Here is a 57,671-nt window from a genome sequence, read left to right on the forward strand (position 1 = left end):
GGCCACCCCGGCTCCGGCCGCCCCGGCCCCGGCGGCGCCCGCCGCCGCGGCGCCGTCCGCGCCGGCTCCGGCGACGCCCGGCCCGAAGGCCCCGGCCCCCAAGGCCCCGGCTCCGGCGGCCCCCGCCGCCCCGGCACCCGCCGCCCCCGCCGCGCGCGAGGGTGGTTCCGCCGGCCCGCGTCCGGGCGGTCCCCGCCCGTCGGGCCCGCGCCCGGGCAACAACCCGTACGCCTCGAGCCAGGGGATGGGCCGCAGCCGCGAGTCCGCCCCGCGCCCGGGCAACAACCCCTTCGCCCCGAGCCAGGGCATGCCCCGCCCGCAGAACCGCCCCGGCGGTCCGCGTCCGGGTGCCCCGGCGGGCACCGGCGGCCCGCGTCCCGCCGGCGCGCGGCCCAGCCCCGGCATGATGCCCGACCGCAGCGCGGTCGCCCGCCCCGGCGAGCGTCCGGCCCGCGGCGGCGGTCGTCCCGGTGCCGGTGGCGCCGGCCGTCCCGGTGGTGGCGGCGGCTTCGCCGGCCGTCCGGGTGGTCCCGGCGGTCGCGGTGGCCGCGGCAGCACCCAGGGTGCGTTCGGCCGCGGTGGCGGTCGTCCGGGCCGCGCCCGCAAGTCCAAGCGCGCGAAGCGCGCCGAGTTCGAGCAGATGCAGGCGCCGTCGATCGGCGGCGTCAGCGTCCCCCGCGGCGACGGCTCGACCGTCATCCAGATCCGCCAGGGCGCGAGCATCAGCGACTTCGCCGACAAGATCAACGCCAACCCCGGTGCGCTCGTCACCGTGCTCTTCCACCTCGGTGAGATGGCCACGGCGACGCAGAGCCTCGACGAGGACACCTTCAAGGTCCTCGGCACCGAGCTCGGCTACGACATCCGGATGGTCTCGCCGGAGGAGGAGGAGCGCGAGCTCTACGACTCCTTCAGCATCGACCTGGAGTTCGGCATCGACTCGGAGGACGACGAGGACCTCGAGGCCCGTCCGCCGGTCGTCACCGTCGTCGGCCACGTCGACCACGGCAAGACGCGCCTGCTCGACGCCATCCGCAACGAGGACGTCGCGGGCGGCGAGGCCGGTGGCATCACGCAGCACATCGGTGCCTACCAGATCCACCGCGAGCACGAGGGCGTCGACCGTCCGATCACCTTCATCGACACCCCGGGTCACGAGGCGTTCACCGCCATGCGTGCCCGTGGTGCGAAGGTCACCGACATCGCGATCCTCGTGGTGGCGGCGGACGACGGCGTCATGCCGCAGACCATCGAGGCGCTCAACCACATGCAGGCGGCCGACGTGCCGATCGTCGTCGCGGTCAACAAGATCGACGTCGACGGCGCGAACCCGAGCAAGATCCGCCAGCAGCTGACCGAGTACAACCTCGTGGCCGAGGAGTACGGCGGCGAGACGATGTTCGTCGACGTCTCCGCGAAGCAGGGGCAGAACATCGACAGCCTCCTCGAGGCCGTCCTGCTCACCGCGGACGCCGCGCTCGACCTGCGGGCCAACCCCGACCGCGACGCCCGTGGTGTCGCGATCGAGGCCAACCTCGACAAGGGTCGCGGTGCGACGGCCACCGTCCTCATCCAGTCCGGCACGCTCAACGTCGGTGACGCGATCGTCGCCGGCTCGGCCCACGGCCGCGTCCGCGCCATGCTCGACGAGCACGGCCAGAACGTCTCGGAGGCGACCCCGTCGCGTCCAGTCCAGGTCCTCGGCCTCTCCTCGGTCCCGCGGGCCGGCGACACGTTCGTCGTCGCCCCCGACGACCGCACCGCGCGCCAGATCGCCGAGAAGCGCGAGGCCGCCGACCGCCAGGCCAGCCTGGCCAAGGCCCGCAAGCGCATCTCGCTCGAGGACCTCAACGAGGCCCTCGCGGCGGGCAAGGTCGACACCCTCAACCTCATCCTCAAGGGTGACGTGTCGGGTTCGGTCGAGGCGCTCGAGGACGCCCTGCTGCAGATCGACGTGGGCGACGAGGTCGACCTGCGGATCATCGACCGCGGCGTCGGCGCGATCACGCTGAACAACATCAACCTGGCGATGGCGTCCAACGCGATCATCATCGGCTTCAACGTGCGGGCCGAGGGCCAGAACGCCGAGGTCGCCGAGCGCGAGGGCGTCGAGATCCGGTACTACCCGGTCATCTACCAGGCGATCGACGAGATCGAGCAGGCCCTCAAGGGCATGCTCAAGCCGGAGTTCGAGGAGGTCGAGCTCGGTTCGGCGGAGATCCGCGAGATCTTCCGCTCGAGCAAGTTCGGCAACATCGCCGGCTCGATCGTCCGCAGCGGCGAGATCAGGCGTGGGACGAAGGCCCGCATCACGCGCAACGGCGTGGTCGTGGCCGAGAACGTCGAGGTGGCCGGTCTGCGCCGGTTCAAGGACGACGTCACCGAGGTCCGCGAGGGCTTCGAGTGTGGCATCAACCTCGGGTCCTACAACGACCTCCAGCTCGAGGACCTCATCACCACCTACGAGATGCGGGAAAAGCCGCGCGCCTGACGCATCGAGTGAACAGAACACGCCGTGTGCCCTCCGGGGCGCACGGCGTGTTCTGTTCACTCGACGGGTGGGGGGACGGGCTCAGGTGAGCATCGCCTGCCCGAGCAGCTCGCCCGGCCGCGCCCCCGGCAGGACGGCGAAGACGGCCGAGCCGACCGGCGTCGTCCAGAGGTTGAGCAGGTCCATCTCGGCGAGCCGACGCTGGACCGGCACGAGCTGGCGCACCGGGTCGGCCTGGTACGCGACGAAGACCAGCCCGGTGCTGCTCGTCGCGCCGGTGCCGTCGTCGTACGAGTAGGGCCGGCGCAGGAACCGCTCGTGCGGGGCGCTCGCGTGCGCCCGGCGCAGGTGCGCCGCGTCGTCGATGCGGTGGAAGCCGAGCTCGTCGACGGCCGCGAGGTCGGCCGGGGCGTCGACGCCCCCTCCGGTCACCGGCGCGCCGGTGTCGAGCCGGCGGCCGACCGCGTTCTCGCGCGAGAACCGGTCGGCGCGGTCCCAGGCGTCGAGGTCCATCGCGATGCGGCGCACGACGACCGACGAGCCGCCGCGCAGCCACGCCGGCCCGTCGTCCCCGACCCACAGCAGGTCGGCGTCGAGCCCCGTGACGTCGGGCTGCACGGTGCCGTCGACCTGGCCGAGGAGGTTGCGCATCGGCAGCCCCGGACCCTCGAACGGCTCGCGGAACCCGCGCTGCACCCAGCGCACGCGCGCGAGGTCGGTGACCGCGGCGGTGAGGCGGCGCTGGGCGTGGGCGACCGTCGTCGGGCTCGCGGCGCACACCTGGAGCAGGAGGTCGCCGCCGCTCCAGCGCTCCTCGAGCCGGTCGATCTGCGGGAAGTCCGGCAGCGGCGTGAGCCACGTCGGCGTCGGCGCCCCCGCGAGGCGGACGACCCTCGGGCCCACGGCGACCGTCACGGTGAGGGACGCGGGGACGGCGGCGAGCTCGGGCTCGAGGTCGGTCAGCGGCCCGCGGCCGCCGACCAGCCGCTCGACGTCGTCGGTCCACACGGTGAGCAGGCGCTCGACGGCGCCGCGGTCGGCGTCCGGCATCAGGTCGAGCGCGACGAACGCGGCGTACGGCGGCGGGGCCTCGAGGATGCCGGCCTGGTGCGTCCCGCGGAACCCGCGCGCGACGGCACGCGCCCGGGTCAGGCGGTCGTCGACGACCGGCGTCGACCGCTCGCGCGCCACGGCGGCGCCGGCGCCGGTGACGACACCGGCGCCGGCTCCCGCGAGCCCGGAGAGGAGGACGGCCCGGCGGCGCGGTCGTGCGCCGCCGGCCCCGTCGGTGGTCCCGGACCCGTCGGTCACGACGCGGGGGAGGGCGCGTAGGACTCCTCGGCGCCCGAGAAGGCACGCACCGGCACGGTGAGGGTGACCTCGCCCGCGGACGTCGTCAGCGTCACGCTCGCCTGCGAGCCGTTGGGCACCGGGCCGGTGAGGTCCATGAGCATCACGTGGTTCGCCCCCGGCTCGAGGACGAACGTGCCCCCGGCCGGGATGGTGAAGCCGCCCTGCTTCTGCTGCATCTGCAGGGCGCCGGTGTCGGTCTTGACGGTCTCGTGCAGCTCGACCGTCCCGGCGAGCGGAGAGCTCCCGCCGGTGACGGTGAGCGCGGAGCCGCTCGTGTTCCTCAGCGTGCCGAACATGGCCGTCATCGGCATCGACATGTCCATGCCGTCCATGCCGTCCATGCCGCCGGAGGGGCTCGCGGAGGACATGTCCATCGGGGATGCCGACGCGGACGGTGACATCGACGCCATCGGCGACATCTCGCTGGCGTCGACGGCCTTGACCCAGCCGTCCTCGACGGTCAGCGGGGTCGCGGCGGGGGAGGAGCCGGTCTCGCCGGCGGTGTCGGTGCCGCAGCCGGCCACCCCGAGGGTGACGGCGGCGAGCACGGCGGTGAGGGCGACCCGGCGGGTCGCGGAGAGGGTACGGGACATGGGTGTCTCTTCCTGGCTGCGGGCGCGCGCACGCGCGCCCGGTCGGGCTCGTCGGGTGGCTGGTGACGGGCCGGCCGGAGGGGGATGGGAACCGACCGGGCCCGGAGCCGGCCCGGGGATGGGGCGAGCCGGCTCAGGAGAGGCCGAGAGGTGGCGCCCGGCCCCCCACCGGACGCGGCGTGCGCCCGAGGGGCCGGACGGCCACGAGGGGCACGGCGAGCCGCGGGACGAGGGGGGAGCGCAGCGGCGCGGCGGCCGGGGGCAGCAGCGCGGAGACCACGTGCCAGAGGGCGTCCTCGGCACGGGCGAGCAGGAGCGTGAGCGCGAGCGTCGCCACGAGGTGGGCGAGGAGCATCCGCGGCTCGAGGTGGGTCATCGGCGGCATGGCGGCGCCGGCGCCCGGCAGCGTCGCGCCGTGGTGGTGCGCCGGGGTGCCGGTGCCGTGGCCGGGGGCCATCGAGAGCAGCCCGAGGTGGACGACGACCTGGGCGGAGGCCAGGACGCCGAGCACCCCGGCCGTGCGCAGGCGGCGCCCCGCCACGAGCCACAGGGCCGGGCCGAGCACGAGCGCGAGGACGACGAAGGCGGCCGCCCCCGGGGCCTGCCCGCCACCGAGCTGGTGGGCGCCGGCCGAGACCCCGAGGACCGCGAGGGTGGCCGTGCCCGCGCGCGCGGCACGCACCACGGGGGCCCCTGCGGTCGCCATGGCGACGATGGTAGCCCCGGGGCGGTCGGGGGCGCTGCCAGTCACTAGGGTTGGGGACGCCCCGCGAGGGGCCGAGAACCCCACCCAGCCCGAGGAGGACCCGTGGCCGACGAAGCACGCGCCCGCAAGGTCGCCGACCGCATCAAGACGGTGACCGCCGCGAACCTCGAGTCCATCGTCAAGGACCCCGACCTCGGGTTCGTCACCGTCACCGACGTCCGCGTGACCGGCGACCTCCAGCACGCCTCGCTCTTCTACACCGTCTTCGGTGACGAGGCCCAGCGCGAGACGACCGCCCGCCTCCTCGAGGAGAGCAAGGGCCGGCTGCGCTCGTTCGTCGGCAGGCAGCTCGGCATCCGCCTCACCCCGACCCTCGAGTGGATCGCCGACGCGATCCCCGAGACCGCGGCGCACCTCGAGGACCTGCTCAAGGAGGCCCGCGAGCGCGACGCGCAGGTCGCGGCCGCTGCCGCTGCCGCGACCTACGCCGGCGAGGCCGACCCCTACCGCAAGCCCGAGGCGGACGAGGACGACGACACCGACGAAGGGCCCCGGGACGAGGCGTCGGGTGCGCTCGAGCGCTGAGCCCGCTCCCGACGGCCTCCTCGTCGTCGACAAGCCTCGGGACTGGACGAGCCACGACGTCGTCGCCCGCAGCCGGCGCCTGTGCGCCACCCGCAAGGTCGGCCACGCCGGCACGCTGGACCCGATGGCGACCGGCGTGCTCGTCCTCGGCGTCGGCCGGGCCACCCGCCTGCTCACCCACCTCGTCGGCGCCGACAAGGACTACACCGCGACCGTGCGCCTCGGCCAGGGCACGCTGACCGACGACGCCGAGGGCGAGGTGACGAGCGCGCCCGGCGCCGGGGCCCTGGACCGCGCCGCCGTCGAGGCCGCCGTCGTCGGGCTGACCGGCGCCGTCGAGCAGGTCCCGAGCGCCGTCAGCGCCATCAAGGTCGACGGGCAGCGCTCGTACCACCGGGTGCGCTCGGGGGAGGACGTGCAGCTGCCGGCGCGGCCGGTCACGGTGTCGCGCTTCGTCGTCACCGATGCCCGCGTGGGCACGGCGCCCGACGGCACCGCCGTGCTCGACGTCGACGTCGAGGTCACCGTCTCCTCCGGCACCTACGTGCGGGCCCTCGCGCGCGACCTCGGCGCGGCGCTCGGCAGCGCCGGCCACCTCACCGCCCTGCGCCGCACGCGCGTCGGAGGCCTGACGCTGGCCGACGCCCACCCGCTCGCCGACCTCGAGGCCCGCCAGGGCGAGCCGATGCCGGTCCTGCCGCTGGCCGAGGCCGCCCGGGCCACCTTCCCCTCCCGGTCCCTCGACGCCGACGAGGCCCGCGCCCTCGGCTACGGCCAGCGCATCCCGTCGCTCACGCCGGGGCGTACCGGCCCGGTCGCGGCCTTCGCCCCGGACGGCACGCTCGTCGCGCTGCTCGACGAGTCGCGCCCCACCGCGCGGTCCCTCGTCACCTTCGCCCCCGCGAGTTCGTAGAGTGTCACCCGTGCACCGATGGACCGACCCCGCCGCCACGCCCGAGGCCCTGCGCCCCTGCGTGCTCACGCTCGGCAACTTCGACGGCGTGCACCGCGGACACAAGGCGGTGATCTCGGCCCTCGTCGAGGCCGGCGCCCGGCTCGGCCTGCCCTCGGTCGCCATCACCTTCGACCCGCACCCGGTGGCGGTCCTGCACCCCGAGCGCGCCCCCGAGCTCATCGCCCCCGGCCGGGTGCGTGACGACCTCATCGCCGACACCGGGGTCGACGGCCTGCTCGTCCTCGACTTCACGACCGAGTTCGCCCAGCAGACGCCCGAGGACTTCGTGCGCTCGGTGTTCGTCCGCGGCCTCGACGCCCGCTGCGTCGTCGTCGGGATGGACACCCGCTTCGGCTACCGCAACGCCGGCGACGTCGGCACCCTCGTCGACCTCGGGGAGCAGTTCGGCTTCGAGGTCATCGCGCTCGACGACGTCGGCGACGGCGAGCGCTTCAGCTCGACCGTCATCCGGCGCGAGCTCGGCGAAGGCCGCGTCGCCGAGGCCGCGCGCATCCTCGGCCGCCCGCACCGGGTCGTCGGTGACGTCGTGCACGGCAACCACCGGGGCCGCGGCCTCGGGTACCCGACGGCCAACCTCTCGCCCGACTCCCTCGGGCTCGTGCCCGCCGAGGGCGTCTACGCCGGCTGGCTGACCCGGCTCGACGCGGCCGACGACGCCCCGGACCGCACGATGCCGGCCGCCGTGAGCGTCGGCACCAACCCCACGTTCGACACGCGCGACCGGCGCACCGTCGAGGCCTACGTCCTCGACCGCGACGACCTCGACCTGTACGACGAGACCGTCATGGTCGAGTTCGTCGAGCACATCCGCCCGACGCTGCGCTTCGGGAGCGTCGAGGAGCTCAAGGACGCGATGGCGGGGGACGTCGAGCGGTGCCGCGAGGTCCTCGCCAACATCGTCCCCGCCTGACCGGCGTCCCGGCCGTGCGCCGGGACGGCCGCGCGGCAGGTCACGACGTCGGGCTCTTCGTCGCCGCCGGCGGGGCCTCGCTCGTCGGCGCGCTGCTCGTGTGGTCGGCCACCGTCCGCACCGCCGGGTCCGCCTACCTCGTGCGGCACCTCGTCACCGCGGCCGTCGGGCTGGCGCTCGCGGTGCTCGTCGCGCGCGCCGGGCGGGGACGGCTGCGCGCCGCGGCGCCGTGGACGTGGGGCGCGGCCGTCGTCCTGCTGCTGCTCGTCCCGACCCCGCTCGGCACGACGGTCAACGGCGCCCGGTCGTGGATCCCGCTCGTCGGCGGCTTCACCCTCCAGCCGGCCGAGCTGGCCAAGGTCGGGATCGTGCTGGCCCTCGCCGCGGTCCTCACCCCGTGGCCCTCGCGCGGCGCGCCGCCCGGGGGCCGGGAGGTCGCGCTCGCCGCGCTCGTCCTCGCCGTGCCGGTCGGCCTCGTCGCGCTCCAGCCGGACCTCGGGAGCGCGGTCGTCCTCACCGCCGTCGGCGTCGTCGTGGTCGTCGTCGCCGGGCTGCGGCTGCGCTGGGTCGCGCTGCTCGTGGTGGCCGCCCTGGGGCTCGGCGTCGCCGCGTGGACGACGCCGCTGCTCTCGAGCTACCAGCGGGCCCGGCTGCTCACCTTCCTCGACCCGTCCGCCGACCCGCTCGGCGCCGGCTACCAGGTGGGTCAGGTCCGCCTCGCCGTCGCCGGGGGCGGCCTGTGGGGGCAGGGCTTCATGGAGGGGCCGCGCACCCAGGGCGGGTTCGTCCCCTTCCAGCTCAACGACTTCGTGTTCTCGGTCGCGGGGGAGGAGCTCGGGTTCGTCGGGGCGGCCGGCCTCGTCGTGCTGCTCGGGGTGCTCGTCGTCCGGGTGCTCGTCGTCGCCGCGCGCTGCGAGGAGCCCTTCGGCCGCCTCGTCGGGGTCGGCGTCGCGACGTGGCTGGCGGTCCAGGTGGTCCAGAACGTCGGGATGAACCTCGGTCTCCTGCCGGTCACCGGGCTGCCGCTGCCCTTCGTCTCCTACGGCGGCTCGTCGATGCTGGCCTCGTGGCTCGCGGTCGGGCTCGTCGACGCCGCCCAGGGCGGCTCGCGCGCGCCGTGACAAGGAAAGTGACCCGCCGGTAACGAACCCGTTCCCTCCGGGCGCCTCGTGTGACAGGATTCTGCGACCACGCCACCGATGCCGAGGACGATGCACCATGCACCGGGTGACCCCGCAGATCCACAGCCCCGCCGACGAGCCCGTGGACCACGCGGTCCTGGAGCACCGTGCCCGCAGCGTCGCGCACCTGTTCCGCGACCGGGTCGCCGCCTCCGGCGACCGGCCGGCCTTCCTCCACGCGAAGGTGTCCGAGGCGGGTGACGAGTGGGTGACGACCTCGTGGCGCGAGCTCGACGTCGTCGTGCGCGAGCTCGGCGCCGGGCTGGTCGCGCTCGGGGTCGAGCCCGAGGACCGCGTGGCCATCGCCTCCGGCACCCGCTACGAGTGGGCCCTCGCCGACCTCGCGGTCATGGTCGCGGGCGCCGCGACGACGACGATCTACCCGACGACGATCGCCGACGACGTCGCGTTCATCCTCGCCGACTCCGGCACGCGGGTCGTGTTCGCGGAAAACGGCGAGCAGCTCGAGAAGCTGCGCTCGGTGCGCGAGCGGACGCCGGGTGTCGGCCGTGTGGTCCTCATGGAGGGGAGTGCCGACGGCGACGACTGGACGCTCACCTTCGACGAGCTGCGGCAGCTGGGCCGGGAGTACCTCCAGGGCGACCCGGGTGCGGTCGACGCGCGCATCGACGCGCTGACCCCCGACCGGCTCGCGACGATCATCTACACCTCGGGCACGACCGGCCGGCCCAAGGGCGTGCGCCTGCTGCACTCCGCGTGGACCTACGAGGGCGCCGCGACCGAGGCCATCGACATCCTCACCGAGGACGACGTGCAGTACCTCTGGCTGCCGCTCGCGCACGTCTTCGGCAAGAACCTGCTGACCCTGCCGCTGCAGATCGGCTTCGCGACGGCCATCGACGGCCGGATCGACAAGATCGTCGACAACCTCGCGGTCGTCAAGCCCACCTTCATGGGCGCCGCCCCGCGCATCTTCGAGAAGGCGTACGCGCGCATCCAGATGATGATGGAGGCCGAGGGCGGCCTCAAGCTCAAGCTCTTCCGGGCGGCGTCTTCGACCGGGCGCGAGGTGAGCATCCTGCGTGAGCAGGGCAAGCAGCCCTCCGGCCTGCTGGCGCGCAAGCACGCCCTGCTCGACAAGCTCGTCGCGAGCAAGATCCGCGAGCGCTTCGGCGGCAACATCCGCTTCTTCATCTCCGGCTCCGCGGCGCTCAACCAGGACGTCGCGCGCTGGTTCGACGCGATGGGGATGCTCATCGCCGAGGGCTACGGGATGACCGAGACGAGCGCCGCGTCGTTCGTCAACCGCACGCGGGCCTACCGCTACGGCACGGTCGGCTGGCCGCTGCCCGGCATCGAGGTGCGCATCGCCGAGGACGGCGAGGTGCTGCTGCGCGGCCCGGGCAACATGGAGGGGTACCACAACAACCCCGACGCCACGGCCGAGACCATCGACCCCGACGGCTGGCTGCACACCGGCGACATCGGCGAGCTCGACGAGCGGGGCTTCCTGCGGATCACCGACCGCAAGAAGGACCTCTTCAAGACCAGCGGTGGCAAGTACGTCGCGCCGGCGGTCATCGAGTCGACCTTCAAGGGCCTGTGCCCGTACGCGAGCCAGCTCATCGTCCACGGCGCCGACCGCAACTTCGTCTCCGCGCTCATCACGCTCGACCCGGACGCCATCGCCGGCTGGGCCGCGCAGAACGGGATGGAGGGCGCCTCCTACCGCGACGTCGTCACCTCCGACGCCTGCCGCGAGATGGTCCAGGGCTACGTCGACCAGCTGAACGCCGGCCTCAACCGGTGGGAGACGATCAAGAAGTTCACCATCCTCGAGAGCGACCTCACCGTCGAGCAGGGCGAGCTGACGCCGAGCCTCAAGCTCAAGCGCAAGGTCGTCGCCGAGCGGTACAAGGACGTCCTCGACAGCCACTACTCCGGCTGAGGCCCCGCCCTCAGCCGCGGTCGCCGACGCCGAGGCGGACCTCGCGGGTCGAGCCGTCGGTGTAGGTGACCGTGGCCGGGGGCGTGGTGTCGAGGGTGGGGTCGTCCGGCGTCACCCCGACCGGCCCGGGCCACCACGCCGCGAGGTGGCCGCCGGTGACGGTCGCGACGACGTCGCCGTGGTTCGGCGTGTGGACGGTGACCGCGGCGACCTGCGGGCCGACGAGCCCGACGAGGACCGAGACCATCCGCCCCGAGGAGCCGCCCGAGCCGCCGCTCGTCACGGCGACCTCGCGCGGCCCCGGGCTGGGCGAGCCCGGACCGTAGCCCATCGAGCCGAACTCCGTGCCCCCGAGGAAGCGGTCCTCGCTGATGCAGGTGGCGTCGAAGCCGCGGTCGTCGCCGAGGACGACGAGGGTCCAGTCGCCCCGCTGCTCGGCGGCGACGACCGGGGCGCGCTCGATCGTGCCGCGGCTGACGCCGGTCGGGTCCGGCCCGTCACCCCGGAGGGTGTCGACGAGGGAGTCGCGGCAGTCGTCGGCGGCGGCGAGCTGCTCGGGGGTCGTCGGGCGGTGGGGGGTGGCCGTCCACGTCGCGTAGGCGGAGTCGCCGCCGGTGAGCACCTGGGCGCCGACGACCCCGACGACGGCGGTCGCCGCCGCGAGGGCCCCGGTCAGGGCGAGGCGGCGCCCGGTGCGTCGGCGTGAGGCCGGCCGCAGCGGCACCGGCGCCGGGGGAGCGGCGAGGACCCGCTCGAGGGTGGCGGCGGCGCGGGCGCGCTGGGCGTCGTCGAGGTCGTGCGGGGCGGGGTCGAGGGCGGTCAGGGCCGCGCGGGTCGTGGCGTCGAGGTCGGAGCGGCTCATGACGGGCTCCCTTCGGGGACGGGTCGGGGTCGGGCGGAACGGGTCTCGACGAGGTCGAGGTGGCGGCGCAGGGCGCGTCGGGCGCGGGTGAGTCGCAGCCGGAAGGCGACCGGCGAGATGCCGAGGACGCTCGCGGCCTCCGGCGACGTGAGGTCGTCCCAGTAGGCGAGGGCGAGCACCTCCTGGTCGCCGGCGCTCAGGCGGGGCCAGGCGGCGACGAGGTCGAGGCGGCGGGCGACGAGGTCCGGGTCCTCGCCGCCGAAGGGACCGCTGCGCCCGGCCTCGTCGGCCAGCCGGACGGCCAGCGCCTCGCGCCGCCGGACGCCGCGCCGGTCGTTGAGCAGCACCCCGCGGGCGACGCCGAAGGCCCAGGCCCGTCCGTCGCCGAGGTCGGTCGGCAGCTCGGCGACGCGCCGCCAGAGCACGAGGAAGGTCTCGGCGACGACGTCCTCGGCGTGGGTGGGGTGCACGTGACGGCTGACGAAGCGCAGGACGTCGGGGTACCAGGCCGCGTAGGCGGCCCGGAAGCGCTCCTCGTCGCCCGGCGGGGGCTGGTCGCTCGGTGTCTCCATGTCCCCCTCCTGTCCGGCTCCGGCGGCAGTGTGTCACCGCCGGCGAGGGCGCGTCAGTCGAGGTCGGCGAGCGCGGTGGAGACGGCGCGGTGGAAGGTCGGGTAGGCGAGCACCTGCTCGCGCAGCACCGCGGTCGGCACCTTGGCGTGCACCGCCGTCGCGAGCATCGAGAGGACCTCGCCGCCCATGGGCCCGACGGAGGTCGCGCCGACGAGGTGGCCGGCCGCCCGGTCCTCGACGAGGAGGATGACGCCCTCGCCGCCGGGGCCGTGGATCCAGCCGCGCGAGCTCTCGCCGAGCGGCGCCCGCCCGACGCGCACGTCGACCCCGGCGTCGCGCGCCTGCTGCTCGGTCATCCCGACGGCGCCGACCTCGGGGTCGGTGTAGGTGACGCGCGGGACGGCGTGGTAGCTCGCCCACGGTCCGTCGGTGCCCGTGACGTCCCGCACGGCGATGCCCGCCTGGTACATCGACATGTGGGTGAAGGCGCCCTTGCCGGTGATGTCGCCGATGGCCCACAGCCTCTCGCCCGCGCGCATCCGCTCGTCGGTCTCCAGCGAGCGGGCGGCGGGGTCGAGCCCGACGGTCTCGAGGCCGATGTCGTGGAGGTTCGGGCGGCGGCCCGCGGCGACGAGCAGCCGGTCGGCGTCGAGGTCGAGGTCGGTGCCGTCGGCGTCGGTGACCGCGACGGTGAAGCGGCCGTCGGCGTGCGCCACCGACCGGATCGAGGCCCCGGCGAGGACCTGGATGCCGTCGGCCGCGAAGGCGGAGGCGACGACCTCGGAGGCCGCGGGCTCCTCGAGCGCGAGGATGCGCGGCGCCATCTCGACGAGGGAGACCCGTGTGCCGAAGCGTGCGAAGGCCTGCGCGAGCTCGGCGCCGATCGCGCCGCCGCCGACGACGACGAGCGAGGCGGGCGCCTCGGTGGCCTGCAGCGCCTCGCGGTTGGTCCAGTACGGGGTGCCGGATAGGCCCTCGACCGGCGGGGCGGCGGGGGCGGTGCCGGTGTTGAGGACGACGCCGACCTTCGCGACGTACCGGGTGCCGCCGACCTCGACGACGCCCTCGCCCGCGAGCCGCCCGTGCCCCCGCACGAACGTGACCCCGGCGTCCTCGAGCCGTTGCACCGCGACCGTGTCGTCCCAGTCGTCGGTGGCCTCCTCGCGGATGCGGCGCGCGACGACCGAGAAGTCGGGGGAGGTGGTCGCGGCGCCGGCCAGCGTCCCGACCCGGTGGGCCTCGGCGAGCGAGTTGGCCGCGCGGATCATCATCTTGCTCGGGATGCACCCGAAGTACGGGCACTCGCCGCCGACGAGGCGCTCGTCGACGCCGACGACGGACAGGCCGGCCTTCGCCGCCTCGGTGGCGACCGACTCACCACCGGGGCCGAGGCCGAGGACGACGAGGTCGACGTGCTGCTCTTCGCTCATGGGGCGAGCCTCGCACGCCCGGCGCCGCCCCGACACCCGTCGCGACGCCGGTTTGGGTGCCGCTCGCGCCCGACCTACCCTTGGGGGATGCCCGGTGAGTCCGTCTTCCCCGCCCTCGAGCCGCTGCTCGAGCAGGTGAGCAAGCCCATCCAGTACGTCGGGGGCGAGCTGAACTCGACGGTCAAGCCCTGGGAGGTCGCCGGCGACGCGACCGTCCGCTGGGCGCTCATGTACCCCGACGCGTACGAGGTCGGCGTGCCGAACCAGGGCGTCATGATCCTCTACGAGGTGCTCAACGAGCGCGAGGACGCCCTCGCCGAGCGCACCTACGCCGTCTGGCCCGACCTCGAGGCCCTGATGCGCGAGCACGGCGTCCCGCAGTTCACGGTCGACGCCCACCGGCCGGTCGGCGACTTCGACGTCCTCGGCATGTCGTTCTCGACCGAGCTCGGCTACACGAACATGCTCACCGCCCTCGACCTCGCGGGCATCCCGCTCCACGCGAGCGACCGCGACGAGACCCATCCGATCGTGCTGGCGGGCGGCCACGCGGCGTTCAACCCGGAGACGGTGGCCGACTTCGTCGACTGCGCCGTCGTCGGCGACGGCGAGGAGGCCGTGCTCGCGGTCACCGACATCATCGGCGACTGGAAGCGCGAGGGTCGCCCGGGCGGCCGCGACGAGCTCCTGATGCGCCTCGCGCGCACCGGCGGCGTCTACGTCCCGCGCTTCTACGACGTCTCGTACCTGCCGGACGGCCGCATCCAGCGCGTCGCCCCCAACCGTCCCGGCGTGCCGTGGCGGGTGTCGAAGCACACCGTCATGGACCTCGACGCGTGGCCGTACCCGAAGCAGCCGCTCGTGCCGCTCGCCGAGTCGGTGCACGAGCGGATGTCGGTCGAGATCTTCCGCGGCTGCACCCGCGGCTGCCGCTTCTGCCAGGCCGGGATGATCACCCGCCCGGTGCGCGAGCGCTCCATCACCGGCATCGGCGAGATGGTCGAGCGCGGCCTGGCCGCGACCGGCTTCGAGGAGGTCGGGCTGCTCTCGCTGTCGAGCGCCGACCACTCCGAGATCGCCGACGTCACCAAGGGCCTCGCCGACCGCTACGAGGGCACGAACACCGGTCTGTCGCTGCCGTCCACGCGCGTCGACGCCTTCAACATCGACCTCGCGAACGAGCTGACCCGCAACGGTCGCCGCTCCGGCCTGACCTTCGCGCCCGAGGGCGGCTCGGAGCGCATCCGCAAGGTCATCAACAAGATGGTCAGCGAGGACGACCTCATCCGCACCGTCGCCGCCGCGTACGGCGCGGGCTGGCGGCAGGTCAAGCTCTACTTCATGTGCGGCCTCCCGACCGAGACCGACGAGGACGTGCTCCAGATCGCCGAGCTCGCCAAGCGGGTCATCGAGACCGGCCGGCAGGTCAGTGGCCGCCGCGACATCCGCTGCACGGTGTCCATCGGCGGGTTCGTGCCCAAGCCGCACACGCCCTTCCAGTGGGCCGCGCAGCTCGGCGCCGACGAGACCGACGCGCGCCTGCAGAAGCTGCGCGACGCCATCCGCTCGGACAAGCAGTTCGGCCGCTCGATCGGGTTTAGGTACCACGACGGCAAGCCCGGCATCGTCGAGGGCCTGCTCTCGCGCGGCGACCGCCGGGTCGGCCGGGTCATCGAGGCCGTGTGGCGCGACGGCGGCCGGTTCGACGGCTGGTCCGAGCACTTCTCGTACGAGCGGTGGATGGACGCCGCCGAGCGCGAGCTGCCGCCGCAGGGCGTCGACGTCGCCTGGTACACGACCCGCGAGCGCGAGGAGTCGGAGGTCCTGCCGTGGGACCACATCGACTCCGGGCTCGACAAGGAGTGGCTCTGGCAGGACTGGCTCGACGCCGTCGACGAGGTCGAGGTCGACGACTGCCGCTGGACGCCGTGCTTCGACTGCGGCGTCTGCCCGCAGATGAACACCGAGATCGAGATCGGCCCCACCGGCAAGACGCTCCTGCCGCTGACCGTCCTCGGCTCCGGCCGCGAGCGGATGGCCGAGGCCGCCCACACCCACTGACCGCGAGGATCCGTGTCGTCACGGTGACGGCGCGGATCTTCCGGGACGACGCGGATGCATCCGCGTCCCGAGGAAGTTTCCGCGTCATCACCGTGACGGCGCGGACAGTCCGGTCCCAGGGTGCGACAGCGACAACCCCGCACGTGCGGGCTTGGCGCGGGCGCCTGGCGGAGCGGACAGCGATAACCCCGCACGTGCGGGCTTGGGACGCCCGGCAGCGGTCAGGCGCGCAGGCTCGCGACGACCGACTCGACGCGCCGGGCCCGCGTCTCGGGCTTTTTCGCCGCGAGGACGGCCTCGGCGTGCCGGCGCTGCGCGCTGTAGGTCAGCGCCTCCCACGCCCGGGCCGCGTCGGCGTCGGCAGCGAGGGCCGAGGCGAGGTCCTCGGGGACCTCGACGGTGCGCGGCGCGTCGTCGAGGACGACCGTGACGGTGTGGGTCTCGCCGGCCGCGATGCCCGCAGCCTCCCGGACGGCGGCGCTCGCGCCGAGGAGGAATCGCCCGCCCATCGCGGCGATGCTCGTGCGCCACGTGTGGCCGGCGACCGTCGCCGCGACCTTGGGCCGCCGCCCGCCGCCGAGCCCCTCGACGACCTCGTCGGGGACGACGAACCCCGTCGTCGTCCCGCCCGTGGCCTCCAGCTGCGTCGTGAACTCCATGGGGGGATGGTGCCCGAGCGGCGCCCTCCGGGGGAGTGACCGAGCCGACCCGTGGCATCGGCCGCATCCCCGGCGCGCGCCACCCCGCCGGTGCCACGATGAGGACGTGGGCCGGCCCAGCACGAGCAGCGGACGCCGCTCGCTGCTGCTCGGCACCGACTCGGCCGGCGACGCGGTCCGACGGATCGCGGTGGCGCTCACCGCGCTCGCCGTCGTCATCGTCGTCGGGACGATCGGCTACCTCGTGCTCGGCTTCACCCTGCTCGAGGCGCTCTACCAGACGGTGACGACCGTGGCGACGGTCGGCTTCCGCGAGGTCCGGCCCCTCGGCCCGGCCGGGGAGGCCTTCACCATCGTCCTCATCCTCCTCGGGGTGGGGACCGTCCTGTACAACCTGGGGGTCCTCGTCGAGGCCGTCACCGAGGGCCACCTGCGCGAGCACCTCGGGAGGCGCCGGATGGAGCGCGACATCGCGGGGCTGCGCGACCACGTCATCGTCTGCGGGTTCGGCCGGGTCGGCCGCTCCGCGACCCGCTACCCGCTGGACCGCGGCCACGCGGTCGTCGTCGTCGACACCGACGCCACCCGGCTCGAGGGCCACACCGGCCCGTTCGTCCACGGGGACGCCGCGAGCGACGACACCCTGCGGGCCGCCGGCATCGACCGCGCCCGCGCCCTCGTCTGCGCGCTCGACACCGACGCCGACACGACGTACGCGACCCTGTCGGCGCGCGCCCTGCGCCCCGACCTCGTCATCATCAGCCGGGCCCGCACGCTCGGCTCGAAGGAGAAGCTCGTCCTCGCCGGCGCCACGCGGGCCGTCAACCCGCAGCTCATCGGCGGACGGAGGATGGCCTCCTTCGCCCTGCACGCCGACGTCGCGGAGTTCCTCGACGAGGTGATGCACGACGACGACCTCGACGTCCGCATCGAACAGGTCCGCCTGACCGACACCGACGCCGTCGTCGGCCGCACCCTCGCCGAGGTCGACGTCCCGGGGACGTGCGGGTGCCAGCTGCTCGCGGTGCGCGCGCCGCGGAAGGGGCCGTTCACGCCGTCGCCGCCCTCCGGCACCGTCCTGACCGCGGGGGCCACGCTCATCGTCTTCGGGACGCCCGAGCAGGTCGGCCGCCTGCGCGCGCTCGCGGCCGGCGGGCGCGTCCCGACCGTCGTCGACGGCTGACGCAGCACCGACGCCCCTGTCAGGATGACGCCGTGGACGAGCGACCGACCCCGCCCCGCGAGATCACGCTGCGCTTCCTCGCCGCGCCGACCGATGCCGGGCACTCCGGCTCGGTGAGCGCGGGCCGGGTGCTCGAGTGGATCGACAAGGCGGGCTACGCGGCCGCCGCCGGCTGGAGCGGCAACTACTGCGTCACGGCGTACGTCGGCAACGTCCGCTTCACCCGCCCCGTCGAGGTCGGCGACCTCGTCGAGGTGACGGCCACCGTCGTCCACACGGGGCGCTCGTCGATGCACATCACGGTCGACGTCGCCTCCGGCGCCCCGCGCACCCGCCGGCTCGAGCCGGCCACGCGCTGCCTCATCGTCTTCGTCGCCGTCGACGCCGAGGGCCGCTCGACCCCGGTGCCGCCGCTCGTCCCGGCGACGCTGGGGGAGGAGCTGCAGCAGCGCTGGGCGGTGCGCCGGGCCGAGCTGCGCGCCGAGGTCGAGGCCGCGATGGCCGGCCAGGTCTACTCGGACGCCGGCACCGCCCCGCGTGTCACGATGCGCTTCCTCGCCGCCCCCACCGACGTCAACTGGGGCGGCAAGGTGCACGGCGGCATCGTCATGCGCTGGATCGACGAGGCGGCGCACGTCCTCGCCACCCGGTGGACCGGCAGCGCCGACAACGTCGCGATCTTCACCGGCGGGGTGCGCTTCTACCGGCCGCTGCGCATCGGGCACCTCGTCGAGGTCGAGGCGCGGCTGCTGCACACGGGCCGGACGTCGATGCACGTCGGCGTCCACGTGCGCTCGGGCGACCCCGCCGAGGGCGAGGGCTCCCTCGAGCTGACCACGTACTGCCGCACCGTGTTCGTGGCCCTCGACGCCGAGCGGCGGGCCGTCCCGGCGCCGACGTGGACGCCGGTCAGCGACGAGGACCGGGACCTCGACGCCCACGCCCTCGAGCTCGTCGCCATCCGGGAGCGCTTCGGGGACTGACCGGGTGCCGAGGGGGCGGCGACCATGTGCCGTTGACGATGGTGTGTGACGCACACTATCGTGCCGGCATGACCTCACTCGACGACCCGACCCTCGCGGGGCACCTCCAGGAGCTGCGCCGGGGCACGGTCGTCGTCGCCGCCCTGGCGAGCCTGCGGACCGCGGGCTACGGCTACGCGCTCCTCGAGACGCTGGGCCGGGCCGGCTTCGAGGTCGACGCCAACACGCTCTACCCGCTGCTGCGCCGGCTCGAGAAGCAGGGCCTGCTCACGGCGGAGTGGAACACCGAGGAGTCCCGCCCGCGGAAGTTCTACCGGACGAGCCCCTCCGGCGAGGACGTCCTCGCCGCCCTCCGTGCCGACTGGCGCGCGCTCGACGCCGCCATCACCGACCTCGCCTGACCCGACCGACCGGAGGAGCCCACCATGGGGAGCCTGACCGACCGCTACGTCTCCGCCACCGTCCGCGAGCTCGCGCAGGACCAGCGCGACGACGTCGACCGCGAGCTGCGCGGCACCATCGAGGACATGGTCGAGGCCCGCCTCGACACCGACGCCGCGACCGACCGCGAGGAGGCCGAGCGCGCCGTCCTCGTCGAGCTCGGCGACCCGGTCCGCCTCGCCGCGGGCTACACCGGCCGTCCGCTGCACCTCATCGGGCCGGCGGTCTACCCCGAGTGGCGCCGGCTCGTCACCCTGCTCGTCACCGTCATCTCGCCGATCGCCGCGGGGGGGACCCTCGTCGTGCGGCTGTTCGTCGACGACGTGTCGACCGACGGCGTCGGGCCGGCCTTCGGGAGCGCCGCCCTGGCCGGGCTGACCACGGCCTTCCACGTCGTGTTCTGGACCACGCTCGTGTTCGCGATCCTGGAGCGCACGCAGCCCGGCAAGGGAGTCATGGGCTGGACGCCCGACCAGCTCCCCGACGCCCCGTCCTCGCGACGGTCGGTCGGGCGGTCGGAGGCCGTGTTCTCGGTCGTCGCCCTCGTCGTCATGGCCCTCGCGGTCGTCTGGCAGGAGACGAGCTCGCCGGTCCGGGTGCGCGGGGAGGCCGTGCCGGTGCTCGACCCCGCGCTCTGGTCGGGATGGCTGCCGCTGTTCCTCGTCCTGCTGGCCGCCCACGCGGCGCTCGTGCTCGTCGCCCTCCGGGCCGGCCGCTGGACGTGGACGACGGTCGGCGTGGGCGTCGCCCTCGACCTCGCGGTCGCGGCGCTGCTCGTCGGGCTCGCGCAGACCGACCGGCTCTACGACCCCGCGTTCGTCGCCGCACTGGTCGACGGCGGATGGGCGACCGCGGGCCGCGACCTGCGGGTCGCCACCGTGCTCGGGGTCGTCGTCGTCACCGTCTGGGACCAGGTCGAGACGGTCCGGCGGATGCGCAGCCGCTGACCCGGGCTGAGGGCCTGCTGAGGACGCCGCCGTGGGTCGCCCTGCGCCGGAGGGCGATCCGTGACATCCGTCAGGGTGCGAAGCGGGCTCGCGGGGTGAGGCTGCGCGTCACGGGGCCACCGCCCCGTGACAGGTCTCCCAGGAGGTATCCCGTGACAGGAACCACTCGTGGGACGGTGGCGCTCGTCGGCGCCGCCGTCCTCGCCGCGACCGGAGCCGGGGCGCTCGGCGCCGGCGCGGCCGCCGCTGCACCGCACGGCACCGGCCGGCACACGGTCAGCCCCGCCCCGGCGTGGACCACGCGGGCGCAGGCCCAGCGCTCCGCGGCGGCGACCGCCGGCCCGACGACCCGGGTCAAGGTCTGGCTCGCGCCCCGCGACGGCGCGGGCCTGCGCCGGCTCGCGGCCGCCGTCTCGGACCCGTCCTCGGCGCAGTACGGGCACTACCTCGACACCGCGCAGTACGCGGCGCGCTACGCGCCGACGGCCGCGACCGTCGACGCCGTCAGCGGATGGGCCCGCGGGGCGGGCCTGCACGTCGACACCGTCGGCACCGACCGCCACTTCGTCGAGGTCTCGGGCAGCCGCGAGGCGGTCTCGTCGGCCTTCACGGCGAACCTGCGCACGTTCACGCTCGACGGCGCCACGGGCACGGCCCCGACGAGCGCCGTCACCGTGCCCGACGCCCTCGGCGCGCAGGTCCTCGCCGTCACCGGCCTCGACACCGTGACGCACCGGACCCGGCCCGCGCAGGAGGGCGGCCGGGGCACGGCCTCCACCTCGGCCGCCTCGCCGAGCGACCTCGGGCCGCCCGCCGGCTTCGTCAACTCGACGACCTGCGGCGCGTACTACGGCCAGAAGATCGACCGGACCGACCCGGCCTTCGAGGGCAAGCACCTGCCCTACTCGGTGTGCGGCTACACCCCGAAGCAGCTGCGCTCGGCGTACGGCATCACCGCGTCGCACCTGACCGGCAAGGGCGAGACGGTGGCCATCACCGACGCCTTCGCGGCGCCCACCATCGAGGAGGACGCGAACACCTACGCGACCCGCCACGGGGACAAGGCCTTCCGCCGCAACCAGTTCACGCAGGCCAACGACACCACGTACGACCCCACGAAGGTCGAGGAGTGCGGTGGCAACGGCTGGTACGGCGAGGAGACCCTCGACGTCGAGGCCGTCCACGGGATGGCGCCCGACGCGAAGGTCGCCTACTACGGCGCGGCCAGCTGCTACGACGACGACCTGCTGAACTCGATCGCCCGCGTGGTGCACGACAACAAGGCCTCGCTCATCTCCAACTCCTGGGGCGAGCCGACCTACGTCGTCGTCGACGGCGTGAAGACGCCGACCATCGACGACGCGCTCGTCCAGGCCTACGAGTCGGTCATCCTCCAGGGCGCCGTCCAGGGCATCGGCACCTACTTCTCCTCGGGTGACGACGGCGACGAGGGCGCGAACACCGGTGTCGTGTCGCCGGACTGGCCCGCGGCCGACCCCTACGTCACCGCGGTCGGGGGCACCGCCCTCGCCATCGACAAGAAGGGCCGCCGCCAGTTCGAGACCGGCTGGGGCACCGAGAAGTACACGCTCTCGAAGGGTGCGTGGGCGCCGGTCGGCTACCTCTACGGCGCCGGCGGAGGGTGCAGCGACCGCTTCACCAAGCCGTTCTACCAGCAGCACACGGTGACCGGCTGCGCGATGCGCGGCGTCCCCGACGTCGCGATGGACGCGGACCCGACCACCGGCATGCTCGTCGGTGAGACGCAGGTCTTCGACGCGCCGACGCGCTTCGGGCAGGGAGTCCGCTACGGCGAGTACCGGATCGGTGGCACCAGCCTCGCGTCGCCGCTCATGGCCGGCCTCCAGGCCACCGTGCAGCAGCACCGCGGCCGCATCGGCTTCGCCAACCCGTCGCTCTACCGCCTGGCCCGCACCCCGGGCGTCTTCTACGACGTCCGTCACCAGGGCGACCGCGGCAACGTGCGCGTCGACTACGTCAACGGCCTCAACGCCGACGACGGGCTCGTCTCCAGCGTCCGGACCTTCGACCAGGACTCGAGCCTGACGACCGGTCGCGGCTGGGACGACGTCACCGGGGTGGGTGCGCCGACGGCGCGCTACCTCGCCACCGCCTCACGGCGGCACTGACACCCGGCCTGCCCCCGGGTGCGCAGCAGAGGGCCCGGCCGCCACGTGCGGCCGGGCCCTCGTGCGTGCGCGGGGTCAGGCGTAGAGCGCGCCGACGACCTCGCGGAAGGTCCGGGTGTGCAGGTCGACGTCCTCCCGGGTCGTGTCCGGGCACATGAGCGCCATGTTGTGGAACGGCGTCATGAGGATGCCGCGGTTGACCATCGCCAGGTGCATGTACGCGTCGATGTCGTCGTCGTGCGCCGCGGCGGCCTCCTCGCCGGACCGCGGTGCGGGACGGGCGAACCGGTACTCCGAGCGCGCCCCGAGGCGGCTCACCGACCACGGCACGTCGTACTCGTCGAGCGTCGCCTGCACGCCCTCGGTGAAGGCGCTCGCCAGCGAGGTCATGTGCTCGAAGGCGTCCTCGGTGAGGACCTCCGCCAGCGTCGCCCGCATCGCCGCCGTCGAGAGGGCGTTGCCGGCGAGCGTCCCCCCGACGCCGCCGACGTCGATGATGTCGGCCTCGCCGGTCTCGGTGTGCCGGGTGACGGCCCGCGCGACGTCCTCGCTGATGCCGTAGGCGCCGCAAGGGATGCCGCCGCCGATCGACTTGCCGATGACGAAGATGTCCGGCTGCAGGTCCCACGCCCGGGTCGCGCCGCCCCAGCCCGCCGAGAACGTGTGAGTCTCGTCGATCATCAGCAGCGCGCCGTGCTTCGTGGCGAGCTCGCGCAGCCCCTCGAGGAAGCCCGGCTCGGGCAGGACGATGCCGATGTTCGTCAGCGCCGGCTCGGTGAGGATCGCGGCGACGTCTCCGTGGGCGAGCTCGCGCTCGACCGACGCGAGGTCGTTCCACGTCGCGGCCCGGGTCGTCATGTCGAGCGGGACCGGCGGAGCGACGTTGCCGGGGCGGGAGACGGTCGTGCCGTCGGGGCCGGGGACCGCGAACGTCTCGTCGACCGACCCGTGGTAGCAGTAGCCGAAGACGAGGATCTTCGAGCGGCCGGTCGCGAGCCGGGCCAGACGCACCGCCCACCGGTTGGCGTCGGTCGCCGAGAGGGTGAAGCTCCACAGCGGCATCGTGAAGCGCCGGGTCAGCTCCTCGCCGACCCACTGCGCGTCCTCGCTGGGCAGCATCGTCGTGATGCCGCCGAGCTCGCCCATCCGCCGGGCGACGGCCGCCGCGGTGGGCGCGGGGGAGTGGCCGGCCATCGCACCGGTGTCGCCGAGCGCGAAGTCGACGTAGGTGTGGTCGTCGACGTCGGTGATCCGGTTGCCGCGGGCGTGGTCGAGGTAGAGCGGGAAGCCGCCGCTCCACTTGTTCATCCAGGTCATGGGCACGCGGCCGAAGAGGTTGCCGCCGGCCTCGTAGAGCGCGCGGCTGCGCGGGTGGTCCGCGGTGTACTGCTCCTGCTCGGCGGCGAGGAGACGGGCGAGTCGGGCGCGGTCGGTGCTCGGCATGGAGGCACGATAGTGCTGCGGATGGCGTGGCGAGAACCCCCGCTCGCCACTCGATCCGTGACCAGCGGGCGTCGGGCCTCCTCGATCCACGGTCTCCCTCGACGCCGGCGGGGCCGGTTCGGTCGACGGGCCGCCGCCTCCTACGCTGGGGCACCATGGCCCGCCAGCGCACCCCCGACGGACCCCCGCCGCCCCCGGCGGTCCAGAAGCTCCGCATCCGCTACGCCAAGCGCGGCCGGCTGCGCTTCTCGTCGACCCGTGACTTCTCGCGCGCCCTCGAGCGGGCGCTGCGCCGCTCCGGCGTGCCGATGGCCTTCTCGGCGGGCTTCCACCCGCACCCGCTCATCTCCTACGCCAACGCGGCGCCGACCGGCACCGCGAGCGAGGCCGAGTACTTCGAGATCCGCGTCACCGAGCGGGTCGACCCCGAGGCCGTCCGGGCCGCGCTCGACGAGGCCCTGCCCGTCGACCTCGACGTCCTCGAGGTCGTCGAGGCCGGGCCCGGTGCGCTCGCCGACCGGCTCGAGGCGAGCGAGTGGGACCTGCGCCTGCGGGGCAGCACGCCCGAGGAGCTGGAGCCCGTCGTCGCGGCGTACCTCGCCGCCGAGCGGGCCGAGACCACCCGCACCTTCAAGTCCGGCCCGCGCACGTTCGACACGCGCGAGGCGGTCCTGGACCTGCATGTCGCCGGGTCCGACGAGGAGGGGTGTGCGATACTGCGGATGGTCGTACGGCACACCACACCGTCCGTACGCCCCGATGACATCCTGACCGCACTCCACGCGGTGACGGGGTTCGCACCACCGGTTCCACCACTGGTGACCCGGCTGGCGCAGGGCCCGCTCCGTGAGGACCGTGCCGGGGTGGCCGACCCGTTGGCCGCCGACCGGGAGGCCGTCGGCCCCGAGAGGTGACGCGCCCCCCGCGCGAGCCGACCGAGGCAGCAGCTGACTTCCGTGCGGGCCGCTCGGCCCACACGATCCGATCGTGCACCGCACGGCCGGCGAGGAGCCGCCCCAGGGCGTCCCCGGTGTGGTCGACGGCCCGCGGGTGACGAAAGGGGCCGTCATGGCTTCCGAGAACGACCCGACCACCACCGACGCCGACGCGACGCCCGTCGAGGCCACGACCGGCGACGAGGCCGCCCAGGCGCCCGCGCCGAAGAAGCGCGCCGCGCGCAAGCGGGCCACGAAGAAGGCCGCCGCCCCGGAGCCGGCGCCCGCCGTCGAGGCGACGGACGCCACCCCCGCCGCGGACGCCCCGGCCGACGCCCCCGCGGCCGCCGAGGACGAGAAGCCGGCCAAGCCCAAGCGCAGGGCCGCCGCCCGCAAGAAGACCTCGAAGAAGGCCGCGGCTGCCGAGACCCTCGACCTCGTCGTCGAGCCGGTCGCCGAGCCCCTGCCCGAGCTCGTCCCCGTCGAGGAGCCCGAGGAGGAGGTCGCGACCGCCGAGCCGACGGACGAGGAGCCCGCCGCCGACGAGCCCGCGCAGGCCGGACCGGCCTTCGGCCTGGTGTTCCAGGCCCCCGAGGTCACCGTCGCGCCGCGCCGCCGCCGGGCCACCTCGCCCGCGCAGGCCCCGGCCGAGGCGCCCGCCGAGCGCGCGGAGCAGCCGGCCGAGGCGGCTCCCGCCGCCGAGCAGGCCCCCGACGAGACCACCACCGAGCGTCCCGGCTCCGCCGACGCCACCGACGAGGGCGAGGGCGGCTCCCGCGGCCGCCGTCGTCGCGGTGGGCGCGGCCGCCGCGCCCGCGGCAAGGGCGAGGACGAGCAGGCGCCCGCCGCCGAGAAGGACACCGAGACCCCCGCCGCCGACGACGACGCCCCGGCCCGTGGTGGCCGCGGGGGTCGCCAGGCCGCCGACGACACCGACGCCGAGGGCGAGGGCGACTCCTCCTCGAGCCGCCGCCGTCGCCGCCGCCGTCGCGGGGGAGCGGGCGGCGAGGGCGACGACCCGCCCGGCACCGTCACCAAGGTCCGCGAGCCGCGCGCCGAGCGCGACGAGCCGACGGCCGTCAAGGGCTCGACCCGCCTCGAGGCCAAGAAGCAGCGCCGCCGCGAGGGCCGCGAGGCCGGCCGCCGCCGCACGATCATCACCGAGGCCGAGTTCCTCGCCCGCCGCGAGAGCGTCGAGCGGACGATGGTCGTCCGCGGCCGCGAGGGCCGCACCCAGATCGGCGTCCTCGAGGACGGCGTGCTCGTCGAGCACTACGTCTCCCGCGAGACCACCGCGTCGATGGCCGGCAACGTCTACCTCGGCCGCGTCCAGAACGTCCTGCCCTCGATGGAGGCCGCCTTCGTCGACATCGGCAAGGGCCGCAACGCCGTCCTCTACGCCGGTGAGGTCAACTGGGACGCCGCCGGGCTCGAGGTCAACCAGGCCAAGCGCATCGAGAACGCCCTCTCCTCCGGCGACACCGTCCTCGTCCAGGTGACCAAGGACCCGATCGGCCACAAGGGCGCGCGCCTCACCTCGCAGATCAGCCTGCCCGGCCGCTACGTCGTCTACGTGCCCGAGGGCTCGATGACCGGCATCTCGCGCAAGCTCCCCGACACCGAGCGCGCCCGCCTCAAGGCGATCCTCAAGGAGGTCGTGCCGGACGGCGCCGGCGTCATCGTCCGCACCGCCGCCGAGGGCGCGTCCGAGGCCGACCTCAAGGCCGACGTCGAGCGCCTCATGAAGCAGTGGGAGCGCATCGAGAAGAAGGCCGCGTCCGCCAAGGCGAAGAAGTCCGGTAGCGGGGGAGCGCCCGCGCTGCTGCACGGCGAGCCCGACCTCACCATCCGCGTCATCCGCGACGTCTTCACCGAGGACTTCACCTCGCTCGTCGTCTCCGGCGAGAAGGCCTGGGGCGAGGTCAGCGAGTACGTCGAGGACGTCGCCCCCGACCTGGCCGCGCGCGTCTCGCGGTGGACCTCCGACGACGACGTCTTCGCGGCCCACCGCATCGACGAGCAGATCGCCAAGGCGATGGACCGCAAGGTCTGGCTGCCCTCGGGCGGCTCGCTCGTCATCGACCGCACCGAGGCGATGACCGTCGTCGACGTCAACACCGGCAAGTTCGTCGGCTCCGGGGGCAACCTCGAGGAGACGGTGACGAAGAACAACCTCGAGGCCGCCGAGGAGATCGTCCGCCAGCTCCGGCTGCGCGACATCGGCGGCATCATCGTCATCGACTTCATCGACATGGTGCTGGAGTCCAACCGCGACCTCGTCGTCCGGCGCCTCCTCGAGTGCCTCGGCCGCGACCGCACCAAGCACCAGGTCGCCGAGGTCACCTCGCTCGGCCTGGTCCAGATGACCCGCAAGCGCGTCGGCTCCGGCCTCATCGAGGTCTTCTCCGAGCAGTGCGAGCACTGCAGCGGGCGCGGCATCGTCGTCCACACCGAGCCGGTCGACCGCTCCGGCGGCGGGAACGGCGGGGGCAACGGCTCCGGCGGCGACTCCGGCCGCTCCTCGGGCCGCGGTCGCCGCGGCGGCAACGGCTCCTCGTCCGGCGGCTCCTCGCAGCCGGCCAAGGAGGCACCCGCGCCCGAGCCCGCGCGCCCGGCCGGTGGCCCGACCGCCGCGCAGATCGCCGCGGCCGCCCACGCCGCCGCGCTCAAGCACACCGACCCGGCCGACGTCGCCGCGGAGATCGCCGCCGAGGTGGCGGCCGTCACCGCTCCCGACGCCGACCCGCAGCCGGTGACCGAGCAGCCCGCCGAGCCCGCCCCGGTGGCCGAGGCGCCCGCGCCCGCCGCCGAGCCGACTCCCGCGCCCGCCGCCGAGCCGACCCCGGCGCCCGTCGCCGAGGCACCGGCCGCCGCGCCGCCGCCGCGGACCCGCCGCAAGCGCGGGCGCGTCGTCGCCCCGGCCGGCCCCCCGCCCGCGGCGGTCGAGGCGGCAGCCGACGGCGACGCCTGACCGAGCACGGCAGGCACGACCCGGACCGTGGCGGGGGGGGCGCCCCGCGGTGGGGGGGGGGCCCCCCCCCCCGGGGTGGGGGGGGTGGGGGCTTGCCGGAGCCCCGCCCGGCGGGGGGGCCCGCCCCGGTCGTGGCGGCCCCGCCCGCCGCGCCGGTAGTCTGGTGAGTCGGTGCGCCCACCGCGTCGGTGTCCCGTGTCGTCCACGGGGTCGCTACCGGCCGGTCACACAGCGAGCGCGCCCGAACAGGAAGTGAGTACGTACCGTGTACGCGATTGTGCGCGCAGGTGGTCGCCAGGAGAAGGTCTCCGTGGGCGACACCCTGCTCATCGACAAGCAGACCGGCGTCGCCGGCGACAAGATCCAGCTGCAGCCGCTGCTCCTCGTCGACGGTGGGACCGTCACGAGCGACGCCGCGAAGCTCGCCAAGGTCACCGTGACGGCCGAGGTCGTGAAGGCCGCCAAGGGCCCGAAGATCACGATCCTCAAGTACAAGAACAAGACCGGCTACCGGAAGCGCCAGGGCCACCGCCAGCCGCTCACCCAGGTCAAGATCACCGCGATCGACGCCTGAGCACCTCGCTCGGACCTCACGGACAGGAACCACAGACATGGCACACAAGAAGGGTGCGTCCTCGACCCGCAACGGTCGTGACTCCAACCCCCAGTACCTCGGCGTCAAGCGCTACGGCGGCCAGGTCGTCAAGGCCGGCGAGATCATCGTCCGCCAGCGCGGCACCCACTTCCACCCCGGCGACGGCGTCGGCCGTGGCGGCGACGACACGCTGTTCGCGCTCGTCCCGGGTGCGGTGACCTTCGGCACCAAGCGCGGCCGCAAGACCGTCAACATCACGCCGGTGGAGACCGTCGCGGTGTGACGCCTCGCCGGGCCCCCGGGCCCGGCACCACGCACCACCCGAGGGGCGGGCCGCGATCGGCCCGCCCCTCGTCGCATCCCACAGTCAGGAGCCCCACCGCGATGGCGACCTTCGTCGACCGCGTCGTCCTCCACGTCTCCGCCGGCAACGGCGGGCACGGGGTGGCATCCGTCAAGCGCGAGAAGTTCAAGCCGCTCGGCGGTCCCGACGGCGGCAACGGCGGCCGGGGCGGCTCCGTGGTCATCGCGGTCGACCCGCAGGCCACGACGCTCCTCGACTACCACCACACGCCGCACCGCCGGGCCGAGAACGGCAAGCCGGGGGCCGGTGACGAGCGCAACGGCGCCGACGGCTCCGACCTCGTCCTCGCGGTCCCCGAGGGCACCGTCGTCAAGGGCGCGGACGGTGAGGTGCTCGCCGACCTCGTCGGCTTCGACGCCACCTACGTCGTCGCCCGTGGCGGCCGCGGGGGCCTGGGCAACAAGGCCCTGGCCAGCGCCCGCCGCAAGGCGCCCGGCTTCGCGCTGCTCGGTGAGCCGGGAGAGGCCCTCGACGTCGTGCTCGAGCTGAAGTCGCTCGCCGACGTCGCGCTCATCGGCTTCCCGAGCGCCGGCAAGTCCTCGCTCGTCTCCGTCGTCTCGGCCGCGCGGCCCAAGATCGCCGACTACCCGTTCACGACGCTCGTGCCGAACCTCGGTGTCGTGACGGCCGGTTCGGAGCGCTACACGATCGCCGACGTCCCCGGGCTCATCCCCGGCGCGAGCGAGGGCAAGGGCCTGGGCCTGGAGTTCCTCCGCCACGTCGAGCGCTGCTCGGTGCTCGTCCACGTCGTCGACTGCGCGACCCTCGAACCGGGCCGCGACCCGATGACCGACCTCGACGTCATCGAGGCCGAGCTCGCCGCCTACGTCTCCGACGACAGCCTCGGCGGCCGCCCGCTGTCCGAGCGCACGCGCATCGTCGTGCTCAACAAGGCCGACGTGCCCGAGGCCCGCGACCTCGCCGAGATGGTCAAGCCGATGCTCGAGGAGCGCGGCCTCGAGGTGTTCGTCGTGTCCGCCGTCGCCCACACCGGCCTGAGGGAGCTGACCTTCGCCCTTGCACGCCACGTCGCGCAGGCCCGCGCCGAGCTCGAGGCATCCGTCGTCGAGCGGCCCCGCGTCGTCATCCGCCCGAAGGCCGTCGACGACAGCGGCTTCCACGTGCGCCGCGAGGACACGCCGGAGGGCGAGGTGTTCCGCGTCCTCGGCGACCGCCCGACGCGCTGGGTGCGCCAGACCGACTTCTCCAACGACGAGGCCGTCGGCTACCTCGCCGACCGGCTGAGCCGGCTCGGGGTCGAGGAGGCGCTGCTCAAGGCGGGTGCCGTCTCGGGCTCGACCGTGCTCATCGGCCCGCTCGAGGACGCGGTCGTCTTCGACTGGGAGCCCACGATGGCGAGCGGCGCCGAGCTGCTGGCCGGGCCGCGCGGCACCGACGTGCGCTTCGAGGACTCCGGGCGCAAGACCCGCGCCGAGAAGCGCGACGAGTTCCACGGCCGCAAGGACGCGCAGACCGCCGCCCGCGACGAGCTCGCCGCCGAGCGCCGCGCCGGCCACTGGGCCACGGCCCGGGACGAGGACTGACGCCCGTGCCCGCCACCGCTGCCGCCGCCCTGCGCCGTGCCGTGGGGGCGGGCCGCCGCCTCGTCGTCAAGGTCGGCTCGTCGTCCCTGACGAGCGCCGACGGTGGCCGCCTCGACCTCGAGGCGCTCGGGGCGCTCGTCGACGTGCTCGCGGGGCGGCGCGCGGCCGGCCTGCAGGTCGTCCTCGTCTCGTCCGGCGCCATCGCCGCCGGCATCGGCCCGCTGGGCCTGGACCGCCGCCCCACCGACCTCGCGACCCAGCAGGCGGCCGCGTCGGTCGGCCAGGGGGCGCTCGTCGCCGCCTACCAGGCCGCCTTCTCGCGCCACGGGCTCACCGTGGGGCAGGTCCTCCTCACCGCCGACGACACGACCCGCCGCAGCCACTACACGAACGCCCGGCGCACCCTCGAGCGGCTGCTCGAGCTCGGCATCGTCCCGATCGTCAACGAGAACGACACGGTGGCCACGCAGGAGATCCGCTTCGGAGACAACGACCGCCTCGCCGCGGTCGTCGCCGACCTCGTGGGCGCCGACGGGCTCGTGCTCCTCACCGACGTCGACAGCCTCTACGACGGCCCGCCGTCGAAGGGCGGCTCGCAGCGGGTCCCGCTCGTCGCGACGGACGCCGACCTCGAGGCCGTGACGATCGGCGGCACCGGCTCGGCGGTCGGCAGCGGCGGGATGGTGACCAAGGTCGAGGCCGCGGGCATCGCCGGCGCCGCGGGCATCCCGACCCTCCTGACGCGCCTCGCCGACGTCGCCGCCGGCCTCGAGGGCGCCGACGTGGGCACCGTCTTCGCACCGGCCGCCGCGACGCGGGCCTCGCGCAAGCGCTGGCTGGCCCACGCCACCTCGGCCAAGGGGCGGCTGGTCATCGACGACGGCGCCGTCACCGCGGTGACCGAGCGGCGCACCTCGCTCCTGCCGGCCGGCGTCACCGAGGTCGTTGGCTCGTTCGCCGCGGGCGACCCGGTCGACGTCTGCGCCACCGACGGCCGCGTCATCGCCCGCGGGCTCGTCACCTACGCCTCGACCGAGCTGCCGCGGCTGCTCGGCCGCTCGACGCGCGACCTCGCCCGCGAGCTCGGGCCGGGCTACGAGCGCGAGGTCGTCCACCGCGACGACCTCGTCGTCCTCTGACCCCACGAGTCACACGCGTATCGGGTCACCCGATACGACCGCGCTGTACCCCGGAATCGTTCCGGGGTGAAGCGCAGCTGTATCGGGTCACCCGATACGCGTGAGGTCCGGAGGCGCGCGTCAGCGGATGCGCTCGACCTCGAACTGCATCCGCGGGTGGGCGATCTCCTCCTGGCTCTGGACGAGCTGGAGCTCGCGCCGGCCGGAGTCGAGCGTGCGCTGGAGCAGGTCGAACACCGACGACACGGTGCGCCCGAGCGCGACGCCGGCGTCGCCGGTGTCGAGCAGGTGTGCCGTGAACAGCGCGGCCGTCACGTCACCCGACCCGTTGGCCTTGAGCGGCAGGTGCGGGGTGCGGACGATCCACGCGCCGTCGTCGTGCACCGCGAGCATCTCGATGGTGTGCTCGGGGCGGTCGGGCCGCAGCACCGACGTGACGAGCACGGTCGAGGGGCCCATCGCCCGCGCGGCCTCGACGGAGGCCAGCGTGGAGTCGAGGTCGCCCGGCTCGGTCTCGGTGAGGAAGCCGAGCTCGAACTGGTTCGGGGTGATGAGGTCGGCCTGCGGGACGACCTTCTCGCGCAGCAGGACCGGGATGGCCGGGTGCACGAAGCAGCCCGACTTCGCGTTGCCCATGACCGGGTCGCAGGCGTAGATCGCCGACGGGTTCGCGGCCTTGGTGCGCGCGACCGCGTCGAGGATGACCTCGCCGATCTGCTCACCGCCCTGGTAGCCCGACAGCACCGCGTCGACCTCGCCGAGGGCCTCGCGCTCCTCGATGCCGGTGACGACCTCGCGGACGTCCTCCGGCGGCATGAGCGGGCCGCGCCACGCGCCGTAGCCGGTGTGGTTCGAGAAGTGCACCGTGTGGACGGGCCACACCTCGACCCCGAGCCGCTGCAGGGGGAACACCGCCGCGGAGTTGCCGACGTGGCCGTACGCGACGGAGGACTGGATGGACAGGATCGTCGTCACGCCCTCCATCCTGTCACCGTCCCGCCCGCCGGAAGTGCCGCGACCCCCGTCGGGGGACGGGCCTACCCTTGGCGCATGTCCGACCGCACCGCCACCGGGGCCGACCAGGGGCCCAGCGCCGCCGACGTCGAGCAGGTCCGCGTCCTCGCCGAGGCCGCCCGCACCGCCTCCCGCCGCCTCGCCCTGCTCTCGCGCGCCGAGAAGGACGCCGCCCTCCACGTGCTCGCCGACGCCCTCGACGCCGCCACCGACGAGGTCGTCGCCGCCAACGAGCGCGACCTCGCCCGCGGGCGCGAGCAGGGGATGCCCGAGAGCCTCCAGGACCGGCTGCGCCTGGACCCCCCGCGCGTCGCGGCCGTCGCCCAGGCGCTGCGCGACATCGCCGCCCTGCCCGACCCGGTCGGCGAGGTCGTGCGCGGCTCCACGCTGGCCAACGGGCTGCAGATCCGCCAGGTCCGGGTCCCCATGGGCGTCGTGGGGATGATCTACGAGGCCCGGCCCAACGTCACCGTCGACGCCGCCGGCCTCGGCCTCAAGTCCGGCAACGCGGTGATCCTGCGCGGCGGCAGCGCCGCGGCCGAGACCAACCGGGCCACCGTCGCCGTCCTGCGAGCCGCGCTCGAGCGCCAGGGCCTGCCCGCCGACGCGGTCGCCCTGCTCGACGGCGGCCACTCGGTCGTCACCGCGCTGATGACGGCCCGCGGCCTCGTCGACCTGCTGATCCCGCGCGGCGGCGCCGACCTCATCCAGGCCGTCGTCACCGGCTCGACCGTCCCCGTCATCGAGACCGGCATCGGCAACTGCCACGTCTACGTCGACGCCGCCGCCGACCTCGACAAGGCCCTCGCCATCGCGGTCAACGCCAAGACCCACCGCCCGAGCGTCTGCAACGCGGCCGAGTCGCTGCTGGTCCACCGCGCCGTCGCCGACGCGTTCCTGCCCAAGGCGCTCGCGGCCCTCGCGGCCGAGGGGGTCGTGCTGCACACCGACGAGCGCGCCTCGGCCGGTGCGCGGGCGGCCGGGGTGGCCCACGACGCGGCCACCGACGAGCACTTCGCCACCGAGTTCCACGGCCTCGAGATGTCCGTCGGCGTCGTCGACGACCTCGACGCCGCGCTGACGCACATCCGCCGGTTCGGCTCCGGCCACACCGAGGCCATCGTCACCGAGGACCGCGGGGCCGCCCGCCGCTTCACCGCCGAGGTCGACGCCGCCGCGGTCATGGTCAACGCGAGCACCCGCTTCACCGACGGCGGCGAGTTCGGGTTCGGCGCCGAGATCGGCATCTCGACGCAGAAGCTGCACGCCCGCGGCCCGATGGCCCTGCCCGAGCTGACGTCCACCAAGTGGGTCGTCGAGGGGGACGGTCAGGTCCGCGTCTGACCCGAGGCCGCCGGGCGGGGGAGCGGGCGCTCCTCGTCGCCGCGCGCGGCGTCCTGCTCGAGGCTGTCGTGCGCGACGAAGTACGCCGGCCGCGCCTGGAGGGCGGAGTAGGTCCGCCCCACGTACTCGCCGAGGATGCCGAGCGCGAGCAGCTGGACGGCGCCGACCGCCGCGACGATGACGACGGTCGAGGTCCAGCCGGGCAGGGTGTTGCCGAGCAGCATCGCGACGAGCGCGTAGACGAGGACGACGAGCGCGGCGAGGCCGCCGAGCAGCCCGAGCCACGTCGCGAAGCGCAGCGGGGCGATGGAGAAGCCGGTGACGGCGTCGACCGAGAGCCGGATCATCTTGGTCAGCGGGTACTTCGACTCGCCCGCGGCGCGCGGCGCGCGCCGGTAGCCCACCGACGCGCTCGGGAAGCCGAGCGCCGGCACGACGAGGCGCAGCACGCGGTTGCTCTCGGGCAGGGCGTTGACCGCCTCGACGGTGGCCCGGGACATCAGCCGGAAGTCGCCGGCGTCGACCCGGGCGTCGACGTCGGACAGGGCCCGGATGGAGCGGTAGAAGGCGCGGGCGGTCAGGCGCTTGAAGGCGGTGTCGCTCGAGCGGTCCTCGCGCACGCCGTAGACGACGTCGACGCCCTCGGCACGGGCCACCCGGAGCATCTCGCCGATCGTCTCGGGCGGGTCCTGGAGGTCGGCGTCGATCGTCACGACGTAGTCGCCGCGGGCCAGCGACAGCCCGGCGGAGATGGCGGCCTGGTGCCCCGAGTTGGCCCGCAGGCGCACGACCCGCAGCTGCGGCCACTCCCGGCGCAGGCGCTGGAGGAGGACGGGCGTGGCGTCGGTGGAGCCGTCGTCGACGCAGAGGACCTCGTAGGGGACGCCCCAGGACTCGGCGAGGGGACGCAGCCGCTCGACGAACAGCGGCAGCACCTCCTGCTCGTCGTACATCGGCACGACGACCGTGAGGACGGGGGAGAGCGGCATGTCACTCAGGGTAGAGGCCGAGCCCGTGCGGGGCCTGTGCTCCGCCGTGATCCGCCTGTGCGTCCGCGCGGAAGGCGAAGGGCCCCCGAGTATGAGATTCGGGGGCCCTGCGCCGGCGGCCGTGCCGCCGGTCGGACTCGAGCCGGTCAGTCCCCACGGCGAACCGCACAGAGGTGCCACGCGACGGTGGCGCCGTCCCCGAGGGGACGGTCTTCGACTCCGGGCCGTCGGCCGCAGCACCCGCGCCGTCGCGCGCGGCATCCGTCCCCCGAGAGGTCCGGATGTTCCGGACCGGGCGGACCCGGACCGGGAACGGCGTGCCGTTATCCGATCGACCCACCCCCGGGACGACCTCGGACCGATGGCCTTGCCGGACCTCGGCCGCCGAAGGGGCGTGCGACTGTTCTAGTCCCCGGACGGGTGGGTGTGCAACCGCTTCGCCGGCCTTTCCGTCGGCGTCCCACCCCGCGGCCCCGTCGTCCACAGGCGGCGGTGCGGGGAGCGCCGCTCGTGCACACCCCTGTGGACGAAATCCGTGGACAACGGGGACGGTACGCTGTCCCCCATGTCGAGCACCGCGTTCCTGATCGCCGCCGAGGAAGCCCACCGTGAGCTCCCCATCCCGCCGTGGATGATCGGGATCATCGCGCTGCTCACCTTCGCCTTCCTCCTCGGGGTCACCTGGTCCTTCCGCGGGACGCACAACAAGTACGCCTGCCCCGAGTACGGCGACGGCACCCCCGCCGGCAGCCGCACGGCCACCGGCGACGCCGGCGCGCACGAGGACACGCACTGGCCCGAGCACCCGGGGCACCACTGAGCGACCGCCCGGTGCGCCTCGGGGTGATGGGCGGGACGTTCGATCCCGTCCACCACGGCCACCTCGTCGCCGCCTCCGAGGTCCAGACGCTCCTCGGCCTCGACGAGGTCGTCTTCGTCCCCACCGGCCAGCCTTGGCAGAAGGACGCGCGGGAGGTCTCGCCCGCCGAGCACCGCTACCTCATGACCGTCGTGGCGACCGCGTCGAACCCCGGCTTCACCGTCTCCCGCGTCGACATCGACCGCGAGGGACCCACCTACACCGTCGACACCCTCCGTGACCTACGGGCCCAGCGCCCCGACGCCGAGCTGTTCTTCATCACCGGCGCCGACGCCCTGGCCCAGATCCTGTCGTGGAAGGACGCGGACGAGCTCTTCGAGCTCGCCCACTTCGTCGGCGTCACGCGCCCCGGGTACGTCCTCAGCGAGCTGGGGCTGCCGGGGGAGCGCGTCACCCTCCAGGAGGTGCCCGCCATGGCCATCTCCTCCACCGACTGCCGGGACCGGGTCCGGGCCGGCCAGCCGGTCTGGTACCTCGTCCCCGACGGCGTCGTCCAGTACATCAGCAAGTACCACCTCTACCGAGGAGCACCGTGACCGCGTCCGACCGTTCGCTCGAGCTCGCGAAGGCGGCCGCCACCGCGGCCTCCGACAAGCTCGCGACCACCATCTCCGGCATCGACGTCTCCGAGCAGCTCGCGCTGACCGACGTCTTCGTCATCGTCTCCGCCGAGTCCGAGCGGCAGGTCGGCTCGATCGTCGACGAGGTCGAGGACGTCCTGCGCGAGCGTGGCGTCAAGCCGATCCGCCGCGAGGGCCAGCGCGAGGGCCGCTGGGTCCTCATCGACTTCGGCGACATCGTCGTCCACGTCCAGCACGACGAGGAGCGCGAGTTCTACGAGCTCGAGCGCCTCTGGCGCGACTGCCCCGCCCTCGACCTCGGTGTCGTCGGCACCGAGCAGGGCGGCCGGTGAGCCCGGACGGGCTCGGCCCGCGCCGGCTCGTCGTGCTGCGGCACGGTGAGACGACCCACAACGCCGCCGGCATCTGGCAGGGGCAGCTCGACAGCCCCCTCTCGGAGCTCGGCGAGCAGCAGGCGGCCGCCGTGGGCCCGGCCCTCGCGCCGCTGCGTCCCTCGCGCGTCGTCACCTCCGACCTCCAGCGCGCCCGGCGCACCGGCGAGAGCGTCGCGCGCGCGTGCGGCGTCCCGCTCGTCGAGGACGCCCGCTTCCGCGAGATCCACGCCGGCGCGTGGCAGGGGCTGACCAACGCCCAGGTCACCGAGCGCTGGCCGGAGGAGCGCGCCGCCGTCCTGCGCGGCGAGGACGTCCCCCGCGGCGGCGACGGCGAGTCGATGGCCGACGTCGTCGCGCGCGTCGGCGAGGGCCTGCAGGCGCTCGTCGGCTCGATGGCGGCGGGGGAGTGCGTCGTCGTCTCGACCCACGGCGCCGCCGGCCGGGCGGCCGTCGCGTGGCTGCTCGGGCTCGAGCAGGAGCTCGCCTGGCGGGTGCTCGGCTCGCTCGGCAACTGCCACTGGGCCGAGCTCGTCGAGGGCCGCCGGGGGTGGCGGCTGCAGGCCTGGAACGCCTCCTCCGGGGCGCCGTCGCGGCCCGGGACCTCGCCCCCGTGAGGCCGATTTGGGAGTGGGGCACCGCGTCTGTAAACTTCACGACGCCCCCTCGGGGGAACACCCACTCGGGGCTGTAGCGCAGTTGGTAGCGCACCTCCATGGCATGGAGGGGGTCAGGGGTTCGAATCCCCTCAGCTCCACCGCACGACGTAGGGCCCGGCACGCTTTTCCGCCGGGCCCTTTGTCGTGCGATCGAACGGAGTGATTCGAGGAGGAGCGAGCGACGGGGTCCCCTCAGCTCCACCAGTGGAACCAGGAACGGGCCGGCGACATGCCGGCCCGTTCCTGCGTCTCCGGCCGGGTTCATCCGCCGGACGCGGAGCGTTCCCCGGAGCGGAACGCGCTTGTCTTGACACGTTCAGGAAAAGTCGGCAGGGTGGCACGCATGGCAGCCGACGTGGACCTCCCCGGGATGCTCCGCGACGCCGGCCTGCGGGTCACCCGGCCGCGGCTCGAGGTCCTCGCCGCCGTGCACGCCCACCCGCACGCCGACACCGGCACCATCCTGCGGGCCGTGCGCGAGCCGCTGCCCGCCGTGTCGCACCAGGCCGTCTACGACTCGCTTCACGCGCTGACCCAGGCCCGGCTCGTGCGCGCCTTCCAGCCCGCCGGCTCGGTCGCCCGCTACGAGGCGCGGGTCGGCGACAACCACCACCACGTCGTGTGTCGCACCTGCGGCACCGTCGCCGACGTCGACTGCGCCGTCGGCGAGGCCCCGTGCCTCACCGCCGCCGACGACCACGGCTTCGCGATCGACGAGGCCGAGGTCGTCTACTGGGGCACCTGCCCCGAGTGCGCCGCGGCCCGGCCCGCCTGACCCCCGACCACCCGACCCGCACCAGCACCACCCACCGAAACAGGAGATGGACTGACGTGACCGACCAGCAGCAGGGCGTGACCGCGCAGGGCAGCGAGAGCGAGAACCCGGCGATCGACGCGCCCACCCCCAAGAAGGGCGCCCCCCGCACCAACCAGGACTGGTGGCCCAACCTGCTCGACCTCTCGGTCCTGCACACCAACAGCCCGAAGGGCAACCCGCTCGGCGCCGACTTCGACTACGCGCAGGCCTTCGCCGGTCTCGACGTCGACGCGCTCAAGGCCGACCTCGTCCAGGTCATGCGCACCTCGCAGGACTGGTGGCCGGCCGACTACGGGCACTACGGCCCGCTCTTCATCCGGATGAGCTGGCACGCCGCCGGCACCTACCGGGTCGAGGACGGCCGCGGTGGTGGCGGGCGCGGCCAGCAGCGCTTCGCGCCGCTGAACTCCTGGCCGGACAACGCCAACCTCGACAAGGCCCGCCGCCTGCTGTGGCCGGTCAAGCAGAAGTACGGCCAGGCCGTCTCCTGGGCCGACCTGCTCGTCCTCGCCGGCAACGTCGCGCTCGAGGACATGGGCTTCGAGACCTTCGGCTTCGCCTTCGGCCGCACCGACGTCTGGGAGCCCGAGGAGGTCAACTGGGGCACCGAGGACACCTGGCTCGGCGACGAGCGCTACAGCGGCGACCGCGAGCTCTCCAACCCCCTCGGCGCGGTCCAGATGGGCCTCATCTACGTCAACCCGGAGGGCCCCAACGGCGAGCCCGACCCGGTCAAGGCGGCCCGCGACATCCGCGAGACGTTCAAGCGGATGGCGATGAACGACGAGGAGACCGTCGCGCTCATCGCCGGCGGCCACACCTTCGGCAAGACCCACGGCGCGGGCGACCCCGACCTCGTCGGTACGGAGCCCAACGGCTGCCCCGTGCACGCGATGGGCCTGGGCTGGAAGAGCGAGTACGGCTCCGGCAAGGGCATGGACGCCATCACCTCGGGCCTCGAGGTCACGTGGACCCAGAAGCCGACGGAGTGGTCGAACCTGTACTTCGACAACCTCTTCGGCTACGAGTGGGAGCTCGTCAAGAGCCCGGCCGGTGCGTGGCAGTGGGAGGCCAAGGACGCCGACAACTCGGTCCCGGACCCCGACGGCACGCCCGCGCGGCGCAAGCCGACGATGCTCACGACCGACCTGTCGCTGCGCTTCGACCCGGAGTACGAGAAGATCTCGCGGCGCTTCCACGAGAACTTCGAGGAGTTCCGCCTCGCCTTCGCCAAGGCCTGGTACAAGCTGCTCCACCGCGACATGGGTCCGGTCGACCGCTTCCTCGGCCCGTGGGTGCCCGAGGCCCAGCCGTGGCAGGACCCGGTGCCCGCCGCGACCGGCGAGGCGCTGACCGACGGTGACGTCGCCGAGCTCAAGGACGCCCTGCTCGCCTCCGGCCTCACCGTGCAGCAGCTGGTCAAGACGGCGTGGGCCTCCGCGGCCTCGTTCCGCAAGACCGACATGCGCGGCGGCGCCAACGGTGCCCGCATCGCCCTCGAGCCGGCGCGCTCGTGGGAGGTCAACGAGCCGGCCGAGCTCGCCTCGGTGCTCGAGGTCCTCGGTCGCGTCAAGAGCGACTTCGACGGCAAGGGCGGGCGCACCGTCTCGCTCGCCGACCTCATCGTGCTCGGCGGCTCCGCCGGCATCGAGAAGGCGGCGCGCGACGCGGGCCGCGAGCTCACCGTGCCGTTCACGCCGGGCCGCACCGACGCGACGCAGGAGATGACCGACGTCGAGTCGTACTCCTACCTCGAGCCGCGTGCCGACGGCTTCCGCGGCTACCTGCGCCACGAGGAGAAGATCGCGCCGGAGGGGCTGCTGCTCGACCGCGCGAACGTCCTCGGGCTCTCGGCGCCGCAGATGGTCGCGCTCGTCGGTGGCCTGCGCGCCATCGGGGCGACGTACGGCAACACCTCGGTGGGCGTGCTGACCCGGCGTCCCGGGCAGCTGACCAACGACGTCCTCGCGTCCGTCCTCGAGCCGGGTGTCACGTGGAGCACCTCGCGCGACACCGCGAACGTCTACGACAGCAGCGACGGCCGCCAGGCGACCGCGGTCGAGCTCGTGCTCGGCTCGCACCCGCAGCTGCGGGCCATCGCCGAGGTCTACGGCAGCGCCGACGGCGAGCAGCGCTTCGTCGACGACTTCGTCGGCGCGTGGGTCCAGGTCATGGAGAACGACCGCTTCGACCTGCACCGCTGACCTGCACCGCTGACCCCCCACGGGGTCCTGCACGAACGCCGCGGCCAGGTCCTCCTGCACGGAGGGCCGGGCCGCGGTCGTGCGTGGTGCGGAGGTCGGTCAGCCCGGCCAGACTCCGCTCGTGCCGCGCCGGTGGCTGCCGAGCAGGTGGGTGTCGACGATGCCGACGGCCTCCATGAGCGCGTACATCGTCGTCGGGCCGACGAAGGTGAACCCCTTGCGCTTCAGCGCCTTCGAGAGGGCGAGGGACTCCGGCGAGCTCGTGGGCACCTCGGCGGGGGTCTGCGGGCGGGGGGTGTCGGCCGGCCGGAACGACCAGACGAAGCGGGCGAGGTCGCCGTCGGGGTCGTCGCGCAGGTCGAGCGTCGCGCGCGCGTTCGTGATCGTCGCGAACACCTTGGCGCGGTTGCGGACGATGCCCGCGTCGGCCATCAGCCGGGCGACGTCGTCGTCGCCGTACCGGGCGACCGCCTCGGGGTCGAAGCCGTCGAACGCAGCCCGGAAGGCCGGCCGCTTGCGCAGGATGGTCGCCCACGACAGCCCCGACTGGAACGCCTCGAGCGAGAGGCGCTCGAAGAGCCCGCGCTCGTCGCGCACCGGCATGCCCCACTCGGTGTCGTAGTAGTGCTGCAGCAGCGGGTCGGTCGCGGCCCACACGGGGCGCGCGAGCCCGTCGTCGCCGACGACCGTGCCGGCGTCGCTCACGAGCGCCTCAGCGTGATGATCGGCACCTCCGGCGGCGCGAGCACCCGGACGGCCGGCCCCCACGCGCCGGCGCCGCGCGAGGTGATGACCCGCGTCCCGGCGACCGTCGCCTCGCCGTCGACCATCGGCTGCTGGAGCGGCACGAGGTAGCGGATCGGCCACAGCTGCCCGCCGTGGGTGTGCCCGGACAGCTGGAGGTCGACCCCGCGGCCCTCGACGGCGAACGCCTGCCGCGGCTGGTGCGCCGCGTAGAGGGTGAAGCCGGCGGCGTCGACCCCCGAGAGGGCGGCGTCGGGGTCGGGTGTGAACGGCCCGGTGCCCGAGTAGTCGTGGACGCCGGCGAGGGTGATCGACGCCCCGTCGCGCTCGAGCGTCGTGTGCTCGTTGGCGAGGACGGTCAGGCCGAGACGCCGGAACTCGTCGACCCAGTTGGCGGTGTCGCGGTACATCTCGTGGTTGCCGGTCGTCACGTACACGCCGAGCGGGGCCTCGAGGTCGGCCAGCGGGGCGATCTCCTGGCGATAGCGCGCCGCGGTGCCGTCGACGAGGTCACCGGCGATGACGACGACGTCCGGCCGCTGGGCGTTGACGAGGTCGACGACCCGGCGGGTGAACCCGGCGCTGCGGACGGCGCCGGCGTGCAGGTCGGTGAGCAGCGCCACCTTCGCCCCGTCGAGCTGGGCGGGCAGCTCGGGGGAGGCGACCTCGAAGGCCGTGGCCGAGGGGCGTGAGGCCTCCCAGGCGCCGTAGCCGGTCAGGCCGACGGCGAGGGCGGCGACGAGCGGGGCGGCGACCCGGTTGAACCGGCGCCGCGCGTCGCGCCCGTGGTCGTGGCGCCACCGCAGCAGCCAGATGGCGCCGCTGACGAGGGCCACCGGCACGAGGCCGAGGAAGAGGTAGAGACACGTCGCGAGGAACGCGGCCCCGGTCCAGGCGACCGGCCGCATCGTCGCCGCGCTCCAGGCGCCGCCCCAGACGTCGAACTGCTCCAGTACCGCCGCGACGAGGGCCGCGAGCACGAGGGCGAGGAGCCACGGGACCCAGCGCCGGCCCCAGCGTGGGGCGATGGCCAGGCGGTGCCAGACGAAGGCGAGGAAGCCTCCGAGGACGACGATCGGGACGAGCGCCGCGAGGGCGCTCATGCGCCGTCCGGGGACGCCGGGGCGGGGGCGGCGAGGGCGGCGCGGACGTCACCGGCGAGGTCGGCCGGCTCGGTGTTCGGGGCGTAGCGCTTGACGACGGTGCCGTCCCGGGCGACGAGGAACTTCGTGAAGTTCCACTTGATCCGCCCGCCGAGCAGGCCCTTCTTCTCGGACTTCAGCCACTCGAAGAGCGGGTGCGCGTCGTCACCGTTGACGTCGACCTTGCCGAACATCGGGAAGGAGACGCCGTAGTTCATCTGGCAGAACTCGCCGATCTCGTCCGCGCTGCCGGGCTCCTGCGACCCGAACTGGTTGCACGGGAAGCCGAGCACGACGAAGCCCTCGTCCTTGAGCTCCTCGTAGAGGTTCTCGAGGCCGGCGTACTGGGGGGTGAATCCGCACTTGCTCGCGGTGTTGACGACGAGCACGACGTCGCCGGCGTACGTCGACAGGGGGCGCTCCTCGCCGGTGAGCGTGGTGGCGGTGAAGTCGGAGAGGGTGGTCATGCCGTTCATCGTCGCACGCGTCCCTGACCCCGATCCGGGGTGCACGGCAACCCTCGACGTCCGGTGCGCGGTGGGCGGGCCTAGCCTGAACGGGTGCCCTCGGACCCGATGCGACCGCCCCCGCTCGACGTCGACGTGCTGGTCGTCGGCGCCGGCATCTCCGGCATCGACGCCGCGTGCCGGCTGGCGACCGAGCGGCCCGAGCTGACCTGGGCGGTGCTCGAGGCGCGCGAGGCGACCGGGGGCACGTGGGACCTCTTCCGCTACCCCGGCATCCGGTCGGACTCGGACATGTACACGCTCGGCTTCCCGTTCCGGCCGTGGCGCGGTCGCAGCTCGATCGCGCCGGCGTCCGAGATCCTCGAGTACGTACGCGCGACGGCCGACGAGTACGGCGTGACCGAGCGGACGCACCTCGGGCAGCGGGTGACGCAACTGGCGTGGTCCTCGGACGAGGAGCGGTGGACGGTCACCGCGCGCCGGGCCGACGGGGAGGTGCTCGAGCACCGCGCGCGGTTCGTGCACCTGGCGACGGGCTACTACGCGTACGACTCCGGGCACGTCGTCGAGTTCCCGGGCCAGGACTCGTTCGGTGGGGAGGTCGTGCACCCGCAGCACTGGCCCGCGGGGATGCCGGTCGAGGGCCGGCGCTTCGTCGTCATCGGCAGCGGCGCGACGGCCATCACGCTCGTGCCGGCGCTCGTCGAGCAGGGCGCGGCGCACGTGACGATGCTCCAGCGCAGCCCGAGCTATATCGCCGCGCTGCCGGGCGCGGACCGGGTGGCCGATGTCGCGCGCCGCGTGCTGCCGGCGCGGGCGGCGCACCACCTCGTGCGGGGCAAGAACGTCGCGCTGTCGACGCTCAGCTACCAGGCGCTGCGGCGGTGGCCGACGGCCGGGCGGAAGGTCCTGCGCAAGCGGTTGCAGGATCGGCTGCCCGCCGGGTACGACGTCGACACGCACTTCTCGCCGCGTTACGACCCGTGGGACCAGCGCGTGTGCGTCGCGCCCGACGGGGACCTGCTCGACGTGCTGTCGGGGGAGCGGGCCGAGGTCGTCACCTCGACCGTCGACGCGTTCGTGCCGGAGGGCGTGCGGACCGGGGACGGCCGGGTGCTGCCGGCCGACGTCGTCGTCACCGCGACCGGGCTGCGGCTGGAGCTCGCCGGGGGAGCGGAGCTGTTCGTCGACGGGGAGGCCGTCGACGTGCCGTCGCGCCACGTCTACAAGGGCTGCATGCTCTCGGACGTGCCCAATCTCTTCCTGGCCGTGGGCTACACGAACGCCAGCTGGACGCTGCGTGCCGACCTCACCGCCCGATGGATGTGTCAGCTGCTCGCGCACCTCGCGGACCGGGGGCGGACGGTCGCGGTGCCGCGGTGGGACGGCTCCGGCGGGGAGGACCGGCCGCTGCTCGACCTGACCTCGGGATACGTGCGCCGCGGGGCGCACCTACTGCCGCGGCAGGGGTCGCGCCGTCCGTGGCGGGTCGTGCAGAGCTACGTGTACGACGTCGCGACGACCCGCTGGGGGCGCCTCGACGACGGGGTGCTCGAGACGCGCTGAGATCACGTCCCGTCGTCAGGCGGCGTCCGGGGCCGGGCGGGTGCGCGGCGTCCGGCGGGGGCGGCGGGCCGGCCGCTTGATCGGGCGGTCGGCGAGCTCGCGCAGGAGCACACGCAGGTGGTGGCGCTCGTCGTCCTCGAGGGCGATGAGCGCGGCGTCCAGGAGCTTCTCGACGTCCGGCTCGACGCGGGCCACCAGCCGTCGGCCCTCGTCGGTTGCGACGGTGCGGCGGGTGCGGAAGTCGCGCCATCCCGGCTCGCGACGCACGAGGCCGTGGGCGGTGAAGGTGGTGAGGAGGCGGCTGACGGCGGCCTCGGAGCGCCCGAGGTACTCGGCGAGGTTGACCCCGTCCGAGGGTTTGGCGACCACCCGGCGGAGGGCGTCGAAGCCCTCGGGGGTGAGGACCGGGGAGATCTCCTCGAGGAGCCGGGCGAGGTCGCGGTCGAGCTGGGCGCTCGCCTGGCGCAGCAGGGCCGGGAGGTGGAGCGCGTCCTCGGCGTCCGGGCGCTCCCAGCGTCGGGGGCCGTCGGCCCGGACGCCGTGGCGCAGCGCGAGGTGCTCGTGCAGGCGCAGCCAGGGGGCGTGCTCGGCGGTGTCCTCGGGCGGGATGCCCCGGCGCGTCGTCCACGACAGGCGGCCCCGGGCAGCACCCGGGGCGGGCGTCGGTGGCCCGGGTTCTGCGACGTCGAGTGCGGGCGGTGATGTCGTGGGCGGCTCGCTCGTCGGAGGCGGTCCTGCGGGTTGCCCGCCCGCGTCGGCCTCGTTCGCGCCGGCCTCGCTGGCGTCGGCCTTGCTGGCGCCGGCCTCGCTGGCGTCGGCCTTGCTGGCGTCGGCCTCGGTCGCGCCGACCTCGGTCGGACCTGGCTCGTCCATCGGTCTCCTCCGTTCCGTGGGGACGACTCCGATCCTGCCCGCCCGGCCCCGGTCGCCGCGGACGTCATCCACAGGCCCCGCGATCCTGAGAGCGACCGGTCGACAGGTGCTCTCCCAGCCTCCTGCCACCGCGGAAGGTTTACCTTGCCGCCGCAACCACGTGCTTCCTCCCGCAACCACATCCCCCCGCAGCGGAAGGGAAACCTTGGCGGGTGCAGGGAAACCTTGCCGGGGGGAAGGGAGACCTTCCGCGGCGCAACCACACGCTTGTGGGTGGAAGGGAAACCTTGCGGGGTGGAAGGAAAACCTTCCGGAGAGGCAGGAGGCTGGGACAGCACCTGTCGACCGGCGGCTCTCAGGATCGGCGACCGGCCGGTCCGGGGTTCCGCTGCCCGCCGGCCCGCCCCTCCGCTGGCAGGATGCGGCCGTGCTCGCCGTCGCCGCCGTCCTCACCGCCGTCGTCGCGCTCGCCGACTGGTGGGCGGTCGCGACGCGGCGCCACGACCTCGAGCGGTGGGCCAAGCCGGCGGTGATGGTCGGCCTCGTGGCCGTCGCGCTCGCGGGCGGCGCCCTCGACCACCCCGCCGGCCCGGCCCTGCTCGTCGCGCTCGTCCTCGGCGGGGTCGGCGACGTGCTCCTCCTCGGCGACTCCGAGCCACGCTTCGTCGCGGGCCTCGCGGCCTTCCTCGTCGGCCACCTCGCGTACGTCCTCGCCTTCGTCCGCGACGGCCTCGACCACCCCGCGCTCGCCGCGGCCGGCGCCGCCACCGTCGCCGTCGCGCTCGTGGCCGGCCGCCGCATCCTCCCCGCCGCGACGCGCGACGGGGGAGCGGGGCTCGGCGCCGCGGTCGGCGTCTACATGGCGGTCATCGCGGCGATGGCGGTGACGGGATGGGCCACTGGCAGCCCGCTCGTCGCCGCGGGCGTCACGCTCTTCGTCGTCAGCGACACCCTGCTCGCGCTCGACCGGTTCGTCACCCCTCGCCCCGGGGCGCGCCTCGCCGTCATCGTCACCTACCACCTGGCGCAGGCGCTCATCGTGGCCGGGATCCTCGTTTAGGAATACCCTCGGGGGGTATCACGTTGTCGCGACCATGAGCACCCACGCGCACGCCCACCACGGCCCGACCACCTGGGGCGACGCGGCCTCCGCGACGCTGCACTGCCTCACGGGCTGCGCCATCGGCGAGGTCGCCGGGATGGTCATCGGCACCGCCTTCGGCCTCGGCACCGGCGCGGTCGTGATCCTCTCCGTCGTCCTCGCGTTCGCCACCGGCTACGCCCTGACCGTCCGCTCGGTCCGCGCCGCCGGTCTCGCGCTCGGCGCCGCCCTCGGCGTGGCCTTCGCCGCCGACACCGTCTCCATCCTCGTCATGGAGGTCATCGACAACGGCGCGATGGTCCTCGTCCCCGGCGCGATGGACGCCGGCCTCGGCACCGTCCTGTTCTGGGTCTCGCTCGCCGGGTCGCTCGCGCTGGCCTTCGTCGTCACGGTCCCGGTCAACCGCTGGCTGATGAGCCGCGGCCGCGGCCACGCCGTCGTCCACGCGATGCACTGACCCGGGCGTCCCGGCAGCCGCCCACCGCCCTGCGGTACCCTGAGCGCGTGCCGAGGCTCCTGCTCCTTCCGTAGCCGCGCGGCCCACCCGGCCCGCGCGGCGACCCCTCCTGTGCGAGGGGTTTTTTCATGGCCGCAGGACACGACGACGACGAGGACGAGATGAGCGACACCCCGCACCGCTACACCGCCGAGCTGGCCGGCCGCATCGAGGTCGCCTGGCAGGACCGCTGGGCCGAGCGTGGCACCTTCCACGCGCCCAACCCGGCCGGCCCGTGGGCCGAGCCGGACGCCGTCGCCGGCTACGAGGGCGGCCACCTCCTCGTCCTCGACATGTTCCCCTACCCGAGCGGCGCCGGCCTGCACGTCGGCCACCCGCTGGGCTACATCGCCACCGACGTCTTCGCGCGCTACAACCGGATGCTCGGGAAGAACGTCCTGCACTGCCTCGGCTACGACGCCTTCGGCCTGCCCGCCGAGCAGTACGCGGTCCAGACGGGGCAGCACCCCCGCAAGACCACCGAGGAGAACATCGTCATCATGGCGCGCCAGCTGCGCCGCCTCGGCCTCGGGCACGACGACCGCCGCGCGATCCGGACGATCGACCCGGACTACTACCGCTGGACGCAGTGGATCTTCCTGCAGATCTTCAACTCCTGGTACGACCACGACGCCCCCCGCGAGGACGGCGGCACCGGCCGCGCCCGCCCCATCGACGAGCTCGTCGCCGAGTACCGCGACGGCACCCGCCCGCTGCCCGCCGACGACGGCCGCGGCTGGGACGACCTCTCGCACACCGAGCGCGCCGAGCTGCTCGACGCCCAGCGCCTCGTGCAGTCGGTCGAGGCCACCGTCAACTGGTGCCCCGGACTCGGCACGGTGCTGGCCAACGAAGAGGTCACGAACGAGGGCCGCTCCGACCGTGGCAACTACCCGGTCTTCAAGCGCCAGCTGCGCCAGTGGGTCATGCGTATCACCGAGTACGCCGACCGGCTCGCGGACGACCTCGATGGCGTCGAGTGGCCCGAGAAGGTCAAGACGATGCAGCGCAACTGGATCGGCCGCAGCCAGGGCGCCCACGTGACCTTCCCGGTCGAGACCGCCCCGGACGCGCAGGGAATCGAGGTGTTCACGACCCGACCCGACACCCTCTTCGGCGCGACCTTCATGGTGCTCGCCCCCGAGCACCCCCTCGTCGACACCCTCGTCCCGGCCGACGGCTGGCCCGAGGACACCCGCGACGCCTGGACCGGCGGGCACGCCACCCCCGCCGAGGCGGTCGCCGCCTACCGCGCCGAGGCCGGTGCGAAGACCGACCTCGAGCGCCAGGCCGAGGGCAAGACCAAGACCGGTGTCTTCACCGGCGGGTACGCCATCAACCCGGTCAACGGCGCCAGCGTGCCGGTCTTCGTCGCGGACTACGTCCTCATGGGCTACGGCACCGGCGCGATCATGGCCGTGCCCGCGCAGGACGAGCGCGACTGGGACTTCGCGACCACCTACGAGCTGCCCATCGTCCGGACGGTGCAGCCGCCGGTGGACCACGACGAGTCGACCGCGTACACCGGCGACGGCCCGGCGACGAACTCCGCCAACGACGAGATCAGCCTCGACGGCCTCGGCGTGGCCGACGCCAAGGAGCGGATGACGGCCTGGCTGGAGGAGAAGGGGTACGGCCGCGGCGCGGTCACCTACAAGCTGCGCGACTGGCTCTTCGCGCGCCAGCGCTACTGGGGCGAGCCGTTCCCCGTGCTCTTCGACGAGGACGGCATCGCGTACGGCGTGCCCGCGGACCAGCTGCCCGTCGAGCTGCCGGACGTGCCGGACTACTCGCCGAAGGTCTACGACCCGGACGACGCCGACAGCGAGCCCGAGCCGCCGCTGGCGCGCGACACGGAGTGGGTCGAGGTCGAGCTCGACCTCGGCGACGGCCGCGGCACCCGACGCTTCCGCCGCGACACGAACGTCATGCCGCAGTGGGCCGGATCGTGCTGGTACTACCTGCGCTACCTCGACCCGGCCAACGGCGACGCGCTCGTCGACCCCGCCAACGAGGACTACTGGATGGGCCCGCGCGACACCCCGGTCGCGGGCGCCCCGGCCGGCACGCGTGACCCCGGCGGCGTCGACCTCTACGTCGGCGGCGTCGAGCACGCGGTGCTGCACCTGCTCTACGCCCGCTTCTGGCACAAGGTCCTCCACGACCTCGGCCACCTGCGCTCGAGCGAGCCGTTCCGCACGTACTTCGCGCAGGGCTACATCCAGGCGCCGGCGTACCGCGACGCGCGCGACCAGCCGGTCGAGGCCAAGGAGGTCGTCGAGGGCCCCGACGGCACCTTCACCTGGAACGGCGAGCCGGTCACCCGCGAGTTCGGGAAGATCGGCAAGTCGCTGAAGAACATGGTCAGCCCGGACGAGATGTACGAGATGTACGGCGCCGACACCTTCCGGCTCTACGAGATGGGTCTCGGCCCGCTCGAGCAGAGCAAGCCGTGGGACACCCGGGCCGTCGTCGGCAGCCAGCGCTTCCTCCAGCGGCTGTGGCGCAACGTCGTCGACGAGGAGACCGGAGAGGTCGTCGTCACCGACGCCGCGCCGGACGACGCGACCAACCGCGTCCTGCACCGGACCATCGACGCCGTCCGCACCGACTACGCGGCGCTCGGCTTCAACACGGCCATCGCGCGGCTGACCGAGCTCAACAACGCGCTGACCAAGCTCGAGGGCGGTGTGCCGCGCGCGGCCGCCGAGGCCCTCGTGCTCATGGTCGCCCCGATGGCCCCGCACCTTGCCGAGGAGCTGTGGATGCGGCTGGGGCACACCGAGTCCCTGACGCACGAGCCGTTCCCGGTCGCCGACCCGGCGCTGCTGGTGGACGACACGGTGACCTGCGTCGTCCAGGTGCGCGGCAAGGTCAAGGACCGCCTCGAGGTGCCGAGCGACATCACCGAGGACGCCCTGCGCGAGCTCGCCCTCGCGAGCCCCAAGGTGCAGGCGAGCCTCGAGAACGGGGTGCGCACGGTCATCGTCCGCGCCCCGAAGCTCGTCAACGTCGTCCCCGCCTGACCACGGTCGGCGGGGGACCGCCCCGGCGCTGCGGATTCCGTGGCGCCGCAGCGGTCCCTCGACGGATCGAAACATGATCGTCACGTGCAACCGTTGCGAACCGACGTCGGGTCCGGTTGAATCGCCGGAACCCGCGCGAGGAGCGACGACACGTGACGACACCGGCGACCACCGCAGCACCCCCCGCCTCCGCGGACGCGCACGACGCCGTCGTGCTGACCCGCGTCAGCAAGCTCTACGGTGACGTCGCCGCGGTCGACGACCTGACGCTCACGGTGCGCCGCGGCGAGTTCCTCTCGCTGCTCGGGCCGTCGGGCTGCGGCAAGACGACGACGCTGCGGATGATCGCCGGCTTCGAGCACCCCGACACCGGTGACATCCTCGTCGACGGGCGCAGCGTGCTCGGTGTGCCCCCGCACCGCCGGCAGGTCAACACCGTCTTCCAGGCCTACGCGCTCTTCCCGCACATGTCCGTCGCCGAGAACGTCGCCTACGGCCTCGAGCAGAAGCGCACCCCCAAGGCGGAGATCCGCGGCCAGGTCGCCGAGGCCCTCGACATGGTGCAGATGCGCGGCTACGCCAACCGCCGACCGACGCAGCTCTCCGGCGGGCAGCAACAGCGCGTCGCGCTCGCCCGGGCGCTGGTCAACCGGCCGAGCGTCCTCCTTCTCGACGAGCCGCTCGGCGCCCTCGACCGCCAGCTGCGCGAGGAGATGCAGGTCGAGCTCAAGCTGCTCCAGTCGCGCCTCGGCATCAGCTTCGTCTTCGTCACGCACGACCAGGGCGAGGCGCTGTCGATGAGCGACCGCATCGCCATCATGCGCGAGGGGCGCGTCGAGCAGCTCGGTGACGCCGACGCCATCTACTCGACGCCCGTCTCGGCGTACGTCGCGGGCTTCGTCGGCCAGCAGAACTTCCTCGACGGACGGGTCGCCGACGCCGGCGCGGTCGAGACCGACCTCGGCCCGGTCCGCTCGACCCGGGGCGCACCGGTGCGGCCGGGGGAGCGCGTGCGCGTGGCCGTCCGCCCCGAGCTCGTCCGGCTCTCGAGCAGCGAGCCGGACGGCACGAGCGAGAACCGGGTGCGCGGCACCGTGATCGGCGTCGCGCACCAGGGTGAGACCCGGCAGTTCCTCGTCGACGCCGGGCGCGGGCACACCCTGCTCGTGCGCGTGCCGACCCCCGCGGCCCCCCGTCTCGGCGTCGGCGACCCCGCGTGGTGTCGCTGGGAGACCGACGACGTCCACCTGTTCCCGCACGACGGCGAGCACTCGGCGCCGCCCCCGACCTCCGTGCCCGACGGGCACGCCGGCTGAGCCCGACCACGAGGAGACCCCCGATGAGCCGTCCCGAGCAGCAGCCCCTGCGCATCCTCGCCCACACCTCCGCCGTGCCGCGCATCCGGCGCGAGCTGACCCGCCGCGGGCTGCTCGGCCTCGCCGCCGCCGGGGGAGCCGGCCTGCTCTCCGCGTGCGGCGGGGGAGGGGGCGGCACCGGCGGCGGGGGCAACGCCACGTCCGTGCCCACCGCGGCGCCGCCGAGCCAGGTCGCGACCGGCGGCGCGCTCGAGGGCTCGATCTCGATGTACTCGTGGGGCGACTACGACGCCCCCGAGGTGCTCGAGGCGTTCACCAAGGACAAGGGCCCGACGATCACCACGGACTCGTTCGGATCCAACGAGGAGCTGATCTCGAAGCTCGTCGCGGGCAAGGGCACCGGCGGCTACGACATCGTCGTGCCGACCGGCGCGTTCATCCCGCAGATGGTGCAGAACGGGCTCCTCGCGCCGATCAACAAGGAGCTCGTGCCCAACCTGCAGCACATGGACCCGCAGTTCCTCGGCCAGGCGTGGGACCCCGCCAACAACTACTCGATCTGCAAGGCGTGGGGGACCACCGGGTTCGTCTACGACCGCACGAAGATCACCCGCGAGCTGAAGACCTGGACCGACTTCGCCGACTGCGCGACCAAGGAGGCGAGCGGCAAGGTCTCGCTGCTCGACGACCCGGCCGAGATCACCGGGATCTACTACTGGGCCAACGGGATCGACTGGAACACCACCGACTCCGCGCAGATCGACGCCGCCGAGAAGTTCGTCGTCGAGACCCTTGCCCCGCACGTCGCGGCCTTCGACTCCTACCCCGGCGGCCAGGCCATCCCGCAGGGCACGCAGTGGCTCATGCAGTGCTGGAACGGCGACGCGCGGATCGGCATCCAGAACAGCAAGGACCCCGAGAAGTGGCAGTGGGTGCTCGGCTCGCCGACGACCGAGCTGTGGATGGACAACTGGGCGATCGCCGCCGGCGCCCCGCACCCCGAGGCGGCGCACGCGTTCATCGACTACGTGCTGACCCCCGAGAACCAGCTGAAGAACGTCGACTACATCGGGTACCACACGGGCGCGAAGGACATCGAGGAGAGCGCGAAGAAGGCCGGGTTCGAGATGCTCGACATGGTCTTCTTCACCCCCGAGCAGATCGCGACGATGAAGACCGGTGAGGTCAACGACGCCCAGCAGCGGACGGTCGACATCTGGAACAAGGCCAAGGCGGCGGCCGGTGCCTGACGGCGCCCTCGCCGCGCCGCCGCCGACCCCGACGACCCGGCGGCTGCGCGCCCCGCGGTTCGCCCTCGCGCTGCCGGCCGGCCTGTGGCTCGTGCTGTTCTTCGTCGTGCCGATCGGCACCGTCGTGTGGTTCAGCTTCGGCTACAAGCCCGGCCTGTTCGGCACCCACGCGAACGACGTCCTCTCGCTGGACCGCTACCGGGAAGCGTTGTCGCCCACCTTCTTCGCGACGTTCCAGAACACGCTGTGGGTGGGCGTCGCCGGCACCCTGCTCTGCCTCGTCATCGGGATGCCGGCCGCTTACTGGATGGCGGTCAAGGCGCCGCCGCAGCGCCGGGGCCTGCTTATCGCGCTCGTCATGGTCCCGTACTGGACCAACTTCCTCGTCCGCACCATCGGCTGGCAGGTCATCCTCGCCCCGCAGGGCTGGCTCTCGGAGCTGCTGCAGACCCTGCACCTGACGGGCGGCCCGCTCGACGTCCTCTACACACGCACCGCCGTGCTCATCGGCGTCGTCTACAACTACCTCCCGCTGATGATCCTGCCGCTGTTCGTCGCGTTCGACCGGGTCGGCGGGTCGCTGCGCGAGGCGAGCAAGGACCTCGGCGCGAACCGCTGGCGCACCTTCACCCGGGTCACGCTGCCACTGGCGCGCCCCGGCATCGTCGCCGGGACCGTCCTCGTCTTCATCCCGCTCATGGGCGACTACGTGACGGCGACCGTGCTCGGCGGCGCGAAGGGCAACATGGTCGGCCAGCTCGTGGCCAGCCAGTTCCAGACCGCGCAGAACTGGGCGCTCGGGTCGGCGATGGCCGTCGTGCTCGTCGTCGTCATCACCCTGACGGTCGCCGTCATCGCGGGGCTCGTGTGGCTCGTCGGGCTGCCGCTGCGCGCCCGCCACCGGCTCGTCCTCGAGGAGGTCGCGTGAGCACCGAGGTCCGCGAGGTCCGCCCCGACGGCCCGCCGCCCCCCGCGCCCCGACCGCGCTCGTGGACCGACCGCGCCCTCACCGTCGTCGGCGTCCTCGTCCTGCTCTTCCTCTTCGCGCCGATCGTCGTGGTCGTCGTCTACTCGTTCAACGAGGGCCGGCTCCTCATCGCCTGGGACCACTTCGGGTTCGGCTCCTTCCGGGCCCTCGTCGACCGGCCGGCCGTCCGCGGCGCCGTCGTCGTGTCGCTCCAGGTGGCCGTGCTGTCCTCGCTGCTGGCGACGCTGCTCGGGACGATGGCCGGGGTGGCCCTCGCGCGCCGGCCCGGGCGGTGGACGTGGTGGTTCATCGGCCTGCTCCTGCTCGTCTCGGTGACGCCCGAGATCGTCGACGCCGTCTCGCTCCTGCCGTGGCTGGTCTACCTCGGGTCGGACGCCGGGCTCACGGTGTTCAACGGCGGCATCGTCCGGCTCGTCGTCGGCCACTCGCTCTTCTCGACCGCGGTCGTCGCGTACATCGTCCGCGCCCGGCTCGTCGGGCTGGACGAGTCGCTCGAGGAGGCCTCGGGCGACCTCTACGCGCCGCCGGGCCGCACCTTCCGGCGGGTCACCGTCCCGCTCGCGATGCCGGCCGTCCTCGCGGGCTACCTGCTGTCGTTCACGCTCAGCCTGGACAACACGATCGTCTCGGCGTTCGTCCAGGTCTCCGGCACGACGCCGTGGCCGGTCTACGTCCTCTCGGCGCTGCGCTCCGGCCTGCGCCCCGAGATCGCCGCCGTCTCGACGGTGATGCTCGTCCTCACCCTGCTCGCCCTCGGTCTCGTCGCGTGGGTGCTCCGGCGCTCGGGCGACTCGGCCACCGACATCGCACGCACCATGGGAGGTGGATGACCGTGGTCGACATGGTCTTCTCCGGCGGACCGGTCTTCACGTCGCGGGCGGTGCGCTCGCGCCCGACCGCCGTCGCCGTCGACGACGGGCGCGTGGTCGCCGTCGGCCACGAGGAGGTGCTCGACCTCGCGACGTCGAGGACCGAGCACGTCGACCTGCGCGGCCGGATGCTCCTGCCCGGCTTCCAGGACGCGCACGTGCACCCGGTGTGGGCCGGCGTCGACATGCTGCGCTGCGACCTCACCGAGCTCTCGAGCGCCGACGCCTACCTCGAGCGGATCGCCCGCTACGTGCGCGAGCACCCCGACGAGGAGTGGGTGCTGGGCGCCGGCTGGTCGATGGCCGCCTTCCCCGGCGGCACCCCGACCGCGGCGGCCATCGACGCCGTCGTGGGGGACCGGCCGGCCTTCCTGCCCAACCGCGACGGGCACGGTGCGTGGGTGTCGTCGGCGGCGCTGCGGCGGGCCGGCATCGACCGCGACACCCCCGACCCGCGCGACGGGCGCATCGAGCGCGACGCCGACGGCCACCCGACCGGCACGCTGCACGAGGGGGCGATGGCCCTCGTCGGCGGCATCGCCCCGGAGACGACCGACGACGAGCGGCTCGAGGGGCTGCTGCGCGCCCAGGCGCACCTGCACGCGCTCGGCGTGACGGCCTGGCAGGACGCGATCATCGGCGACTACGGAGACGGCGGGAACCCGGCGCGGGCGTACCGGGCGGCCGACGAGTCCGGGCGGCTGACCGGCCGCGTCGTCGGGGCGCTCTGGTGGGACCGCAACACCGGGCTGGAGCAGGTGCCCGACATCATCGAACGGCGGGGCGCCCTGTCCACGAACCGGTTCCGCGCGACGAGCGTCAAGATCATGCAAGACGGCGTGCCCGAGAACTTCACCGCCGCGATGCTCGACCCGTACTGCGACGGCCACGGCCGGTACACCGACAACTCGGGCATCTCGTTCGTGCCCGTCGAGACGTTGATGCCCGCCGCGGTGCAGCTCGACGCCGCCGGCTTCCAGCTGCACTTCCACGCGATCGGCGACCGCGCCGTCCGCGAGTGCCTCGACGCCGTCGAGGGGGCGATCGCCGCCAACGGACGCCGGGACGCGCGCCACCACATCGCCCACGTCCAGGTCATCCACCCCGACGACGTCCAACGCTTCCGGGAGCTCGGGGTCGTCGCCAACCTTCAGGCCTTCTGGGCCGCGCTCGAGGCGCAGATGGTCGAGCTGACCATCCCCTTCCTCGGCGAGCCGCGCACCTCGTGGCAGTACCCGTTCGGCGACCTGCACCGCTCCGGCGCGACGCTCGCGATGGGCTCCGACTGGGCCGTCTCGACCGCCGACCCGCTCGCCGCGATCCACGTCGCGGTGACCCGGCAGATCCCCGAGGCGCACCGCGAGGGCGAGCCGGAGCACCCGGTGTTCCTGCCCGAGCAGCGGCTCGACCTCGCGACCGCGCTCACCGCGTACACCGCCGGCTCGGCGTTCGTGAACCGGCACGAGGGGACCGGCAGCATCCGGGAGGGTGCGCTCGCCGACCTCGTCGTCCTCGACCGCGACCCGTTCGCCGGGCCGCCCGAGGAGATCGGGGCGACGCGGGTGCTGCAGACCTTCGTCGACGGCCGGCGCGTGCACGCCGCGGACGACGCCTGAGACCTCCGGGGGCGGCGGGCCGTCCCACGTCGTGGACCCGGGATGACGCGCCGCGGACGCGTTCGTCACACTCGTCGGCGTAGGTCATGAGTGCCAGTGACAAGCCCCGGCTCGCTGGCCGGCAACCCTCCTCCGCGGTGGGGTGCCCCGGGTGACGACCTGGTCGGCGCCGCAGCGGCGTCGGCAAGCGCGGATCCCGGGTGTCCCGAGGGTCCACGAGGCCCTCAGGAGCCCCGATGTCCACGCACCACACCGCCCTCGTCGCCGCCGGCCACGCCGGCCCCTCCCTGCTGACCCGGTCCCTGCCCGCCGTCGTCGCGCCCGACCCGGTGCCCGTCGTGTCCGGGTCGCTCGTCGAGTACGCCCAGCTCGACCACGCCGCCTCCACCCCGGCGCTCGAGTCGGTGGTCCGTGCGGTCGCGACGGCCACCCGCACCTACAGCTCGGTGCACCGCGGCACCGGATGGCTCTCGCGGGTGACGAGCGCCCACTACGAGGCCGCCCGTGACGAGGTCGCGCGCTTCGTCGGGGCCCGCGCCGACGACCTCGTCGTCCTCGTGCGCACCACGACCGAGGCGACCAACCTGCTCGCCCGCGCGCTGCCGCCGCAGACGCCGGTCGTCGTGTTCGACACCGAGCACCACGCCTCGCTGCTGCCGTGGCCGGCCGCCTCCACGCACCGGCTCCCGGTGCCCGCCTCGCCGGAGGAGGCGCTCGGCCGCCTCGAGTCGACACTCGCCGGCCTCGCGGGCGGGCCGACCCCGCTCGTCGTCGTCACCGGTGCGTCGAACGTGACCGGCGAGCTCTGGCCGGTCGAGCGCCTCGTCGCCGTCGCCCGCCGGCACGGCGCCCGGGTGTTCCTCGACGCCGCGCAGCTCGTCGCGCACCGGCCGGTCGACCTCTCCGCGCTCGACGTCGACTGGGTCGCGTTCTCGGGGCACAAGCTGCACGCCCCCCACGGCGCCGGCGCACTCGTCGGGCGGGCCGACTGGCTCGACGCCGCCGAGCCCCACCTCGCTGGTGGAGGGGCCAGCGCGGCGGTCTCGGCGGAGGGCGTCACGTGGGCCACGGGCGCGGCGCGCCACGAGGGCGGCAGCCCCAACGTGCTCGGGGCAGTGGCGCTCGCCGCCGCGTGCGCGGCGCTGCGCACCCACCGGGCCGCGGTCGAGGCGCACGAGGCGCGGCTCGGGGCCCGGCTGCTCGAGGGGCTCGCGGGCATCCCCGGTGTGCGCGTGCACTCGCTCTTCGGCGCCGACCACCCGCGGGTTCCCGTCGCGGCCTTCACCGTCGACGGCCTCGACAGCCACCTCGTCGCGGCGGCGCTGTCCGCCGAGCACGGCATCGGGGTGCGCGCGGGCAAGTTCTGCGCGCACCGGCTCGTCGACGCGCTCCTGGCCCGGGACGGCGACGGCGCGGTGACGGCGGTCCGGGCGAGCGCCGGCCTCGCGACGACCGACGAGCACGTCGAGCGGCTGCTCGCCGCCGTGGCCGCGCTCGCGGCGGACGGGCCGGGCGTCGCGTACGTCGAGGAGCCGGGGCGGGGCTGGGTGCCGGCCGACGACCCGCGCGACCTCGACGTGTCGCTGCCCTGGTGAGCAGGGGTCCGGGTGCGGCTCAGCGGCGCACGAGGTGCAGCGCGCGCCGCGGGCAGGCCGTGACCGCCTCGCGCGCGAGGGTCAGCTGGTCCTCGGCGACCGGACCGAGGACGACCGGGTAGCCCCACTCGTCGAGCGCGATCCGCTCGGGCAGCAGCTCGGCGCACAGCCCGCGGGCGCGGCAGTCGGGCCAGTCGACCCGCAGCTCGTGGCCGCCCTCCGGCGTCGGGGCGCTCATGCGACCCTCACCGGGACGTCGGCCGTGCAGCCGCACGCGCCGACCAGGTGCTCGTCCACGCGGTCGGCGAGCGTCGTCAGGAGGCTGCGGACGAGCCGCGAGGTGCCGTCCGGGTGGGCGCAGGCACCGCGCCCGGTCACGAGGCCGGTCAGCTCCTGCACCCGGCGTCGGGTGTCGGCGCCCTCGGCGAGCCCGCGCATCTCCTCGGCGAGGGCGGGCAGCCCGTTGCGGCAGGGGCCGCAACGGCCGGCGGTCTCGTCGGCGAGGTAGCTCGTCCACTGCGCGGTGCGCGCCACCGGGCACGACCCGTCGGCGAGCGAGACGACGGCACCGGCGCCGAGGCTCGCCCCGAGCGAGCGCAGGTGCGCCTGCGACCACGTGAGGGAGGGCAGGTCGCGCGGGTGCAGCCACGCCCCGTGGAAGCCGCCGACGAGCAGCGGCGCGGCGAGGGCGGCGGCGTCGAGCACCTGCCACGCGCGGGCCCCGTGCTCGACCTCGACGACCGTCGCGACGTCGATGCGGCCGCGGTGGTCGGCGGGCC

51 protein-coding genes, 1 tRNA gene and 1 riboswitch (1 of these 53 running past the window's edge) are annotated in these 57,671 nt (G+C 74.3%); of the genes, 36 read left to right on the top strand and 16 right to left on the bottom strand.

The features are described 5' to 3' along the window. On the top strand, positions 1-2,491 hold a 2,491-nt coding region (infB, locus tag KMZ30_RS19925), incomplete at its 5' end, for a translation initiation factor IF-2 (RefSeq protein WP_226905284.1). 81 nt (positions 2,492-2,572) lie between these two features. Here the strand turns inward: infB and KMZ30_RS19930 are convergent. From KMZ30_RS19930 to KMZ30_RS19940, 3 genes are all read right to left on the bottom strand, one after another. Then, the gene (locus tag KMZ30_RS19930; RefSeq protein WP_215511295.1) at positions 2,573-3,802 is read right to left on the bottom strand and encodes a Dyp-type peroxidase; all 1,230 of its coding nucleotides are present in this window, start codon (positions 3,800-3,802) and stop codon (positions 2,573-2,575) included. Continuing rightward, positions 3,799-4,437, bottom strand: coding sequence for a copper chaperone PCu(A)C (locus KMZ30_RS19935; protein ID WP_215511296.1), 639 nt, complete (start codon positions 4,435-4,437; stop codon positions 3,799-3,801). Before KMZ30_RS19935 ends, KMZ30_RS19930 begins: the two co-directional genes overlap by 4 nt. Positions 4,438-4,570: 133 nt before the next feature. After that, entirely contained in the window at positions 4,571-5,143 is a 573-nt protein-coding gene (locus tag KMZ30_RS19940) for a hypothetical protein (RefSeq protein ID WP_215511297.1), read from the bottom strand. Between the two features lie 102 nt (positions 5,144-5,245). Between KMZ30_RS19940 and rbfA the strand changes: the two genes are divergently transcribed. From rbfA to KMZ30_RS19965, 5 genes are all read left to right on the top strand, one after another. Further along, on the top strand, positions 5,246-5,728 hold the full coding sequence (rbfA, locus tag KMZ30_RS19945) for a 30S ribosome-binding factor RbfA (protein ID WP_215511298.1): 483 nt from the start codon (positions 5,246-5,248) through the stop codon (positions 5,726-5,728). Next, on the top strand, positions 5,712-6,641 hold the full coding sequence (gene truB / locus KMZ30_RS19950; protein ID WP_215511299.1) for a tRNA pseudouridine(55) synthase TruB: 930 nt from the start codon (positions 5,712-5,714) through the stop codon (positions 6,639-6,641). Before rbfA ends, truB begins: the two co-directional genes overlap by 17 nt. Positions 6,642-6,651: 10 nt before the next feature. After that, complete coding sequence (locus KMZ30_RS19955; protein ID WP_308279533.1) at positions 6,652-7,614, top strand: bifunctional riboflavin kinase/FAD synthetase; 963 nt, start codon at positions 6,652-6,654, stop codon at positions 7,612-7,614. Between the two features lie 14 nt (positions 7,615-7,628). Beyond that, the gene (locus KMZ30_RS19960; protein ID WP_308279534.1) at positions 7,629-8,735 is read left to right on the top strand and encodes an FtsW/RodA/SpoVE family cell cycle protein; all 1,107 of its coding nucleotides are present in this window, start codon (positions 7,629-7,631) and stop codon (positions 8,733-8,735) included. A gap of 97 nt (positions 8,736-8,832) precedes the next feature. Next, positions 8,833-10,704 carry an AMP-dependent synthetase/ligase gene (locus KMZ30_RS19965; protein ID WP_215511301.1) on the top strand — a complete coding sequence of 624 codons (1,872 nt, stop codon included), beginning with the start codon at positions 8,833-8,835 and terminating at the stop codon, positions 10,702-10,704. 10 nt (positions 10,705-10,714) lie between these two features. On the opposite strand, the gene KMZ30_RS19970 is transcribed toward KMZ30_RS19965, so the two are convergent. From KMZ30_RS19970 to KMZ30_RS19980, 3 genes are read right to left on the bottom strand one after another with little or no spacing between them, the layout of a single operon-like run. Next, positions 10,715-11,566, bottom strand: a complete 852-nt coding sequence (locus KMZ30_RS19970) for a hypothetical protein (protein ID WP_215511302.1) — start codon at positions 11,564-11,566, stop codon at positions 10,715-10,717. Continuing rightward, entirely contained in the window at positions 11,563-12,138 is a 576-nt protein-coding gene (locus tag KMZ30_RS19975) for an RNA polymerase sigma factor (protein WP_215511303.1), read from the bottom strand. Before KMZ30_RS19975 ends, KMZ30_RS19970 begins: the two co-directional genes overlap by 4 nt. Positions 12,139-12,191: 53 nt before the next feature. Then, complete coding sequence (locus KMZ30_RS19980; RefSeq protein ID WP_215511304.1) at positions 12,192-13,568, bottom strand: dihydrolipoyl dehydrogenase family protein; 1,377 nt, start codon at positions 13,566-13,568, stop codon at positions 12,192-12,194. Positions 13,569-13,655: 87 nt separating this feature from the next. Here KMZ30_RS19980 and KMZ30_RS19985 point away from each other — a divergent pair, with 87 nt between their 5' ends. Continuing rightward, positions 13,656-15,629, top strand: coding sequence for a TIGR03960 family B12-binding radical SAM protein (locus KMZ30_RS19985; protein WP_215511305.1), 1,974 nt, complete (start codon positions 13,656-13,658; stop codon positions 15,627-15,629). A gap of 221 nt (positions 15,630-15,850) precedes the next feature. On the opposite strand, the gene KMZ30_RS19990 is transcribed toward KMZ30_RS19985, so the two are convergent. Further along, on the bottom strand, positions 15,851-16,288 hold the full coding sequence (locus tag KMZ30_RS19990; protein WP_215511306.1) for a YdeI/OmpD-associated family protein: 438 nt from the start codon (positions 16,286-16,288) through the stop codon (positions 15,851-15,853). A gap of 106 nt (positions 16,289-16,394) precedes the next feature. Here KMZ30_RS19990 and KMZ30_RS19995 point away from each other — a divergent pair, with 106 nt between their 5' ends. The 5 genes from KMZ30_RS19995 to KMZ30_RS20015 all read left to right on the top strand — a co-directional run bounded on the left by KMZ30_RS19995 (position 16,395) and on the right by KMZ30_RS20015 (position 21,992). Next, the gene (locus tag KMZ30_RS19995; protein ID WP_215511307.1) at positions 16,395-17,471 is read left to right on the top strand and encodes a potassium channel family protein; all 1,077 of its coding nucleotides are present in this window, start codon (positions 16,395-16,397) and stop codon (positions 17,469-17,471) included. Positions 17,472-17,503: 32 nt separating this feature from the next. Next, positions 17,504-18,454 carry an acyl-CoA thioesterase gene (locus KMZ30_RS20000; protein ID WP_215511308.1) on the top strand — a complete coding sequence of 317 codons (951 nt, stop codon included), beginning with the start codon at positions 17,504-17,506 and terminating at the stop codon, positions 18,452-18,454. 68 nt (positions 18,455-18,522) lie between these two features. Continuing rightward, a complete protein-coding gene (locus KMZ30_RS20005) occupies positions 18,523-18,855 on the top strand; it encodes a PadR family transcriptional regulator (RefSeq protein WP_215511309.1) in 333 nt (110 codons plus the stop codon). Between the two features lie 24 nt (positions 18,856-18,879). Then, positions 18,880-19,842, top strand: coding sequence for a permease prefix domain 1-containing protein (locus KMZ30_RS20010; protein WP_215511310.1), 963 nt, complete (start codon positions 18,880-18,882; stop codon positions 19,840-19,842). A gap of 152 nt (positions 19,843-19,994) precedes the next feature. Beyond that, positions 19,995-21,992, top strand: a complete 1,998-nt coding sequence (locus KMZ30_RS20015) for a S53 family peptidase (protein ID WP_215511311.1) — start codon at positions 19,995-19,997, stop codon at positions 21,990-21,992. A 75-nt stretch (positions 21,993-22,067) separates the two neighbouring features. On the opposite strand, the gene KMZ30_RS20020 is transcribed toward KMZ30_RS20015, so the two are convergent. Then, entirely contained in the window at positions 22,068-23,435 is a 1,368-nt protein-coding gene (locus KMZ30_RS20020) for a transaminase (protein WP_215511312.1), read from the bottom strand. A gap of 155 nt (positions 23,436-23,590) precedes the next feature. On the opposite strand from KMZ30_RS20020, the gene KMZ30_RS20025 reads away from it, so the two are divergent. The 6 genes from KMZ30_RS20025 to proB all read left to right on the top strand — a co-directional run bounded on the left by KMZ30_RS20025 (position 23,591) and on the right by proB (position 30,983). After that, complete coding sequence (locus tag KMZ30_RS20025) at positions 23,591-24,349, top strand: TIGR03936 family radical SAM-associated protein (RefSeq protein WP_030528058.1); 759 nt, start codon at positions 23,591-23,593, stop codon at positions 24,347-24,349. A gap of 154 nt (positions 24,350-24,503) precedes the next feature. Beyond that, a complete protein-coding gene (locus KMZ30_RS20030; protein ID WP_215511313.1) occupies positions 24,504-27,341 on the top strand; it encodes an Rne/Rng family ribonuclease in 2,838 nt (945 codons plus the stop codon). 265 nt (positions 27,342-27,606) lie between these two features. Next, positions 27,607-27,915: a 50S ribosomal protein L21 gene (rplU, locus tag KMZ30_RS20035; RefSeq protein ID WP_207021391.1), complete on the top strand. Its 309-nt coding sequence runs from the start codon at positions 27,607-27,609 to the stop codon at positions 27,913-27,915. A gap of 37 nt (positions 27,916-27,952) precedes the next feature. Continuing rightward, on the top strand, positions 27,953-28,219 hold the full coding sequence (gene rpmA / locus KMZ30_RS20040; RefSeq protein ID WP_030528061.1) for a 50S ribosomal protein L27: 267 nt from the start codon (positions 27,953-27,955) through the stop codon (positions 28,217-28,219). Between the two features lie 101 nt (positions 28,220-28,320). Further along, a complete protein-coding gene (gene obgE, locus KMZ30_RS20045) occupies positions 28,321-29,844 on the top strand; it encodes a GTPase ObgE (RefSeq protein ID WP_215511314.1) in 1,524 nt (507 codons plus the stop codon). Between the two features lie 5 nt (positions 29,845-29,849). Further along, a complete protein-coding gene (proB, locus tag KMZ30_RS20050; protein ID WP_215511315.1) occupies positions 29,850-30,983 on the top strand; it encodes a glutamate 5-kinase in 1,134 nt (377 codons plus the stop codon). Between the two features lie 120 nt (positions 30,984-31,103). Here proB and pdxY read toward each other — a convergent pair whose 3' ends face one another. Continuing rightward, the gene (gene pdxY, locus KMZ30_RS20055; RefSeq protein ID WP_308279535.1) at positions 31,104-31,958 is read right to left on the bottom strand and encodes a pyridoxal kinase PdxY; all 855 of its coding nucleotides are present in this window, start codon (positions 31,956-31,958) and stop codon (positions 31,104-31,106) included. Positions 31,959-32,033: 75 nt separating this feature from the next. Here pdxY and KMZ30_RS20060 point away from each other — a divergent pair, with 75 nt between their 5' ends. Continuing rightward, complete coding sequence (locus KMZ30_RS20060) at positions 32,034-33,341, top strand: glutamate-5-semialdehyde dehydrogenase (RefSeq protein WP_215511317.1); 1,308 nt, start codon at positions 32,034-32,036, stop codon at positions 33,339-33,341. Here the strand turns inward: KMZ30_RS20060 and KMZ30_RS20065 are convergent. Further along, positions 33,326-34,330: a glycosyltransferase family 2 protein gene (locus tag KMZ30_RS20065; protein WP_215511318.1), complete on the bottom strand. Its 1,005-nt coding sequence runs from the start codon at positions 34,328-34,330 to the stop codon at positions 33,326-33,328. The genes KMZ30_RS20060 and KMZ30_RS20065 overlap by 16 nt on opposite strands. Positions 34,331-34,895: 565 nt before the next feature. On the opposite strand from KMZ30_RS20065, the gene KMZ30_RS20070 reads away from it, so the two are divergent. From KMZ30_RS20070 to katG, 7 genes are all read left to right on the top strand, one after another. After that, entirely contained in the window at positions 34,896-35,150 is a 255-nt protein-coding gene (locus KMZ30_RS20070; protein WP_215511319.1) for a hypothetical protein, read from the top strand. 11 nt (positions 35,151-35,161) lie between these two features. Next, on the top strand, positions 35,162-35,746 hold the full coding sequence (nadD, locus tag KMZ30_RS20075; RefSeq protein WP_256437909.1) for a nicotinate-nucleotide adenylyltransferase: 585 nt from the start codon (positions 35,162-35,164) through the stop codon (positions 35,744-35,746). Further along, positions 35,743-36,123 (top strand): ribosome silencing factor, encoded by a 381-nt coding sequence (gene rsfS / locus KMZ30_RS20080; RefSeq protein WP_030528069.1) that lies wholly within the window; start codon positions 35,743-35,745, stop codon positions 36,121-36,123. Before nadD ends, rsfS begins: the two co-directional genes overlap by 4 nt. Further along, complete coding sequence (locus KMZ30_RS20085; RefSeq protein ID WP_215511320.1) at positions 36,120-36,779, top strand: histidine phosphatase family protein; 660 nt, start codon at positions 36,120-36,122, stop codon at positions 36,777-36,779. The genes rsfS and KMZ30_RS20085 overlap by 4 nt, the downstream gene beginning before the upstream one ends. Positions 36,780-36,846: 67 nt before the next feature. Continuing rightward, positions 36,847-36,919, top strand: a tRNA-Ala gene (locus KMZ30_RS20090). Positions 36,920-37,164: 245 nt separating this feature from the next. Next, positions 37,165-37,596 carry a Fur family transcriptional regulator gene (locus KMZ30_RS20095; protein WP_215511321.1) on the top strand — a complete coding sequence of 144 codons (432 nt, stop codon included), beginning with the start codon at positions 37,165-37,167 and terminating at the stop codon, positions 37,594-37,596. A gap of 56 nt (positions 37,597-37,652) precedes the next feature. Beyond that, positions 37,653-39,842: a catalase/peroxidase HPI gene (gene katG, locus KMZ30_RS20100; protein ID WP_215511322.1), complete on the top strand. Its 2,190-nt coding sequence runs from the start codon at positions 37,653-37,655 to the stop codon at positions 39,840-39,842. A gap of 99 nt (positions 39,843-39,941) precedes the next feature. Here katG and KMZ30_RS20105 read toward each other — a convergent pair whose 3' ends face one another. From KMZ30_RS20105 to KMZ30_RS20115, 3 genes are read right to left on the bottom strand one after another with little or no spacing between them, the layout of a single operon-like run. Further along, complete coding sequence (locus KMZ30_RS20105) at positions 39,942-40,547, bottom strand: DNA-3-methyladenine glycosylase I (protein ID WP_215511323.1); 606 nt, start codon at positions 40,545-40,547, stop codon at positions 39,942-39,944. After that, positions 40,544-41,689, bottom strand: a complete 1,146-nt coding sequence (locus KMZ30_RS20110; protein WP_215511324.1) for a metallophosphoesterase — start codon at positions 41,687-41,689, stop codon at positions 40,544-40,546. Before KMZ30_RS20110 ends, KMZ30_RS20105 begins: the two co-directional genes overlap by 4 nt. Then, the gene (locus tag KMZ30_RS20115) at positions 41,686-42,195 is read right to left on the bottom strand and encodes a glutathione peroxidase (RefSeq protein ID WP_215511325.1); all 510 of its coding nucleotides are present in this window, start codon (positions 42,193-42,195) and stop codon (positions 41,686-41,688) included. The genes KMZ30_RS20110 and KMZ30_RS20115 overlap by 4 nt, the downstream gene beginning before the upstream one ends. A gap of 93 nt (positions 42,196-42,288) precedes the next feature. Here KMZ30_RS20115 and KMZ30_RS20120 point away from each other — a divergent pair, with 93 nt between their 5' ends. Next, entirely contained in the window at positions 42,289-43,761 is a 1,473-nt protein-coding gene (locus tag KMZ30_RS20120) for a flavin-containing monooxygenase (protein ID WP_308279536.1), read from the top strand. A 15-nt stretch (positions 43,762-43,776) separates the two neighbouring features. Here the strand turns inward: KMZ30_RS20120 and KMZ30_RS20125 are convergent, their stop codons facing one another. Continuing rightward, entirely contained in the window at positions 43,777-44,634 is an 858-nt protein-coding gene (locus tag KMZ30_RS20125) for a MarR family winged helix-turn-helix transcriptional regulator (protein WP_215511326.1), read from the bottom strand. 427 nt (positions 44,635-45,061) lie between these two features. Here KMZ30_RS20125 and KMZ30_RS20130 point away from each other — a divergent pair, with 427 nt between their 5' ends. From KMZ30_RS20130 to KMZ30_RS20170, 9 genes are all read left to right on the top strand, one after another. Further along, positions 45,062-45,694, top strand: a complete 633-nt coding sequence (locus tag KMZ30_RS20130; protein WP_215511327.1) for a lysoplasmalogenase — start codon at positions 45,062-45,064, stop codon at positions 45,692-45,694. Between the two features lie 34 nt (positions 45,695-45,728). After that, the gene (locus KMZ30_RS20135) at positions 45,729-46,193 is read left to right on the top strand and encodes a DUF4396 domain-containing protein (protein WP_215511328.1); all 465 of its coding nucleotides are present in this window, start codon (positions 45,729-45,731) and stop codon (positions 46,191-46,193) included. Between the two features lie 161 nt (positions 46,194-46,354). Then, positions 46,355-49,258, top strand: a complete 2,904-nt coding sequence (gene leuS / locus KMZ30_RS20140) for a leucine--tRNA ligase (protein ID WP_215511428.1) — start codon at positions 46,355-46,357, stop codon at positions 49,256-49,258. Positions 49,259-49,410: 152 nt separating this feature from the next. Continuing rightward, positions 49,411-50,574 (top strand): ABC transporter ATP-binding protein, encoded by a 1,164-nt coding sequence (locus KMZ30_RS20145; protein ID WP_215511329.1) that lies wholly within the window; start codon positions 49,411-49,413, stop codon positions 50,572-50,574. A 23-nt stretch (positions 50,575-50,597) separates the two neighbouring features. Further along, positions 50,598-51,824, top strand: coding sequence for a polyamine ABC transporter substrate-binding protein (locus KMZ30_RS20150; RefSeq protein WP_215511330.1), 1,227 nt, complete (start codon positions 50,598-50,600; stop codon positions 51,822-51,824). Beyond that, positions 51,817-52,752 carry an ABC transporter permease gene (locus tag KMZ30_RS20155; RefSeq protein ID WP_308279537.1) on the top strand — a complete coding sequence of 312 codons (936 nt, stop codon included), beginning with the start codon at positions 51,817-51,819 and terminating at the stop codon, positions 52,750-52,752. The genes KMZ30_RS20150 and KMZ30_RS20155 overlap by 8 nt, the downstream gene beginning before the upstream one ends. Then, complete coding sequence (locus tag KMZ30_RS20160; protein ID WP_215511331.1) at positions 52,749-53,642, top strand: ABC transporter permease; 894 nt, start codon at positions 52,749-52,751, stop codon at positions 53,640-53,642. Before KMZ30_RS20155 ends, KMZ30_RS20160 begins: the two co-directional genes overlap by 4 nt. After that, positions 53,639-55,297, top strand: coding sequence for an amidohydrolase (locus KMZ30_RS20165; RefSeq protein WP_215511332.1), 1,659 nt, complete (start codon positions 53,639-53,641; stop codon positions 55,295-55,297). The genes KMZ30_RS20160 and KMZ30_RS20165 overlap by 4 nt, the downstream gene beginning before the upstream one ends. Positions 55,298-55,379: 82 nt before the next feature. Further along, positions 55,380-55,493: riboswitch (SAM riboswitch) on the top strand. A 40-nt stretch (positions 55,494-55,533) separates the two neighbouring features. Next, positions 55,534-56,892 (top strand): aminotransferase class V-fold PLP-dependent enzyme, encoded by a 1,359-nt coding sequence (locus tag KMZ30_RS20170; protein WP_215511333.1) that lies wholly within the window; start codon positions 55,534-55,536, stop codon positions 56,890-56,892. Positions 56,893-56,911: 19 nt separating this feature from the next. Here KMZ30_RS20170 and KMZ30_RS20175 read toward each other — a convergent pair whose 3' ends face one another. Both KMZ30_RS20175 and KMZ30_RS20180 read right to left on the bottom strand, forming a co-directional pair. Further along, positions 56,912-57,130 (bottom strand): ferredoxin, encoded by a 219-nt coding sequence (locus tag KMZ30_RS20175; RefSeq protein ID WP_215511334.1) that lies wholly within the window; start codon positions 57,128-57,130, stop codon positions 56,912-56,914. Continuing rightward, positions 57,127-57,671, bottom strand: the end of a protein-coding gene (locus KMZ30_RS20180) for an NADH-ubiquinone oxidoreductase-F iron-sulfur binding region domain-containing protein (RefSeq protein ID WP_215511335.1). Its footprint extends 718 nt past the window's final position; 545 of the gene's 1,263 nt are visible here — the last part of the coding sequence; its start codon lies off the right edge, out of view; the stop codon is at positions 57,127-57,129. Before KMZ30_RS20180 ends, KMZ30_RS20175 begins: the two co-directional genes overlap by 4 nt.

It is taken from the genome of Phycicoccus mangrovi (genome assembly GCF_018729305.1).
GTDB lineage: Bacteria > Actinomycetota > Actinomycetes > Actinomycetales > Dermatophilaceae > Phycicoccus > Phycicoccus jejuensis.

Coding starts and splice junctions, on each gene's coding strand:
- KMZ30_RS19935 (WP_215511296.1), bottom strand. CDS start 4,437: ATGTCCCGTACCCTCTCCGCGACCCGCCGGGTCGCCCTCACCGCCGTG.
- KMZ30_RS20030 (WP_215511313.1), top strand. CDS start 24,504: ATGGCTTCCGAGAACGACCCGACCACCACCGACGCCGACGCGACGCCC.
- leuS (WP_215511428.1), top strand. CDS start 46,355: ATGAGCGACACCCCGCACCGCTACACCGCCGAGCTGGCCGGCCGCATC.
- KMZ30_RS20170 (WP_215511333.1), top strand. CDS start 55,534: ATGTCCACGCACCACACCGCCCTCGTCGCCGCCGGCCACGCCGGCCCC.
- KMZ30_RS20110 (WP_215511324.1), bottom strand. CDS start 41,689: ATGAGCGCCCTCGCGGCGCTCGTCCCGATCGTCGTCCTCGGAGGCTTC.
- KMZ30_RS19985 (WP_215511305.1), top strand. CDS start 13,656: ATGCCCGGTGAGTCCGTCTTCCCCGCCCTCGAGCCGCTGCTCGAGCAG.
- KMZ30_RS20165 (WP_215511332.1), top strand. CDS start 53,639: ATGACCGTGGTCGACATGGTCTTCTCCGGCGGACCGGTCTTCACGTCG.
- KMZ30_RS20150 (WP_215511330.1), top strand. CDS start 50,598: ATGAGCCGTCCCGAGCAGCAGCCCCTGCGCATCCTCGCCCACACCTCC.
- KMZ30_RS19940 (WP_215511297.1), bottom strand. CDS start 5,143: ATGGCGACCGCAGGGGCCCCCGTGGTGCGTGCCGCGCGCGCGGGCACG.
- KMZ30_RS20020 (WP_215511312.1), bottom strand. CDS start 23,435: ATGCCGAGCACCGACCGCGCCCGACTCGCCCGTCTCCTCGCCGCCGAG.
- KMZ30_RS20135 (WP_215511328.1), top strand. CDS start 45,729: ATGAGCACCCACGCGCACGCCCACCACGGCCCGACCACCTGGGGCGAC.
- KMZ30_RS20025 (WP_030528058.1), top strand. CDS start 23,591: ATGGCCCGCCAGCGCACCCCCGACGGACCCCCGCCGCCCCCGGCGGTC.
- KMZ30_RS19970 (WP_215511302.1), bottom strand. CDS start 11,566: ATGAGCCGCTCCGACCTCGACGCCACGACCCGCGCGGCCCTGACCGCC.
- rpmA (WP_030528061.1), top strand. CDS start 27,953: ATGGCACACAAGAAGGGTGCGTCCTCGACCCGCAACGGTCGTGACTCC.
- KMZ30_RS19965 (WP_215511301.1), top strand. CDS start 8,833: ATGCACCGGGTGACCCCGCAGATCCACAGCCCCGCCGACGAGCCCGTG.
- KMZ30_RS20005 (WP_215511309.1), top strand. CDS start 18,523: ATGACCTCACTCGACGACCCGACCCTCGCGGGGCACCTCCAGGAGCTG.
- KMZ30_RS20060 (WP_215511317.1), top strand. CDS start 32,034: ATGTCCGACCGCACCGCCACCGGGGCCGACCAGGGGCCCAGCGCCGCC.
- KMZ30_RS20095 (WP_215511321.1), top strand. CDS start 37,165: ATGGCAGCCGACGTGGACCTCCCCGGGATGCTCCGCGACGCCGGCCTG.
- obgE (WP_215511314.1), top strand. CDS start 28,321: ATGGCGACCTTCGTCGACCGCGTCGTCCTCCACGTCTCCGCCGGCAAC.
- KMZ30_RS20070 (WP_215511319.1), top strand. CDS start 34,896: ATGTCGAGCACCGCGTTCCTGATCGCCGCCGAGGAAGCCCACCGTGAG.
- KMZ30_RS20175 (WP_215511334.1), bottom strand. CDS start 57,130: ATGAGCGCCCCGACGCCGGAGGGCGGCCACGAGCTGCGGGTCGACTGG.
- KMZ30_RS20125 (WP_215511326.1), bottom strand. CDS start 44,634: ATGGACGAGCCAGGTCCGACCGAGGTCGGCGCGACCGAGGCCGACGCC.
- KMZ30_RS20065 (WP_215511318.1), bottom strand. CDS start 34,330: ATGCCGCTCTCCCCCGTCCTCACGGTCGTCGTGCCGATGTACGACGAG.
- KMZ30_RS20115 (WP_215511325.1), bottom strand. CDS start 42,195: ATGACCACCCTCTCCGACTTCACCGCCACCACGCTCACCGGCGAGGAG.
- KMZ30_RS19975 (WP_215511303.1), bottom strand. CDS start 12,138: ATGGAGACACCGAGCGACCAGCCCCCGCCGGGCGACGAGGAGCGCTTC.
- KMZ30_RS20010 (WP_215511310.1), top strand. CDS start 18,880: ATGGGGAGCCTGACCGACCGCTACGTCTCCGCCACCGTCCGCGAGCTC.
- KMZ30_RS19990 (WP_215511306.1), bottom strand. CDS start 16,288: ATGGAGTTCACGACGCAGCTGGAGGCCACGGGCGGGACGACGACGGGG.
- KMZ30_RS19980 (WP_215511304.1), bottom strand. CDS start 13,568: ATGAGCGAAGAGCAGCACGTCGACCTCGTCGTCCTCGGCCTCGGCCCC.